At 31.3% G+C, this 52,216-nt stretch carries 43 protein-coding genes and 2 pseudogenes; 10 read left to right on the top strand and 35 right to left on the bottom strand.

The window, feature by feature from the left end; all coding sequences use genetic code 11:
- Window positions 1-345: 345 nt before the first annotated feature.
- On the bottom strand, window positions 346-723 hold the full coding sequence (locus tag QO200_RS16830) for a hypothetical protein (RefSeq protein ID WP_371542459.1): 378 nt from the start codon (window positions 721-723) through the stop codon (window positions 346-348).
- Between the two features lie 288 nt (window positions 724-1,011).
- Between QO200_RS16830 and QO200_RS16825 the strand changes: the two genes are divergently transcribed.
- Together QO200_RS16825 and QO200_RS16820 are read left to right on the top strand one after the other, a co-directional pair.
- Window positions 1,012-4,575, top strand: coding sequence for a PAS domain S-box protein (locus QO200_RS16825; protein WP_371542456.1), 3,564 nt, complete (start codon window positions 1,012-1,014; stop codon window positions 4,573-4,575).
- A 209-nt stretch (window positions 4,576-4,784) separates the two neighbouring features.
- Window positions 4,785-5,150, top strand: a complete 366-nt coding sequence (locus tag QO200_RS16820; protein WP_371542452.1) for a response regulator — start codon at window positions 4,785-4,787, stop codon at window positions 5,148-5,150.
- A gap of 195 nt (window positions 5,151-5,345) precedes the next feature.
- Here QO200_RS16820 and QO200_RS16815 read toward each other — a convergent pair whose 3' ends face one another.
- Window positions 5,346-6,104, bottom strand: coding sequence for a response regulator (locus tag QO200_RS16815; RefSeq protein ID WP_371542449.1), 759 nt, complete (start codon window positions 6,102-6,104; stop codon window positions 5,346-5,348).
- Window positions 6,105-6,675: 571 nt separating this feature from the next.
- Between QO200_RS16815 and QO200_RS16810 the strand changes: the two genes are divergently transcribed.
- Window positions 6,676-7,800 carry a response regulator gene (locus QO200_RS16810; RefSeq protein ID WP_371542446.1) on the top strand — a complete coding sequence of 375 codons (1,125 nt, stop codon included), beginning with the start codon at window positions 6,676-6,678 and terminating at the stop codon, window positions 7,798-7,800.
- 333 nt (window positions 7,801-8,133) lie between these two features.
- Here the strand turns inward: QO200_RS16810 and glmS are convergent, their stop codons facing one another.
- From glmS to QO200_RS16660, 30 genes and pseudogenes are all read right to left on the bottom strand, one after another.
- On the bottom strand, window positions 8,134-9,984 hold the full coding sequence (glmS, locus tag QO200_RS16805; RefSeq protein ID WP_371542443.1) for a glutamine--fructose-6-phosphate transaminase (isomerizing): 1,851 nt from the start codon (window positions 9,982-9,984) through the stop codon (window positions 8,134-8,136).
- Window positions 9,985-10,002: 18 nt separating this feature from the next.
- Entirely contained in the window at window positions 10,003-10,674 is a 672-nt protein-coding gene (locus QO200_RS16800; protein WP_371542441.1) for a sugar transferase, read from the bottom strand.
- A gap of 4 nt (window positions 10,675-10,678) precedes the next feature.
- Window positions 10,679-11,884 carry a polysaccharide biosynthesis protein gene (locus QO200_RS16795; RefSeq protein WP_371542462.1) on the bottom strand — a complete coding sequence of 402 codons (1,206 nt, stop codon included), beginning with the start codon at window positions 11,882-11,884 and terminating at the stop codon, window positions 10,679-10,681.
- A gap of 17 nt (window positions 11,885-11,901) precedes the next feature.
- Window positions 11,902-13,053 (bottom strand): LegC family aminotransferase, encoded by a 1,152-nt coding sequence (locus tag QO200_RS16790; RefSeq protein WP_371542440.1) that lies wholly within the window; start codon window positions 13,051-13,053, stop codon window positions 11,902-11,904.
- Window positions 13,054-13,108: 55 nt separating this feature from the next.
- On the bottom strand, window positions 13,109-13,864 hold the full coding sequence (locus QO200_RS16785) for an ElyC/SanA/YdcF family protein (protein WP_371542437.1): 756 nt from the start codon (window positions 13,862-13,864) through the stop codon (window positions 13,109-13,111).
- Between the two features lie 33 nt (window positions 13,865-13,897).
- The gene (locus QO200_RS16780) at window positions 13,898-14,623 is read right to left on the bottom strand and encodes a sugar transferase (RefSeq protein WP_371542434.1); all 726 of its coding nucleotides are present in this window, start codon (window positions 14,621-14,623) and stop codon (window positions 13,898-13,900) included.
- Window positions 14,624-14,773: 150 nt separating this feature from the next.
- Entirely contained in the window at window positions 14,774-15,421 is a 648-nt protein-coding gene (locus QO200_RS16775) for an acetyltransferase (protein WP_371542431.1), read from the bottom strand.
- Between the two features lie 156 nt (window positions 15,422-15,577).
- Window positions 15,578-16,204, bottom strand: coding sequence for an MBL fold metallo-hydrolase (locus tag QO200_RS16770; RefSeq protein WP_371542429.1), 627 nt, complete (start codon window positions 16,202-16,204; stop codon window positions 15,578-15,580).
- A gap of 55 nt (window positions 16,205-16,259) precedes the next feature.
- Window positions 16,260-17,021 carry an SDR family NAD(P)-dependent oxidoreductase gene (locus QO200_RS16765; RefSeq protein ID WP_371542426.1) on the bottom strand — a complete coding sequence of 254 codons (762 nt, stop codon included), beginning with the start codon at window positions 17,019-17,021 and terminating at the stop codon, window positions 16,260-16,262.
- Window positions 17,021-18,079 (bottom strand): 3-oxoacyl-ACP synthase III family protein, encoded by a 1,059-nt coding sequence (locus tag QO200_RS16760; RefSeq protein ID WP_371542423.1) that lies wholly within the window; start codon window positions 18,077-18,079, stop codon window positions 17,021-17,023. Before QO200_RS16760 ends, QO200_RS16765 begins: the two co-directional genes overlap by 1 nt.
- Window positions 18,080-18,090: 11 nt before the next feature.
- A complete protein-coding gene (locus QO200_RS16755; RefSeq protein WP_371542420.1) occupies window positions 18,091-18,321 on the bottom strand; it encodes an acyl carrier protein in 231 nt (76 codons plus the stop codon).
- Between the two features lie 134 nt (window positions 18,322-18,455).
- The gene (locus QO200_RS16750; RefSeq protein ID WP_371542417.1) at window positions 18,456-19,574 is read right to left on the bottom strand and encodes a glycosyltransferase family 4 protein; all 1,119 of its coding nucleotides are present in this window, start codon (window positions 19,572-19,574) and stop codon (window positions 18,456-18,458) included.
- 4 nt (window positions 19,575-19,578) lie between these two features.
- On the bottom strand, window positions 19,579-20,745 hold the full coding sequence (locus tag QO200_RS16745) for a glycosyltransferase family 4 protein (protein ID WP_371542415.1): 1,167 nt from the start codon (window positions 20,743-20,745) through the stop codon (window positions 19,579-19,581).
- A 278-nt stretch (window positions 20,746-21,023) separates the two neighbouring features.
- Window positions 21,024-22,166 (bottom strand): glycosyltransferase, encoded by a 1,143-nt coding sequence (locus QO200_RS16740; RefSeq protein ID WP_371542412.1) that lies wholly within the window; start codon window positions 22,164-22,166, stop codon window positions 21,024-21,026.
- Window positions 22,159-23,289, bottom strand: a complete 1,131-nt coding sequence (locus QO200_RS16735) for a polysaccharide (de)acetylase (protein WP_371542411.1) — start codon at window positions 23,287-23,289, stop codon at window positions 22,159-22,161. The genes QO200_RS16740 and QO200_RS16735 overlap by 8 nt, the downstream gene beginning before the upstream one ends.
- 1 nt (window position 23,290) lies before the next feature.
- Window positions 23,291-24,406: a polysaccharide (de)acetylase gene (locus QO200_RS16730; protein ID WP_371542408.1), complete on the bottom strand. Its 1,116-nt coding sequence runs from the start codon at window positions 24,404-24,406 to the stop codon at window positions 23,291-23,293.
- Between the two features lie 12 nt (window positions 24,407-24,418).
- Window positions 24,419-25,579 carry a glycosyltransferase gene (locus tag QO200_RS16725; RefSeq protein WP_371542406.1) on the bottom strand — a complete coding sequence of 387 codons (1,161 nt, stop codon included), beginning with the start codon at window positions 25,577-25,579 and terminating at the stop codon, window positions 24,419-24,421.
- A gap of 11 nt (window positions 25,580-25,590) precedes the next feature.
- Window positions 25,591-26,889: a hypothetical protein gene (locus QO200_RS16720; RefSeq protein ID WP_371542403.1), complete on the bottom strand. Its 1,299-nt coding sequence runs from the start codon at window positions 26,887-26,889 to the stop codon at window positions 25,591-25,593.
- A gap of 32 nt (window positions 26,890-26,921) precedes the next feature.
- A complete protein-coding gene (locus QO200_RS16715; protein WP_371542401.1) occupies window positions 26,922-27,701 on the bottom strand; it encodes a glycosyltransferase in 780 nt (259 codons plus the stop codon).
- Between the two features lie 108 nt (window positions 27,702-27,809).
- Window positions 27,810-28,583: a hypothetical protein gene (locus tag QO200_RS16710; RefSeq protein WP_371542400.1), complete on the bottom strand. Its 774-nt coding sequence runs from the start codon at window positions 28,581-28,583 to the stop codon at window positions 27,810-27,812.
- A 259-nt stretch (window positions 28,584-28,842) separates the two neighbouring features.
- Window positions 28,843-30,639 (bottom strand): ABC transporter ATP-binding protein, encoded by a 1,797-nt coding sequence (locus QO200_RS16705; protein ID WP_371542398.1) that lies wholly within the window; start codon window positions 30,637-30,639, stop codon window positions 28,843-28,845.
- Between the two features lie 49 nt (window positions 30,640-30,688).
- A complete protein-coding gene (gene pseI, locus QO200_RS16700; RefSeq protein ID WP_371542397.1) occupies window positions 30,689-31,729 on the bottom strand; it encodes a pseudaminic acid synthase in 1,041 nt (346 codons plus the stop codon).
- On the bottom strand, window positions 31,729-32,742 hold the full coding sequence (locus tag QO200_RS16695; protein ID WP_371542394.1) for a GNAT family N-acetyltransferase: 1,014 nt from the start codon (window positions 32,740-32,742) through the stop codon (window positions 31,729-31,731). The genes pseI and QO200_RS16695 overlap by 1 nt, the downstream gene beginning before the upstream one ends.
- Window positions 32,729-33,418, bottom strand: a complete 690-nt coding sequence (pseF, locus tag QO200_RS16690; RefSeq protein WP_371542391.1) for a pseudaminic acid cytidylyltransferase — start codon at window positions 33,416-33,418, stop codon at window positions 32,729-32,731. The genes QO200_RS16695 and pseF overlap by 14 nt, the downstream gene beginning before the upstream one ends.
- The gene (gene pseC / locus QO200_RS16685) at window positions 33,411-34,595 is read right to left on the bottom strand and encodes a UDP-4-amino-4,6-dideoxy-N-acetyl-beta-L-altrosamine transaminase (protein ID WP_371542389.1); all 1,185 of its coding nucleotides are present in this window, start codon (window positions 34,593-34,595) and stop codon (window positions 33,411-33,413) included. Before pseC ends, pseF begins: the two co-directional genes overlap by 8 nt.
- A complete protein-coding gene (pseB, locus tag QO200_RS16680) occupies window positions 34,595-35,605 on the bottom strand; it encodes a UDP-N-acetylglucosamine 4,6-dehydratase (inverting) (RefSeq protein WP_371542387.1) in 1,011 nt (336 codons plus the stop codon). Before pseB ends, pseC begins: the two co-directional genes overlap by 1 nt.
- Window positions 35,606-35,787: 182 nt before the next feature.
- On the bottom strand, window positions 35,788-37,176 hold the full coding sequence (locus QO200_RS16675; protein WP_371542383.1) for a UDP-glucose 6-dehydrogenase: 1,389 nt from the start codon (window positions 37,174-37,176) through the stop codon (window positions 35,788-35,790).
- Between the two features lie 143 nt (window positions 37,177-37,319).
- Window positions 37,320-37,730 (bottom strand): annotated as a pseudogene (locus QO200_RS16670) (adenylyltransferase/cytidyltransferase family protein).
- 70 nt (window positions 37,731-37,800) lie between these two features.
- Entirely contained in the window at window positions 37,801-38,274 is a 474-nt protein-coding gene (locus QO200_RS16665) for a UpxY family transcription antiterminator (RefSeq protein WP_371542382.1), read from the bottom strand.
- A gap of 58 nt (window positions 38,275-38,332) precedes the next feature.
- On the bottom strand, window positions 38,333-38,584 hold the full coding sequence (locus QO200_RS16660; RefSeq protein WP_371542380.1) for a hypothetical protein: 252 nt from the start codon (window positions 38,582-38,584) through the stop codon (window positions 38,333-38,335).
- A gap of 871 nt (window positions 38,585-39,455) precedes the next feature.
- Between QO200_RS16660 and QO200_RS16655 the strand changes: the two genes are divergently transcribed.
- From QO200_RS16655 to QO200_RS16625, 7 genes are all read left to right on the top strand, one after another.
- Entirely contained in the window at window positions 39,456-40,199 is a 744-nt protein-coding gene (locus QO200_RS16655) for a LytR/AlgR family response regulator transcription factor (protein WP_371542377.1), read from the top strand.
- A 206-nt stretch (window positions 40,200-40,405) separates the two neighbouring features.
- Complete coding sequence (locus QO200_RS16650; RefSeq protein WP_371542374.1) at window positions 40,406-42,283, top strand: polysaccharide biosynthesis/export family protein; 1,878 nt, start codon at window positions 40,406-40,408, stop codon at window positions 42,281-42,283.
- A gap of 5 nt (window positions 42,284-42,288) precedes the next feature.
- A complete protein-coding gene (locus tag QO200_RS16645; RefSeq protein ID WP_371542371.1) occupies window positions 42,289-44,670 on the top strand; it encodes a GumC family protein in 2,382 nt (793 codons plus the stop codon).
- A 416-nt stretch (window positions 44,671-45,086) separates the two neighbouring features.
- On the top strand, window positions 45,087-47,912 hold the full coding sequence (locus tag QO200_RS16640) for a T9SS type A sorting domain-containing protein (protein ID WP_371542369.1): 2,826 nt from the start codon (window positions 45,087-45,089) through the stop codon (window positions 47,910-47,912).
- 9 nt (window positions 47,913-47,921) lie between these two features.
- The gene (locus tag QO200_RS16635) at window positions 47,922-48,149 is read left to right on the top strand and encodes a hypothetical protein (RefSeq protein WP_371542366.1); all 228 of its coding nucleotides are present in this window, start codon (window positions 47,922-47,924) and stop codon (window positions 48,147-48,149) included.
- Window positions 48,150-48,342: 193 nt separating this feature from the next.
- Entirely contained in the window at window positions 48,343-49,572 is a 1,230-nt protein-coding gene (locus QO200_RS16630) for an IS4 family transposase (protein WP_371542363.1), read from the top strand.
- Window positions 49,573-49,760: 188 nt separating this feature from the next.
- Window positions 49,761-51,029 carry an OmpA family protein gene (locus tag QO200_RS16625; RefSeq protein ID WP_371542360.1) on the top strand — a complete coding sequence of 423 codons (1,269 nt, stop codon included), beginning with the start codon at window positions 49,761-49,763 and terminating at the stop codon, window positions 51,027-51,029.
- Between the two features lie 85 nt (window positions 51,030-51,114).
- On the opposite strand, the pseudogene QO200_RS16620 reads toward QO200_RS16625, so the two are convergent.
- The 3 genes and pseudogenes from QO200_RS16620 to QO200_RS16610 all read right to left on the bottom strand — a co-directional run.
- Window positions 51,115-51,383, bottom strand: a pseudogene (locus QO200_RS16620) (transposase); the annotation flags it as partial.
- 33 nt (window positions 51,384-51,416) lie between these two features.
- Window positions 51,417-51,626, bottom strand: a complete 210-nt coding sequence (locus tag QO200_RS16615; protein WP_371542357.1) for an IS3 family transposase — start codon at window positions 51,624-51,626, stop codon at window positions 51,417-51,419.
- A 378-nt stretch (window positions 51,627-52,004) separates the two neighbouring features.
- Window positions 52,005-52,216 (bottom strand): hypothetical protein (locus QO200_RS16610; RefSeq protein WP_371542354.1); only part of this gene is annotated, 212 nt, incomplete at its 5' end.

Below are 52,216 nucleotides of genomic sequence, written 5' to 3'. Positions count from 1 at the left end.
TAGGGTGGTCAGTTTACTCCGGAACTGGTGGTCAATTTGCACTGGAATTGGGTGGTCAATTTGACCGGTTTTTCCAGTTTGATTGTTTTTCATGTTTTTAATTGTTAAAAGTACATAAGATGAATAAAAAGGGTAGGAGTTTAAATTTTGCCGATTCGGATAATATGATAGTAACTGCTAGAGCTTCACCGAGGCTTTCGTCTTCACTTACTGACATAACTATAGAAGTATCATATCCTACTGCATATATGGTTTTTATGAGAAATTTGCAGCTAGATTTTTTAATTACTCTGATTGATAGAAGGACGCTAACCCAGCTTTATCATTAAATAATACTACTTTTTATTAACAGTTAGTACTTATTTTAACTTTTAGATAGTTCAAATCAATGGTGTTGATTAAGACTGAATGTGAATATTTTTTTACAAAAAGAGAACTCGAAATTGCAATCATACACATTGCGTTGGCCGAAAAAGGTAAAGTGGAAATAATTTCTGTGAATGTGTTTAAAAAGAAATAGAATATTAAAATAAAAATCACTAATAAATAATTAAAAAACAACACTCTACATTTGGTTATTCTAACGTTAGTAATCTTATTCAAATCAATTGTTGTGGTACTGTTTTTTACTGTAATTAGTAGCGTTTTTTCGGTCAATGAAAAATTTTCATTATTCTTCTCGATTTCTATAAGTTTGTTGTAGATTAAATTAAAGGTATTCATAGAGTATAACTTTAAGCATCTTGTATATACAGCTAGTAGCCTTTGATATCCTACAAAAAAGACCTTTAATTTATCGTTAAAATAAATTACACTAAGCTGTATAACAAGAAATTCCCCAAATCTTGTGTCAAAAATATAAAATGAATTTCGTTTTTGTGTTGATTGTACCTATTAGTTAAAATAATAAACCTATAATTTTTTTTTAAGCTTATGATTAAGATGTTTATTATGTAAACAAAAGTTATCTTGCCGCAATATACTATTTACTAAAAAATAAAATCAATTTAAATGAATACTGCATTTTCAAATAAAAATAATTTAGCAAATTCTATTGATTTAACTTTATTAGGATTAAATAATGATTTTGATAGGATGTTATTATTTGTGTCAGAAATGTGCGATATTGAAAATGCTTTTATTACACTAGCAGGCATTGAAGGGCATTCTATAAAATCTAAAATTGGTTTAGATTCTTTAACTAATCCAATTGATATTATTTGTTTTCAGCAGCTTGTTGATGGTAATGAATTTTTAATAGTGTCAGATCTTCCAAATGATTTAAAATTTCAATCAATTGATTTCAATAATTCCTTTAATTTTTTTGCTGGATTTCCTATAAAAGTGCCAGGAAGTTTAGTTCCAGGAACAGTATGTATTTTACATAAAGAGGCAAAACAACTTTCTTCAATTGAATTAAAAACGATAAACCAGACCATCTTTCAAATAGAATCCTTACTGCAGTTGCATCTTGAAAATCAAAGGTTACAGGACATGTTGCATCAAAAGGGAAATAATTTTGATTTGCTTATCAAAAATTCATTGGAGGTTTTTTATCAATTTGATTTAGAAGGAAATGTCATTTATGTATCGAAAAACTGGAACAGTTCAATTGGTTATTCGAATGATGATATTTTGGGAAGTAGTTATAATAAATTTATCCATCCAGACGACCTTGACTCCTGTTCGGAGTTTTTAAATATGGTGCGACAAAAAAAAAATGAGATAAATGAGCATGCATACAGAATCAGGCATAAGGATGGTCATTATATGTGGTTTTCTTGCAAGATAGATTTACTAGTAAATAGTAAAGGCACCTTCTTTATTGGCGCCTCAAGAGATATAACGGAATATGTAGAAAGTCAAAATAAACTAGTTCAGCAAAAACAATTTTACGAAAAAATTATAAATGGAATCCCTTCTCAAGTAACGGTATTGGATAATGATTTTAGGTATGTGTATGTAAATCCTAGTTCTATTATAAATGAAGAACTACGAAAATTTATTGTTGGAAAAAACGACTTCGAATATGCAAAAAAAACGAATCGAGAAGATACATTTGCAATAAATCGAACGATTAAGTATGAAGAAGCAATATTGACAAAACAACCAACACTATGGGAAGAAGTAATCTATAACAAGCTTGGGGAAAAAACCTTTCATAGTCGAAAAATAGTCCCTTTGTTTCATAAAGATGGAACATTTGATGTGTTAATTGGTTTTGCAGTAGATATTACCGAAAGTAAAAATGCTCAATTGGAATTACTTAAAAGTAAACAACTAACCAGTAATATTATTAAGAATGCTGGATTTGGAATTATGGTTCAAGGGGCACAATCGGAAATATTGGAAAACAATGATGCTGCTTGTCAAATGTTGGGCCTTACGCAAGACCAATTGCAGGGTAAAACTTCCTTCGATAAAGACTGGCGTGTAATACACTTGGATGGGACCGATTTTATATCTGAGGATCATCCAGTTCCACAAGCTATTAAACTATTAAAACCATTATATAATATTATTATGGGGGTTCATCGTCCTATGACGAATGATTTGGTTTGGTTGTTGGTCAATGCAATACCTGTATTTGGAGATAATAAGGAATTGATTTATATAATATGTTCCTTTAATGATATAACGTCGCTAAAAGCGGCAGAAGATGCTTTAAAAATAAGTGTCGAAAGATTTGAGCATGCCAGTAAAGCTACCTCAGATGCTATGTGGGACTGGGACCTTCTAACTGGAAAAGTCTTTTTTGGAGGAACAGGCCCTACTTTATTTGGACACAAATTTGAGGATAGTACTTTACATATTTCAGAAAGTATTGAATTTGTGCATCCTGAAGATATAGATTATGTAGCTTATAATATTGAAAAGGCCTTTGGCGAAGGAGCGACTACATGGTCTGATGAGTACCGCTATTTAAAATCTGACAACACTTATGCTTGGGTAAAAGATAAAGCAGTAATTCTAAGAGATGTTAATGGTAAAGCCATTCGTGCGATTGGTGCGCAGCAAGACATCACTTACGAAAAAAAGCTGAAACACGAATTAACACAAAGTGAAGAGCAGTTCAAAGGAGCATTTGTTAATTCACCAGTTGGTATAGCTATTGTTGGACTAAAAGGCGGTTGGTTGGTAGTAAACAACCAAATGGAAGAAATATTTGGATATACAGAAGAAGAATTTAAAGTGCGAACATTTTCAGATCTTATACATCCGGATGAGGTAGAGATAGATCAGGCTAATTTAGAATTACTAACATCAGGATTTATATCTACTTTAAGTAGAGAAAAAAAATACATTCATAAAAATGGAAGTAGTATTTGGATACATTTATCTGTTTCACTAATAAAAAATAGTTGTGGGGAATTAATCCACTTTATTTGCCACTTTATCGATATTACTATAAAAAAAGAATTAGGACAAGCAAATAAGTTATTAGTAGAAGAAAATAATAAAATAAAGATTATGCAGCTGGACGAAGCTAAAAATAGGTACCGTGTTCTAGCAGATAACATGGTTGACTTGGTCTGCTCACACAGTCTGGATGGTAAATTTCAATATGTTTCACCATCGATAAATTATATACTAGGCTACGTTCCTGAAGATTTAGTTGGATTATCTCCTGATTATTTTGTACACCCTGAAGATTTAGTAAGATTACAAAGAAGCATAGTGAATTTTATAGCAGGAAAACAAGATACGGCAGTGGAAGTTCGATTTATAAATAAAAAAGGGCTGTATATTTGGTGTGAAATTAAAGCCAATTTGGTAATAGAAGATTCTGGGGCTAATAGTTTCCATTCTGCTACTAGGGATATTACAGCTAGAAAAGTTGCAGAAGCAAAAGTGGAAATTGCAATGCAAAAAGAACGAGAATTGAACGATTTAAAGTCAAACTTAGTTTCTACCATTTCACACGAATTCAGGACTCCTATGACGACCATACGAGCAAGTGCTGAGTTAATCGAAATCTACCTTGCGAGTCAGAAAATAGAAAACAAGACACTTTTAGAAAAGAGAATAAATACTATTTTAGGGGAAATTGATCGTCTTGTTGAATTAATGGATACCGTTCTAGTTATTTCGAAAGATGACTTAGGGAAAACTAATTATCACCCTATCAGGTTTGATTTAAAGCAAATTTGTTTTGATGTTTTTGAATTATGTGATGTTAATCAAAAAAAAGGAATAAATATAACAACCTCATTTATAGGTGATAATTTCGATGTTTTTGCTGATCAAAAACTTATGGAATATAGTCTCATTAATTTATTGAATAATGCTTTTAAATATTCTAAAGGGTCTGTAAATGTGGTTTTTAATCTGTTTGAATTAGAATCTTCAATTACTGTAGAAATTATTGACTTTGGTATTGGAATTCCTGAAGAAGACCAACGTAAATTATTTAATACTTTTTTTAGAGCTAGTAATACAAATGGCATCCCAGGAACAGGTTTGGGGCTTTATATAGTTAAAATTTTTACAGAAAGAAACTCAGGTTTAATAACGTTAGAAAGTAAGTTGGGAAAAGGTACTAAAATCACCTTACAATTTCCGAAGCTGAAATAAAAAAAATCTTTTCTTTAAAAAAGGTAATAAATGGTACACCTTTTGTTTAATGAATTTTAGAAAATGCAGTTTCTTTAAAATGAAAATAAAACATATCGCTTTTTATAGGCTAAACAAATATTAAAATTTATTACCTAAATAAGTTGTTTTGAAGTTTAAATTTTATAATTTAGATATTTTTTTTTATTAAATTGTAATAAATACTTACAATGGCTAAAATTCTGATTATTGAAGACGATATGGAAATAAGAACATTAGTTTCTGAATTCCTTTTGATACTGGGGCACGAAATTGTTGAAGCAATTGACGGAGTAGATGGATTAGAAAAGGTCCAAAATGAAGAGCCAGAATTAATTTTCTGTGACTTAATGATGCCAAAACTTGACGGATATGGTTTTCTCGAGCAACATAAGTGTTCAGATTATGCACATATTCCGGTAATATTAATGACGGCAATGATAAATCTGGATTACGAGTTAATTAACACGGAGTTTAATGTAAAAGGATATGTTCGCAAGCCATTTACCTTTGAAGAACTCAAGCAGGTTATAGAGTCTAATATTTTTTCAGTGTAATACCTTAATGACTGTTTATTTTTAAACAGTGAAATCTAGTGATTGATGCAACCTTATGCTGATTGCTTAAAATTTAATTGAAAGAATGTAGCCTTAAATTATAAAAATAAGCCATGATTTATTTGCAAAATAGGATTTAATTAAATAGTTTTTTTTTATTTTTAAATCTCAAAAATAAATTAAAAAAGCATTCTTTTAAACTTTTAATGATTTGATGTATTCTCGAGGAGACATTTCAGTATATGATCTGAAACTTGTAGAAAAATAAGAGAAGGAATTAAAACCTGTTTCATCGGCTAGAAACTGAATATTCTTTTCACCCAGATTAATAAGTTTTATAGCATATTCTAGCTTAAACTCTCGTACGTATTGAGTTGTGTTTTTATTAGTATGTTTTCTTATTTTTTTGTCAATTGTTGATTTACTCATGAAAAGTGCTGTTGATAATTCAGTAGTGTAAACTTTTGACTTCATGGTTTTTACAAGGACATCATTTAAGGATGTAATAAAATCTTTTTCAGATAATTTTATTGTCACTTTGGAAAATGGGTCAGGGGATAATTTTTTGATGATATTTTGTTTGAAAGCTAATATGTTTTTGATTTTTAATATTAGTTCTTTTGTCTTAAAAGGTTTCGTTATATAATCATTGACACCATTCTCTAATTGTCTATATTTTACCACCTCATCAATGTTAGCTGTAATTATGATAAAAGGAATAGAGTCTAGTTTAATTTCACGCTGAATTTTTAAAAACAACTCTTCTCCATTCATATTGGGCATCATAAAATCGCTAATAATAATATCACAGGTTTTGTTTTTAAAATAAAGGACTGCTTCTGCTCCATCTTTAAACCATTTCACTTCAAAACTATTTAAATTTAATATCTCTGCAATAGAAGCACCCAATGCTAAGTCATCTTCAATTAATACTATTTTTTTTTTTAATTTCATAGTACGAATTTAATCATTATAATTTTAAATTATAGCTATTTTTTTTTAATTATATCGTACTAACTAAGTTAGTTAGATTTGAAATAAATACTTTTAAGTAAGTAAAAATTATATTACAATATATCGCTTAATTATCTTTATAAAACGTGGGAAATTTAAAGTTCAATACTATGCTCTAATCGGGCTTCTTTTGATGTTATAAGCAACCTTTTATTTTGAAATTTTTACAATTTTAACGGATAAACTTATTGTAAATTTTAAAATAGAGAGTCGTTTTTGAGATAAACTGTAATAGAATAAGCAAATGTATAGGGCACCTCAAATTATAATATATATTATAATTTCATCTTACATTTTTTTTTAGATTATTTAGACAGGAGAGATAAGATATGCTCGGGTATTTACTTATCATTACTAGTGAGATGAAGGATCTTTACCAAGTTAATCTCATGGTAGAAATGTCTCATAAAATGCAGCAATGGTATAGGTCATGTAAAGAGCCTTTTTTTGAATATAAATATATTAATGGGTTAGTATATTTACTATGAGATAAAAAAACTCAAACGAATATATGGAAAAGGTTCTAGTAAAAAGGGAGCTAAAAATAAAAATAACATTACATGTAATTATGATTAAAAATAAAATTCTTCTAATTGATGATGACTTGACACTTAGAGAAACGATACATGAAGTTTTTTCTATTAAGAATTATGATGTTGTCTCTGTGTCTAATGGACAAGAAGCATTGGATTTATTAGATAATTGGATACCGGATTTAATAATTTGTGATATAATGATGCCTGTAATGGACGGGTTCTTGTTTCATGAAACAGTAAAAGAGGTCAAATCTTTGTCTGCTGTTCCCTTTATCTTTTTAACGGCAAAAAAGGAATATAATTTAATGCGAAAGTGCTTGCTTATGGGGGCAGATGATTTCTTGAATAAACCTTTTGTTATTAGTGTTTTAATAAATCTTGTAGAAACAAAAATTGATAGATTTAAAAAAATAAGAACAAATTATAATAATTTATACGTTGGTGAAAAAAAATATTTAGTGCATGAAATCAATACTGCTCTTAATGGTATTTTACCAATTATCAATATTTTAAGAGACGACCGACGTGATTTTAATAAAGAGAAAATTAATGAATTGCATGATATTATTAAATTATCTGGTGATCGGTTAAATAGAACGATGAGCAACTTATTTCTATATCAGAATTTTATTGATAATGAACTTGAATTTTTAGAAAATTCAGAAAGTAAAATAGTAAAATCAATTTCTAAAGTGAAAGTGGAAATTCAGAGATTATATGAAGATTCGGAGGAAAGGATTGTTTTTAAAATTAAAGAAGCTGATATAAAAATTAGTCAAAAATATTTAGATTTTATCCTTTTTGAATTGATTGAAAATGCACTAAAATTCTCTTTTAGAAGTACTGTTGTGGTTACAGGGGTGCCGTTTGTAGATAGATATTATAAGGTGGTAATACAAGACTCCGGAATTGGATTTAGTGAAGATGAATTAAAAAAAATTGATGCTGGGAAACAATTTAATCGTGAAATAAGAGAACAGCAAGGATTGGGACTAGGTCTTTTTCTGAGTAAGACAATCCTAAAAAAATCAAAAGGAGTTTTTAGCATCACTTCTACAGAAAATAAGGGTACAGAAATCACATTGTTTTTTCCTATGTAGAGTAAAAATAGTAGCTATCATTATTTTGGTAGTAATGTGATAATATATATATTCAGTTTTTGGTATAGCCTTGAAAATTTAAATAAAAAAAGCAGTCATAATTGAAATTATGACTGCTTTTTTTTTGAGACTTTAAGTTGATATAAGGTTTCAAAATTTGATTATTAGTTCCATATTCGATCTAAATCTGGGTAGTTTAATTTTAGTCTAGCTAAAGTAATAAACGGCATTAATTTTTAATAATAGTCCAGCTTTATTAGGAGAAAGATTAAGGCGGCAAGACCGCCTTATTTATAAACCTATATTCTAGTATTGCGGTTAGTATATTAATATTTATTCTACTGTAACTGATTTTGCTAAATTTCGAGGCTGGTCTACATTGCATCCTCTCATAACAGCAATATGGTATGACAATAATTGTAATGGTATTGTTGTTAACAGAGGAGTAAAGGCATCTAAAGTTTCTGGTATTTCAATAAAATGATCGGCAAGCTCTTTTACTTGAGTATCGCCTTTGGATACTACCGCAATAATTTTTCCACTTCTTGACTTAATTTCTTGAATATTACTAACCACTTTATCGTAGTGACCTTGTTTAGGCGCTATAACAACAACGGGCATTTTTTCATCAATCAGTGCAATTGGACCATGTTTCATTTCGGCTGCTGGATACCCTTCTGCATGGATATAGGATATCTCTTTTAATTTTAATGCTCCCTCTAAGGCTACGGGGAAGTTATAACCTCTTCCAAGATACAAGCAATTGGGCACCTCTTTGTAAATAGCAGCAATCTCTTTGGCTATTACCTCACTTAGTGCCAATGTTTCGGTTACCTTTTCCGGAATTAATTCTAATTCTCGCAAATGTCTATGGAAGTCTGTGTTAGACATTGTTCCTTTAGCCTTTGCCAAACGAAGTGCAATCATTGTTAAAACAGTTATTTGTGTCGTAAATGCTTTTGTAGAGGCAACTCCAATTTCTGGTCCAGCATGTGTATAAGCTCCAGCGTGCGTTTCTCGTGAAATCGATGATCCAACAACATTACAAACTCCAAATACAAATGCGCCATTTTCCTTAGCTAACTTAATTGCGGCCAATGTATCCGCTGTTTCACCAGATTGAGAAATAGCAATTACGACATCTTTATTCGTTATAATTGGATTTCTGTATCTAAATTCGGAAGCATATTCAACTTCAACTGAAATTCTAGCAAATTCTTCTATAATATATTCCGCTACTAATCCCGCGTGCCATGAAGTTCCACAGGCAATAATTAAAATTCTCTTCGCATTGAGAAATTTTTCAAGATTATCTTCAATTCCTGCCATTTGGATAATTCCATTGTTGGCATGAAGTCTTCCTCTGTAAGTATCTTTGATTACATTTGGTTGTTCATATATTTCTTTTAGCATAAAGTGATCATAACCCCCTTTTTCTATTTGTTCCAAATTCATTTGTAATTCCTGTATGTAGGGATCTACTAATGAATCGTCTTTTATTTTTCTAATTTTCAAAGGTTTATGCAAACGAACAATAGCCATTTCTTCATCTTCTAAATAAATTGCATTTGAAGTGTATTCTAGAAATGGTGATGCATCAGACGCTATAAAAAATTCACCTTCACCGACTCCAATTGCAAGAGGACTTCCTAATCGTGCTACAATAATCTCATTTGGTTTTTTTTTATCAAATACACAAATGGCATAAGCTCCCACAACTTGATTTAAAGCAACTTGAACTGCCTTGCCTAATTTTAATTTATCCTTTTTCTGAACATCTTCAATAAGATTAATCAAAACTTCAGAATCAGTATCTGATGAAAAAACATATCCTCTGTTAATTAATTCTTTCTTTAATGGTGCATAATTCTCAATAATTCCGTTGTGAATAATGGTTAATTCGCCTGAATTAGAAACATGTGGATGCGAATTTAAATCGTTTGGAACTCCGTGTGTCGCCCAACGGGTGTGCCCCATTCCAATAGTACCGTTAAATGTAATTTCATCCGAAGATTTTGCTTCTAAATTGGCAACTTTGCCTTTGGTTTTCGAAACTTTTAAGTCTGTTCCATCATAAAGTAGTATTCCTGCACTATCATAGCCTCTGTATTCTAAACGTTTTAATCCTTTTATAATAATAGGATAAGCTTCTCTATATCCAATATATCCAACAATTCCACACATATTTTTATTTTTTAGTAATTAAAATTTTCTTTTTGGTAGTGTTTTAAATGTTTTGTAAACCAGATGACTATCAGAATTAAGAATAACCCATGCTGTAACTAGCATTATTTTTAAGTCAACAAGAAAGCTATGATGAGACAGATACCAAATTTCTAAATCGCCTTTGAAAGGATATATTTTGTTAGCGTAAAAATCCCAAATATCTTCTCCTCTAGTTTTCGCATCTGTTATTAATTCTTCTTCATCTCTAAAAACTATAGAACCAATGCCTGTAAGACCAGGTTTAACATTGTATATTTCTTTTTGAATCTGTATAGAATAAGTTTTAAAGCTCACATCCATTAAAGGGCGTGGTCCAACAAAGCTCATGTCTCCTAGGAAAATATTAAATAGCTGTGGTAATTCATTGATCTTACTTTTTCGTAAAAATCCGCCCATTGGCGTAATTCTAGGGTCTTTTTTTGTTGTAAGAACTCCTCCAGTCATATTTGGACTGTTTTTCAACATCGTTGCAAATTTGAGAATAGCGAAATTTTTATTTTTAAAACCAACTCGCTCCTGTTTATAAAAAATATAACCTTCTCCAGTTAGTCTTAAACCAATAATTATCGGTATTAATAAGGGAGAAAAAATAACTATTAAAAGGGATGAAAGGGCAATGTCGCACGAACGTTTGAATATTAAATACATACTTCTACATTTTTTGGTCTAAACTCTTACCTGTTTCAATATGCTCAAAATCAGGTAGGTATTTTTTTAAGTTTTCTACTATAGTTTGTTTGTCATAATTGCCTGAATTCATAAGTTGCTGCAAATCATTTAAACACATTTCAATTTCTTCGACAGGAAGTTTTCGAGCATTTTTTATCACTCCCAAACTTTCAAATTGAAGTAAATTAACTTCATCAGCATCGGTGAAAAATTCTTCATATAGTTTTTCTCCTGATGTATCTGAACTAAAGAAATACACTGGGTACGGATCGGATTCTGTTAATGATAGCGACTTTTCTCGTGCTTCTTGATCAGAATTACATAGTTCTATTTCACGATTGGATGCTTTGAAAAAATCCTGGGTTATAGTTTTGAAATACACTTGTTCTTCTTCTTCCAATTTTGGAAAAAAGATTTCTCCACTTTGACCTAACATACAAGCAAGCATACAGATTTGACCGCTTTCTTCGGGTGATACAAAAAATCGTTTGATGTCGGCAGGGCAGGAGATAGGTTGTTTTTTAAACAAACGTTCTATGTAACCGGCCAATAAGGAACCGTTTGAAAAGGCGACATTTGCAAAACGAGCAGTTGTAATTTGTATCTCTGAACTGTAAGCCATAATTACTTCTTCCATTAATTTTTTTGAAGCCCCCATAACATTTACAGGATTGGCAGCCTTGTCAGTAGACACACAGAAAAAATGTTCTGGTTTATGTTTTAGTAATAAATCTAAAAAGGCTTTTGCTTTAAAAACATTATTTTCAATCATTGCTTCAATCGAAAATTGATCTTTTTCACTACGCACATGTTTGTGTGCTGCAAAATTTGCAACAATGTGAAATGGACTGTGTGTTAGAAACATTTTTTCGAAAACGGGATCACCAAAACTCATCGGATAGGTAATATATTCTTCAGGAACAAACTGATTTGAAGCACTTCTTAAATCCCGTGTTAATTCCGTTAATCCATTTTCATTGGTGTCTACAACAACTAATTTTGCTGGTTTGAAAGCCAAAACCGCTTTAATGTAGGAAGAACCAATTGTACCAGCACCTCCAATAACAAGGACATTTTTTCCTTTAATTTTTTCAGTTAATTGCTGGCTATATTTTTCAATATCTGGAGCGAATAAGCTTGTTGTTCTTTTGGTAATGTATTCTTTAATAAATTCTGGAATGTCTATGATGTTCATTTTTATAAAATTTAGAGTGTTGCATAAAATGCTTTAATCGTTTTTACTACCGTTGCCATTTCTGTTGGTGTGATTCCTGCAGAACTGGGAATACTGATAGAGCTTTGATAAACTTGATTAGAATGGTCATCGATAGAAACGTAAATGTCTTCTTTGAACATTTCTAATTGATTCATCGGTACCCAAAAAGGACGCGATTGCACTCCGTTGTCGTTGAGGTAGGCTAAAAGTTCCCTCATGTGTTTCGTTTTAAAAGTAAATAACCAGCAATTGGCTTCCACTTCAGGAGAAACATATTGAAATTCTATATCACCAACTGCCGAAAGCTGAGAACGGTAATGGCTGTCCATTCTCTTTTTATTGTCTAGAAGTGTTGGAAATTCTTCCATTTGGGCAACGCCAATTGCTGCTAAAACATTTACTAATCTATAATTATATCCTATTTCATCATGAAGGTATTCCATCGCACTAGCTTTTGCTTGCGTTGTTAAATGTTTTGCTTTTTTGGCAAGTTCTTCATCGTCTGTAACAATTACACCACCACCACCGGTAGAGATAATTTTGTTACCGTTGAAACTAAAAACGCCAAATTTCCCAAAACTTCCAGCATGTTTTCCTTGGAATAATGTTCCAAGAGCCTCTGTGCTGTCTTCAATGATGTCAAGGTGAAAAGTAGTGGCAATTTCTTGTAAACGATTCATATCACCAATGTTTCCTAGAACGTGAACAGGCATAATTGCTTTAATACGTTTGTTAGTAGATTTATGAAATGAATACGATATACCCTCTACTTCTTTTTCAATTGTATTGTCCCTTAAATAAGCATCTAAAAGATCCAAATCCATTTGCCAACTTTTGGGATCTACATCAATTAAGATAGGTGTCGCTCCAGTGTATTTGATTGCATTTAATGTGGCAATAAAAGTGATGTTGGGCGCAATAACATGGTCGTCAGTTGTTACACCAGAAAGAATTTGAGCGATGTGTAAGCCAACGGTTCCATTCATACAAGCTATTCCGTATTTAGCTCCAGCATAATCTGCTACTTGTTGTTCAAATAGATTGACGTAGGAACCAGCAGAGGAAATCCAGCCGGTATCTAGGCAATCTTTTACGTATTTCCACTCGTTTCCGTTTAGGAAAGGCACTGATAATGGGATCATAAATTGTGAATTGAAAATTGTGAATTGAAAGTGTACTTTGTTTTTTGTACTAAAACTAGTTAGTAGGATATAGTGTCTTAGGTTTTTTAAACCATTTATAATACAACTGTTTGACCACCGTAGTTTGATAACTGTTCAATAAATCGATAGAGGCAAAAGATGGAAATGTTATACCACAGTGTCTAGAGCCATCCTCTTTATATAAATAGTCAGTAGGTGCGGGTATTACTTTAATACCTTGATCAGAAAATATTTCAACAGCTCTAGGCATATGTAAGGCACTTGTAACTAGAATTAGGTTTTTATTGGTGCCAAATTTGTACTTGAAGGCTATGGCTTCCTCCAAAGTGGAGGTGGGCGTTTCTAACATTAAGATGTTTTGTCTTTTTACCCCAAGTGAAACTGCTGCTTCTTTACTTATCTCTGCCTGACTGATTCGTACCCCTTTCATAGCTGCCGAGGTAACCAAAATGACATGAGGCAAATTATTGTATATTCTTATTCCTTCTACCAAGCGAGCAAGTGTAGTGGAGCTCAAATTCATAGAGGGTGGTAATCTATTGTCTGCAGACGCACCTGCACCTAGCACGTATACATAATAGGACTTGGTAGTGTCCAGTTTATGCAAAGCAATAGGATTATATGTTTTTTCTATAGAATTAATTAATTTTCTGGGTACATAGCTTGTAGAACAAACTAAAAGGAGTATAATTCCTATTGTACTGTAAACTGCAAACATTTTAAAGTTTTTGTTTTTTAATAGGCCCACATTGATAAGTAGTAAGTTATGATGCCAATAAATATTTGACATATTTTTTAATGGTAGTAGTTGATTATTTTGACTTTATAAATTCTTAATACCTGCAACAGTTAATGAAGTTGGCTTTATTGGTAGATTTTTTAATATTTTGTACACTAATTGAGTTCTTGGATTGACCAATGACCAAAATGTTAAAAAAAGTATTTTGAGGTCTGTTATTACAGAGCTGTTGTTATGATACCATAGTTCAAGCGCTCCTTTGTGCGGAAAAATGTAAATTTTGTAATATTTTTTAGGATCTTTTCCTTGCTGCTTATATAGTGTCACCAATAACTCTTCATCCCTAAAAACTAAAGAACCAAGTCCTGTGATTCCAGGTCTGTTTTTATAAATAACTCTTTGTACTTCTGGTGTATATTTTTCAAAACTTTTTGAAAGTAATGGCCTTGGACCTACTAGGGACATATCTCCTTTGATTACGTTTAAGATTTGCGGCAATTCATTAATTTTAGTCATTCTTAAAAACTGCCCCACCTTTGTGATTCTGGGGTCATTTCTTACCGTTAGGGTTTTATTGCCCACGTTTGCACTGTTTTTAAGCATTGTAGCAAATTTGTAAATATAAAAAGGCTTTTGGTCAAGCCCCATGCGCTCTTGCAGGTAGAAAATCTCGCCCTCGCCCGTAAATCTAAGGATAAGTATAATAATCAAAAATAGTGGAGAAATTACTATTATTCCTATTAGTGATAATAGTAAATCAAATGCTCTTTTTAAGATAAAATAGAGACTATTCGTTACCGTTTTTTTCATAAATTTTAGAATAAATCAGACTTGTTGTCAATCAAGGTAGTTTGTTTGACTTCTATTGACGTTGATGAATATTTGAAGTTAGGGAGGGTGAAAAAAAAAATTAAATGGTTTACTATTTTTAATTTCTTTTCGTTTGTGTATTTAAAAGTTTTACTGTCTAATAGTAAGCTTTTCTTTATACCTAAAGAATACCGTTTCACCGCTATTTACTTTACTGGTGATAGTCATACCTGCCATTATTTTATTATTATTTTCAATTTCAATTTCAGGGAGTAAACAACTGTTGGTGCCTAAAAAATTTAAATTTCCAATTTTTGCATATCCACCTAGTACTACTTGAGGACTTAGGAAATTACTATCACCGATCATAGTATCATGGCCTATTGTGCATCTAGAATTAATAACATTAAAAGAGCCAATTTTTGCTTTTGGCCCTACAGAAACATTGTGAGATATGATAGTACCTTCCCCAATTTCTGCAGAATTTGAAATTAGTGCGGTTGGGTGTATGATTCCTGTGAATTTTGCGTTTTTAGATCTAAATTCTTCCAAAACCTTATTTCTAATAGAAATATTTCCTATCCCAAGTAGATAATAAGCTTCAAAATCAATTAGATGATCATCTATATTTCCTATAAATTCATATTTGTAATTATAATGTAGATAATGAGTATTAATATTATCAATCATGCCCTTTATATTGAATTGCTTTATGTTAGAATGTTTATTTATATATTCGATATAATCAACAAGTTCCGAGGCATGGGAGCCACAACCAATAATAATTATGTTTTTCATCTTACTGTGTTTGTTTTTTTGAAAATAAAATTTGTCATTAGCAAAAAAAGTAGTGTTTACTTTTTATGCGAATATTTTACTTTAGAATGGAGATTGGTTTTTACTAAATAGTTTTAACTACAAATGGTCTTGGTCTTTTAACAATGACTTAAAAAATTATAGATAAAAGTTCCAATTTATTTTAGTAGCCTCAAAAGATTTTCCATGTCCTGGATAGATAACATCATGTTCTCTAGTATTCTGCTGTATTTTTATAATGCTCTTTTGTGCATCTGCTTTATTACCACTTTTTAATTTGGTAATTACAGCTGTTTCTGGAATTAAGGAATCGCCTGAAAAAATAGCTTGCTCAATTTTGAAGGTTAGGCTTCCTTCATTGTGGCCAGGAGTTTCCAATGCTGTAAGTTTAACATTGATAAATAGGTCAATAGAATCTTCTTCAGTGAGAATTTTTATATTGTTTCCCTTATAAGTAACGGGAGTATTATGATAAAAAGATAAATTCACCTTACTGTCTTGTAATGCTTCCTTTGTATATTTCGAACAAAAAATGGTACAGTCAGGGAATTGATTTACGATTTCATTGATTCCGCAAATATGATCATAATGTGCATGAGTCAAAAAAACACCTTTTATGTAGTGATTTTTTTCCAATACATCCATTACACCATCATAGTTTCCTATATCAACTAAGTAACAGGCACTTTCACTGGTGCTGCTTTTTATAATATAGGTATTGGCCTTAAAATGTTCGTTTGTTACTGCTTGGATTTTTATAAGCATTTGATGTAGTGGAGAGACTATTGCTTTCGCTTTTAAAAGGTTGATTTAATATTTTTTATCTTGCTGTATAGCCACCGTCAACTACTAAATTAGTTCCTGTGATCCATCGTGAGCCATCACTAACTAAAAAAGCACAGGCATTTGCTACATCTTCGGGTTTTCCTATTCCAAGAGGATGAGAAATTTTTATTTTGTCATACGCTTCCTCATCTTGTGAATAAACAGCATTTGCACTCATTGGCGTTTCGATTACTCCTGGTAATACGCAATTCACTCTAACTTTTTTATTGGCCAATTCCAGCGCTAATGATTTTGCTCCTGCCACAAGTGCACCCTTTGTTAAACTATAGGTGGTTTTTCCTAATTCACCAACTATTCCCATAACAGAAGAAATAAATACAATACTCATTCCTTGTGGATTGGCAAACTTTGCTTTTGTTAACAACTTGGTAATGTTTATTGCTGCAAAAACATTGGTCTCAAAAAAGGGTTGTAGTTTTTGTGGCGTAATGTTGCGTAGGGGTAAAGTAGTAGAAATTCCTGCTGCGTGAATGATGCCGTCAATTTTCAGATTTCTAATTAATTCTTCTAGACGAGTCGTAGTATTGTCATAGTCAGTAATGTCAGTTGCCAGTACCAAATAATCCATATTACTTAAAAGGAGAGCTGTTTTTTCTAACCGTTCTTGCGAACGTCCGATGAGAATTACGAATGCTCCTAAAGCATTTGCCGTAATCGCGCATTGTTGACCAATACCTGATGAAGCACCAGTAATTACGAGCTTTTTTCCCGAAAGACTAAAAGGGTTATTGTTCATTAGATTTCTACTATATTACTGATTTTACAATCTACTAAGTTGACTTGAGCGGTAGCCCAAGACATTCCTACTCCAAAACCGCATAACATTAGCTTTTTTGGACCTTGCAATTGATTTTGTAGTTGACTCACGATAGTTAGTGGAATTGATACTGATGAGGTATTCCCAAACTCAGCTATGCTTGAAGGTACTTTTTCTTCGTCTAATTTTAATTTCTTTGCCAAGTAATTGTTCATATAATCGTTGGCCTGATGAAAGATATTAAAATCAATAGATTCATTCGTATTATTGGATTGTTCCAAAACCGATTTAAAGTTTTTGGGAATTTCTTTCAAAACAAAATTAAATACATCGGCACCATTCATATAGCCGTGCTCGTCGGTTCTAATATTTCCATACTCATCCACTACTTTTTCTGTAGTTGTTTCTGCCGATGATGGATTGCGATAGCCGCCTGCGTCCATTTTTATTAAATCGGATTTTGATCCATCAGAATTTAAAGAGAAAAAACTTTTGCCGAATTTTTCATTCTGTTCGATGATCGCAGCAACACCACCATCTCCAAAAAGAAATGCTGTTTTCCTGTCTTTTGGTGAATATACTTTAGATCGGGTTTCGCCATCCAACAATAATGCTTTTCGAAAGCCACCACTTTGCATTAATCCATAAACAATAGAAAGACCGTAAATAAAAGCAGAGCAACCTAAACTAATATCAAAAGCGGCGGTATGCTTCGCTAAACCCAAACGATGTTGTAAAATAATAGATGTTGCAGGCATGCGATAATCGGGAGTTTGCGATACAAAAACTAGCAAATCAATCTCGTCTTTGTTTATTTGTAAGTCGCTGATTAATTGTTCTGCTGCTGCAAAACATAAATCAGATGCGCACATTCCTTCTGGAGCAAATCGTCGTTCTTTAATCCCTACTTTGTCCACAATAGCTTCAACATCTTCTTCTGGAAAGAATTCGGTGTAGGCATAGTTATCAATAGTGTTTTTTGGTACTGCTGCTGCTATTCCTGAAATACCTATGTTTTTAAAAGATAGTGTTGCCATTTGATAGTAATTTAAGAGTTTATTCTTTTTTGAATTTCGGTAAAAAGATCACCTAAGGTAGTTAGGTGTTTGAATGACTCCTCTTCAATGACTGTGTCGTACACATCGTCGATTTCAGCAATCAAAGAAAGTCTTGTTAAGGAGTCCCATTCGTCATAATCTCGAAAGGTATCTTTCATTGCTATAGTTTTATCTTCTAATTCAAATACTTCTGAAATCATTTCTAAAAATTTGGTTTCCATGTTTTTATTATATTTTGTTGTTGTTAAGTAAATGTTTTACGGTGTTAGGGTAGATTATTTAAAATAAAACTTCACTTTTATTTTAGATAAAGTAGTTAAATAAGCTTAGAGATACCTTAAAACTATAATTTTCTTTATAGAAATTTTTGATAAATTATAGCCATCTCCTTAAGTGAATTGGTAATTTCAAATTTATGGGAAACAGCAAATGCCTTTTTACCCATTTTTTCTCTCAATTCTGGATTATCGTATAAATGCTTAAGATAATTAATAAATTCTTTTTTATTTTCTTGTTCAAATAAATAGCCGTTTTCCCCTGAATGTACGATTTCTTTATGGCCTCTATCTTTTGTAGCTATGATTGGTAAACCACACATCATTTCTTCGATTAAATTGAGTCCAAGACCTTCTTGTTTACTTGAGGAAATTCCTAAATCCGACATTTTAAAGAGTTCATCTACATCATTTCTAAAACCCATAAAGTGAACTATGGATTCTAATTTTTTTTCTTTTACCATAAGTTTCATCTTATCTTCCAATATACCTCTACCACAAAATAATATTTTAAGGTTCGGAAGTTCTTTTTTATGATTAGCTATCGCTTCAATTAAAAATTGATGATTCTTTCTGCTAATAAACTCAGCTGCGTAAATGGCTATAAATTCTTGTTGACTAAAGCCTTTTTCTTTTCTAAGTTTATTTTTCTCCTCCTTGCTTACTACATTAAATCTTTTTTTATCTACACCTATACCTGGAATCAAAAAATAGTTTGTTTTTTTATTTCCTTTTTTACTGATACGCTCATAATCTTCCTTATTAATTGTAATGATTGCGTCTGCATATACACTTGTAAAAATTTCTATAGGATAATAGGTCAGCCAGTTTAATAGAGAAGCTCCATTATAAAAATGGAAACCATGAGCTGTATATAATACTTTCGTTCCTTTTTTTCTAGCTTCTTTGGCAGCAAGTCTAGTTACGATGCTTGCCATTGGTGTATGACAATGAACCAAACTATATTGTTCACGGTCAATTATTTCTTTTAAAATTTTGAAGGATTTAATATGTCCGATAGAAAATGGACTTCTTACGAAGGGAACCGTCCATTTTTTGTCTGTAAACGGAACCTCTTCATCTCCATCGCAAGCTATATGGACTTCATAGCCTTGTTCTTTAAACCATTTTAAGTAGGGCAAATGGAATCGCAATAAATGTTTGGCTATGGAGGCGGTAAAAAGAACTTTTTTATTCATTACTTTATAATAGATTATAATCTTTTTTAAACTCGTTGTAAAATTGTTCTCTTTTGTTATTTAATGTTTCTGTTTTGAACGTTGCTGCTTTTAAAAAATTTTCTCTTGCCCATTTCTCTAAAGTGATTTTGTTTAGTTGTTTCAGAAATTCTACAATTTCGGAAACATTCCCCGCCTCAAATAGCGAGTTTTTATTAATTAATTCGGGCATTCCAGCGATATTAGATCCTAAAATAGGACAAGCTCTGCTCATGGCTTCAATAACTGCCCTTGGTAATCCTTCTTGTTTGCTAGGTTGTATATATAAATCTATCGTATCCAAAAAATCAAAAACTTGCTCTTGTTTTAATGGTCCTATTATTTCCACTAAATCACCTACATGACATTGCTCAATAATTTTATTCAGTCTACTTGCATCTCCTTGACCTACAATTTTATAGTGAAAGAGAATGTTTTGTTTCTTTAAAATTGCAATAGCTTGTATAACATCGGCTTGTCCTTTGTAAGGAACATCAATTGCTGCTACCGTTCCAATCGTTACTAGTTTTGGAAGAGTTGCAATTTTTAGAATCCTTTTATTGAGAATTGAAACATCAAGGTTGTTTACTATAACATCAGAGCACCCTATAGATTTTCCTTTAGTAGGATATCTACTTTGCAGAAATTTATCCGTTACATAAATGGTATGTGAAGCTTTTTGTAATATGGCTTGGTAATCTTTCATTTTTTGGCTAGCGATTAATCTACCTCGCCAATCGTAATTCCACAGAGCGTCATAGACGCAAGCTACCTTTTCTATAAGGACAGGTTTATTGATGCTGCTAGCATACTCAAATGCAATTGCTCCAATAGCGCTTGGTAAGCGTAAAATAATTACATCGTGTTCATCAATTGCTTTTTTAATAATAGCCGTTGCTTCACTTTTCTTAAAATAAGCTTTTATGGACTTGAAATTTGGAACCTCAATAAATGAAAATGCAGGATGCTTGATGATAGAGAAATTTTGCCCTTCTTTTTCACTTACTACGGAACTTCTCATCAAGAAATTCACACAATTTCCAAAGTAAGCGTAGCGCTCTATTAGCGTATCGTTATAATGTACGCCATAGAAAATGGATTTATCATCATTGGTATAAATAGGGCCATCATGAACAAATAAAACTTTTTTCATTTTTGTCATTTTTAATATTTTTTAAGAACTCTACAAACTGAATTTCACTATCGATGTTTTTCATATCAAATTCCTAATATGAATATGTTGTAGAGGTCTTATGTTACGACTCGACTTTTTATAATTTAGTTTGTAAGACTTAGGAGTTGACTAGACAATCTTGTCTATCTCTGGCAAAAAAGAAAATTAATGGAAAGAAAAGGAGACGCTTCATCTCTTGAGTATAAAATCTTTACTTTTGTATTATTAAAATAAAACAATCAAAAACCCTTATAAATTTACTGATTAAGTATTTTATTATAAGCTTCTAGTACTAGTTTATCATCAAAAAGTTCGGCCCTTTCAAGAGACTGAAGTTCATAATATACAACTAGATTTGGATCAGAAAGATATTTTATCATGTTTTCGGCAAGGCTTTGATCACTTTGATCCGCCATTAACCCGTATTGACCATTTTCAACAATTTCTCTGCAACCACTACAATTTGTCACTAAAGTAGCTTTACCTAGTATCATTGCTTCACAAAGGACGGTAGGAAGTGCTTCGGAAACAGAACTCATAATGAAAACATCCGCTTTTTTTAATAAAGGATATGGATTGCTAACAAATCCTAAAAAATCGATATTTTCTTTTAAATTATTTTCTTTTACAAGTGATTCTAAATTGTTCTTTTCTGCACCACTACCAAGAATTGATACTTTAAAATTAAAACCTTTTTCTTTAACAATTTTTGAGGCCCTGATTAATCTATCAAAACCTTTTACTGTTAATAAGCTTCCCAATGCAACAAATTCAAATATGCTGTGTTTTGAATATGTTTCTGATTCAGCCTTTATTAAAACAGATTCTGTATCAATAATATTATAAATGACTTCCATTTTAGGATATGTACCAAAAACTTCGATGAATTCTTCTTTTGCATCATTTGAAACAAAATATATTCCGTCTAAGCGTCCATATCGCTCCTCTTTTAATTTTTGGACATATTTTGTGTTTTCATAGAACTTAGCAAAGTTTCGATTTGTCTTGTACGAACTATGAACCCAAGTGCACCTTTTCTTTAACCCTTTTATAAAAAAAAGTAAATCAGTAAAATTTCCATCCAAAAATGAAATTCCCAAATCATATTGACCTCGAATTTTATTTTCGGTAGTTTTTCTTAGAAGATAATTAAAACCTGTTTTCTTCTGCAACCATGCTAAAGTTCGTACCAGCATCTTGTTATGATGCAAGAAAATACATTTTACTTCATTAGGAACATTTTCTAGATAGACTCCATCTTTTAGCACGACTAACAAGTCAATTTCAAACTTAGTATAATCTAATTTTTGCAATAGATTAATTAATGTTCTTTCGGCTCCGCCGCCTGTTAATGATGGGATTATGAAAATAATTTTTCTCTTTGTCGTAGTATTATCCATTGCTCATTTCATTAAGTACTTGATCAGATGATCTAAATTCGATATCTGGCCAACGTTTAATAATTTCCTTTAATAATTGCCCCAAATTTTTAAGGTTTTTGGTTCTATTTTCTTCGTGAATTGAACCGATGAAATTTAATCTGTGAATTCCAATGATAGCTGGCTTATTCCATCTAAAAGCAATGTTAATTCTTTGCAAACAATCAGAAACCCAATCTATTTTTGGTTCTAATGAGGGTTCAAAAAAGGCGTTACGAATGAGATATTGTTGTCCAAATTTATTTCTTTGCCCTAAATAGTGCTTTTTATAAAGGTAACTATGTGTATTTTTATTTAATACAGGAATTACTTGATTGGCCATTCCTTGCAAATAAAGAACGCCAAAATTTGCTAATACTTCTTCTATGGATTCATCCCATATATAACAATTTGCTATGAATGACTTTGAATCAAAACCAAAATAATTTTTGAAATGTGCTAAAGCTTCCCTGACTACAAGTTTTTTATTCTCCTTTTCTGTTAAGGAAAAATAATCAAGACCTTCCATATAATTAAATTTCAATCTGCTAGGCTGCGAACTGATACTTATCATTTGATTGTCGAATGCTTTTCTAACAAGTTTATCACCTTTTTGTAAGCTAAGCATCCACTGATCCACATTTAAATGCTCCCTCCCGTGACATTGAAACTTTAATAATCCTTCGTCTTGACCAGAATTCCAAGCAGTTTCTACTCCTTGGCAATGTGAATATTTTAGCCATGTTGTTGTAAAAGGCTCCCAAAAATAAGATTCAAAATTATGTTGTTTTATTTTCTCAAAATCAGGATTTCCCATAACTGCATTAGCTGTAATAATAGGATGATTATTATTTTTGTCTCTTACACTTTTAAGAATATCAAACAAGGCATTAAAATCATCTGTGCTTGCAAGGCTATCGTATTTTAAATAAGGGTCTGCTTCGGGTGTTAAATTCTCTTTTTTGATTTTGTCAAAAACTTTGCGAGATGGCATGCGAATACTTCCCCAATCATCACTTTCAAAGACAATAATCTTTTTATTTGACCTTGGTCCAGGAACATTTAGTAAATTTCTTCGTAAATTTTTATTTAGATTTTCAAACATTTTATTTTCTGCTTTTTGTTATCACATCTCCTAAATCCGAAGAAGTCATAAATTCAACGTTTGGCCAATGAGTTTGTATCTGAGTCAATAAAGTTGTTAAGGCTGCTAAACTGTTAGTACGATTATTTTCTACTATGCCTCCAATAAAATTTACTCGATGTGAACTAATTACTGCGGGCTTTCCCCATTTAAAAGCATTTTCAATATCATTCATACAACTGCTAACCCAATCTTTGCCTGGAGCACTTGGTTCAAAAAAACAATTGCGTGTAATATAAAGTTGTCCACTAGCGTTTTTTTGACCTAAATAATGTAGTCGCTTTTTTTGTATTCCTTGCCCTTGAGGTTCGGACTGTATTTTTGAAGTTGACATGTACTTGATACCACTTAGTGCCGCCGTCATTTCTAATTTATTATTAAATGGCCCGTTTGGAGGGACAAAGAAGTCTGCTTTATAGCCATGGATTTGCTCAAACATTTCTAAGCCTTTTTGTATAACCGTTTTTTGGTCGACTACATCAGAAGGCAGTTCCAGATCAAAAGCCGCTTGATAGTCAATATTGAATTTATTTTTATTTTCAAAACCCCAACAATTGAGTTTAAAGGCTTCCATTGTACTTGATTCTTTGGCTCTCAGTTGTCGCATCCAGACTAGTACATTCAAGTGTTCACGACCATGAAATTGTGGAACAAAAAGGTTCTGTGCTTTACCTTCTTGCCACATTTTGAAAGTATTTTTATGTCCGTACCTTTCTAATGTGGTATTAAAAGGTTCGTAAAAATACTTTTCAAAATTAGCTTCCTTAATTTTATCAAAGTCAGGATTTGCAACAACACTCACAGCCGTAAACACAGGATATTTTCCGTTTATATCCTTAAATTGTGTTAGGGTTTTATAAAGTGCTTCAAAATCTGTTTCATTAGCAAGTGTATCGTACTTAGTGTATCGTTGACGTTCTTGATCGCCCATGGAAACATATTTAGTTTCGAGTGTTTCTCTAACAAAATTAGAGGGCATCCGGATGCTTCCCCAATCATCAGATTCGATGATTACAATTTTTCTATTGGTTCGCCAACCAGGGATATTAGAAAGGTTTTTTAGTATGGATTTTAGCATTATTATTGATTACTATTTTAAACTATTAAAAACTTGTTCCCATTTTTTATACGTTTCCTCATAAGAAAATCTATTTACATTTTCATATCCGTTCAGTGCCATTTGTGATAGTTTTTCAGGATTATTAATCAGTGCAGTTGTAGTTTGAACGTATTCATTGCTATTGAATGGAAGCACAAGCATTCCGTTTTCATTATGAGTAACAATGTCTTGAGCAGCAGCATAGGAATTAAATAAAACAGGGACACAGCCATAACTTTGAGCTTCTACCAATACATTTCCAAAACCTTCAAAAGCTGAGGTCATATGGAATATTTTAGCTTTCTTATAGTATTCATTGGGATTATCTTTGCCAAAGAAAGTAACTCTGTTTAAATTATTCTCTTTACAATACTTCTCCATAAATAGCTGATCTTCACCTTCACCAACTACCCAGAATTTCCAATCAGGTAATGTTTGATGTAGTTTTTTCCAAATTTTGAGTAGTAAGTCCACCCTCTTTTGTAAAATATTAAGCCTACCCACAAATAAGATTATATTTTCTTTCTCTATTTGAGTAATATTTAATGTAGGTTTTTCAAAAGGATTACTAATGCTATGTATTTTGCGATTATATTTCTCTACACTGGGGGCTAAAAAATAAAGTTCTGGTTTAAATTCTTTAGAAAGCATTACAAACGCATCTGTATTTTTTATAATGTAATTAAGATCATAACGTTGTTTAACAATGTGATATCCCAAAAGGATTTTCTGTACGATTACAATATTTAAAAAAACCAGTTTTTTATTATTTAAAAACGATTCTATAAACTGTTTGTAATTGGTGTAAAAATTTAATGGGTTTATCCGAAGAGTATTTATGATTTTTATACCGTCGTTGCTACTATGGATTAAATTTTTCGTCAATTTTAATGAATACCCAGCTTGATTAATTATAATCGAAATTTTTCTTTTTTCTAGTAATTTTTTTAATTCAGAGTTTCTTTTTTTTAAATCTATTGAAATAATTGGAATTTGATTCCACAATTGTATTTCTGAAGATGGGTAGATTGAAGAGATAACAATTACATTGTGACCTTCATCTTTAAAAATTTTTGCCAGTTTTGATGTACTCCTTTGTACCCCACCTGCATCAGGGTCAAAAGATTGTTCTAAGAATAAAGCTATGTTCATATAGTTTTTTTTTAATCGATAAATAATCCTATTACTCCTCTTATGGAATAATCTCCATCACCAAATAGCCATGATACTTGAGGTAGAAATAGTAGAAAGAAACTGAAGGATTGCAGTATGTAAGATAATTGAAATAAAAACATGGGAATAGATGAAATTAAAAAAACTAATAGTACTGTATTTAATCTCTTTATTGATTTTACTTTTAAATTATACTTTATCAAAGTAAGCTGCAAATGTATAGCTGCAGCCAAAATAAATGTAGCTGCAATCATTTTTGTTCTACCTTGAAGTGAGGGCGAAAAAGCTACTAAATTGGAAAATGTATATACCCCTATGCCAATTGCAACTAGAAAATTTAAATTATGATCACTCTCTTTTTTTAAGTAAAAAAAGATTAAAATTATTGATAAACCGACAATACTATAATTCAAATAATTTGTTTCCCCAGAGGACTTATAAAAATTTATATTTTCAGACTCTTTTTTTGCATTTATGCTTTTTTTCTCAAATCGTTTAGCATCCTCATCAGAATCTACAGCATACGTATTTTGTTTTTTTTCTATTAAATTTGATTGTGGTATATAAGCTTTAACAAATGAAAAACCTACTGTCGAAAAGAAAGATACAATATAGAGAGCTACCAGAATTTTTTTATTTTTTTGTAAGATATAGGCGGCTGCAACTGGAATTAAAATTAAGGCGTAAGAAAAATGAACTAGTACTGAAAATAAAATCACTAATAAATACTTTCTTTTTTTTGTCGTCGTCCAGCTGTAAGTACCATAAAACATCACCCACATTCCAGTCCACATCCTAATTGAATTTAGCGCGCCAATACTTCTAATTAGAAGTAACAATATGACAAAACCAACTAGAATGTAGCTCTTCTTGAAATCTAAATTATTTTTTAAAATAAGTAATACCGATTTTGTGAAAAAATAACCCAATACTAGACCTGCAAATGCATGAATTAACTCTGGTGTTTGTAATAGCGAGGTTGAAATAAAGGAAATACAATGTAAATATATATCTGTAGAACCTTCCGTAGAATTAAACGTTAGTATTTCATATGATTTATTAAAAAACTCTACTAAAGACATGTCTAAGTAGTACTCTTTTGCGTTCATTAAGTGCGAATGCCCATCAGTTCCTTTGATATAAACAAATGCACTCCCTACCAACCCAAAAAATAAGGTTCCAAAAAAGGTTATGTCTTTTTCGTTTTTCAATTTTAATAACTTAAATAAACCCAAAATGGGAGAAAAAAGAAAAAGTAGTAATAGATATCCTTTTTGTATTTTATCCATTAATTTTGTTATTATGTGCAATTTTCATCTCGCTACAGTTTGTTAGGTAAGTTCGCTAATAGTTTTTCACGAATTTCAAAAAAATCAATTGACATTTGAAAACGTCTTTCAAGGAGATCTGCAGCGGGTGTATCTTTTGGTTTAGTACTTTTGGTTGTAGGGATAGGTATTCCTAAAATTCCAGCACTGTGTGGTGCAATACAATATTGTTTCGTGTTTTGGGCAAGAGCTGCAGCCCAAAACCAAATATCAGAACCTCTTCCTGGTACGATTTTTTTTATTGCATCAGCGTCTTTTACTTTGGGTGATAGTGAATTATTAGGATAATAAATACCTCCCCAACCTATCAAAAATACTTGATTGGTATTAGTGTTTATATTTGTAGAAACAGTATCTCTAAACATCATATTCAACTCATTATTCTTTTTTATTAATGTCTTGCCGACATGGCCAACTATATTTCCTTTTTTTGCATAAGTATTAGTTACTAAGTTTTCTATCAAATTTGATCCATAAATAATGTCATCATCAAGAGTTATAGCTCCTAAATCTGGATATTTTATCAATACCGGAACTAGTTTTTTTACTGCATAAGTATTGTTTCTAACCCAAATAATTTCTAGACCTCTTTTAACTAACTTATTTAAATAGTTAGGTAGTGTCAAATCAGGCCATTCTTCTTCAGATAAGACCAAAATCCATTTTTTGGGAACGGTCTTCTGTTTGTTTAATGCTTCATAAACAGCAGGCAATAAGTGGCTTCGCTTTGGATAACTAGCGATAGAGACCACAAAAGTAGCTTGTGGATTCATACGGAATTTACGCTGCTTTATTTTGGATAAAAAATCAAACCTTTTGTAGATGAGATAATTTCTTACTGTGACGAGATTTTGTTTGATAGGTACTATCACTGTTTTTTTTTAATATTTAGAATAAAATTTATTTTCTAACTCATTATTTCCTGTAGTTATCATTTCGGCTAATAATGCTTCTTGATTGGTTATGTCTAGTAAGTCTTCGAAATAATTTTTACATTTAAAACTGTAATTATCTAGGAAGACATTAGATAGATAGTTTGAATACTGAGTTGTATAGCCATTACTTTTATTATTAGGGTCACAATAAAGTACTTTGTTTTTGAAAAATATTGCATCTAAAAGCGAGCTAGAATGGTCAGCAATAATAAAATCGTAATCATTACTTTGTAAAATGGGATATAATTCCCCCGTTATTTTACTAACACCTTCTATGTTTGGATATTTTAAAGTGCCATTTCTATCTTTCTCTACTCCTTGTTTTCCATGTTCTTTTACAAATACTTCATACTTTAACTCTTGAAGTTTTTTTATTAAAACATTGATATATATTATGTTTTTAGCGTCAAGTGCTGTAGGAAGTATCAATATTTTGTTAGTACTTGTACATTTATAACTATAGTTATGTCTATTATAAGTGTTGTAAATTGTATTACCAAAATTAAAAATTTTCACCTTTTTTAAGGAATTGAACTCACTAAATAGAGTTGTAAAATAGGGTCCCCAAGTACAAAAAACATCACATTTGGTATATTTATGAGGTACATCTGTAACAGCTCCACCACAATAGACACCATGTTGTATTACCATGAATTTACTTTTACTGTTGTTAGCGGTCCAAATTTTATATAAACTTTCTCTTTTTGTTAACCAGTTCATGCTTATAATATACTTTGGCTGTATAAAGGACAAAATAAAATACATTATTTTATGCTTTTTTTTATCGGCTGTTTTGAATGGGATTATCTTCCAAATGTTGCCAATATTAAAAAAACAATATTTTTTTTTGTTATTGTGATTAGAGACTAAAGGTTCAATTTGTCGGTGATTATCATAAAGAATAATTTCTTTACCTGTAATAAATTTAATTATAGAATTGATCAATTGAGAATTTTTTTTAATAATTTAGTCTTAATTTCTACAACTCTTGTAGTGCGATCATTTTCTTAAATGGGGGAGAAGTGGCTATCAAGTCTTCATAAGATCCCACTTGTTGAATTGTACCTTTATTCATCACTACAATTCTATCGGCGTTCCGGATTGTTGATAAACGATGGGCTACCATAAAAATAGTATATTGTCCTTTAAGAGAGTCCACACTTTGCTGAATCTCCTTTTCTGTTTCACTATCTAGTGCAGAAGTAGCCTCATCCATAATCAGAATATCAATGTTTTTATATAATTCTCTTGCTATAGAAATTCGTTGTTTTTGCCCTCCACTTAGATTTACACCATCATTCCCTAAAATGGTTTCTGAACCCAATGCTTGTTCTTCGACAAAATTGGCAATTGCTGCCTTTTGTAGCGCTTCTTTAAAACGATTATTATTTATAGTATTTGGTTCTGACCAAAGAGTAACATTATTAAAAATGGTGTCACTAAAGATAACGGGGTCTTGTGTAATATATCCAATTTTTGTTTGATAAGTTTTTATATCTATAGCATTGCGATCTATACCATCTATATACACATTTCCTTTGTCTGCAGGAATAAGACCAGCTAAAATATTTACTACTGTTGTTTTACCACTACCACTTTCTCCGACAAAAGCTACCGTTTCGTTTTTATCGATTTTTAAATTAATTTTTTTGAGAATATCAACTTTGCCATAAGCCAAGAAAACATTTTTTAATTCTATCGAACTCTTTACGGTCTCGATGATTTCTTTGCCATTTTGTTCTTTTTCTAAATTTATTTCTTTTTGGAACTCCATTAAATTATCCAATGAACCCGAAAGTTCTAAAAAACGATTATAGGAGTTTTGCAAATTCATTAAGGAAGATAAAGCCCTGTAAAAAAACAATAAACTGATTAATATTGGTCCTAAACTAGCATTTAGTAGCCGAGTCTGAATTAAAATTACAATTGCAACAACCATAATTAAAATAGGTTCACGAGCAGACTCTAAAATTGCACCTAATTTTCCAATTCTAAAACGACTCTGCTCGATAGCATCAATGCTTTTACGAAGTCGATTTGCATAAAAATCTAAAATAGCAGTAGCTTTTAAATACTTAAAATTGCTTACATATTGGATTATTTGCCCTTGGTATATATGAGAATCTGTAGAAAAATTTTTAGAGGCACCTTTCGTTTTCTTGTAAATAGACTTGTATAAAAAATTAGACAAACCACCGCCAATGGTGACAAGAAGTGCAAACCGGATGTCTACAAAAAAAGCAAAACTAACATAAACCAATACCATAATTGACTGTTGCAAGGTATTAGCATAGTTGTAAAAAGCGGCAGAAGCTCTTTCAATTTCTACAGACATAGTGTTTTGTATTCGACCAACATCTGAGGTAACAAAATATTTGAATTTAATTTTATTGAAGGAGGAAAGTAAATTATTTCGTAATTTGTCGATGAAAAACCTACGTAAAATCGCATTATAGACGCCAGCAAAAAATTTAATAATACCCTTAAATATAAAGAAAAAGACCATTATAATTAATACTGTAGTTAGGTTTAAAGAAAGTCCAATACCTTCCATCCCATCAATTAAAAAGCTAAGATTGCCTAAAGAGGATCCATTTGCTTGTTTGGTATCATTCACCATCTCCAATAATGGCATGAACATCGCTAGTCCAAAACCATCTAGGATACCAACTAATACACCTAATGCTATCATCACAAACAAGCGATAATGCAGATGTTTATAAAAATAAGCTAAGTTTTCAAAATACTTCGTGAGAAGTTGTTTTATCAAGTTCATTATTAGGTTATCGTTTAAAACTTTTTAAAATAATTGAGTATATAAAAATTTAATTGGTAATCATCTGCAGTTCAAAACGGGCTCCCATTTCTATATCTGCACTTGCTTCCTTTCCTAATATTTCAGGTAAATATCTAGGATGTAATCCAAATCCAGGACGAATGGAACGTACATTTTCTTCAGTAAATAGCTCGCCTTTTTTTATGTCTTTTGCAGCATACAAGGATCTTGAAAAATCTTTTCCTTTAACTTGTTTTTCTGTTAAAGTATAATCCACTTTACCAATTGCTAATTCAGATTCTCTAACGGCTTTTACCATGGCAGTAAATTCTTCTTCGTTCATTGAAAATGACGCGTCAGGACCTCCAATAGCACGATCTAAGATAAAATGCTTTTCTATAATTTTTGCTCCAAAGCAGGTCGCTACAACTGGCGCTGTACTTCCAATCGTATGATCTGATAAACCTGAAATGACTCCAAATCGTTCCGCTATATCTTTTACCATACACATATTTGCTTCTTCTAAAGGTGCTGGATAACTTGAGGTACACTTTAATAACGCAATATCATTATTTCCCATTATTCTACAAGCGTCTAAGGCTAATTCGATATCTTCGGTCGTTGCTATTCCTGTTGATAGGATTATAGGTTTGCCTTTGGAAGCAACATATTTGATTAAAGGTATATCGGTAATTTCAAAAGATGCAATTTTATATGCTGGAGTATCTAAAGATTCTAATAAATCTACGGCTGTTTTATCAAAAGGAGAAGAAAAACAAATTAGTCCTTCCGCTTTAGCAGCATCAAACAATTGTTGATGCCATTCCCAAGGGGTGTAAGCTTCCTCATACAATTTGTGTAAATTTTGTCCTTCCCAAATGGTCCCTTTTATCTTAAAATCTTCTTTATCACAATCTAAAGTAATAGTATCCGCGGTATAGGTTTGAAATTTTATACAATCTGCTCCAGCGCGTTTCGCTGCTTTAATAGTTTCCAGAGCTACTTCGATACTTCCATTATGATTTGCAGAAAGTTCTGCAATTATAAAAACTTTAGAGCTATTATTTATTTCGAATGTACCTATTTTCATTATTTATATTTTTTTTCGTAAGTAATGTATGTGTCTATCTCACTCACTTGTTGAAACTCTAACGATTTAAAGGTTTTCAACGACGGAATGTTTTCAATATTGACAACACCAATTATTTTAGATAATTCTTTTAATTTAAGCACTTCCTCAATTCCTTTTTCTAGAATCCCCTTGCCATATCCTTTTCCATGAAATTGCGGATCTAACAAGAAACTTAGCAAAGCTTCTTCATTATTGTTTATATCAAATCGGATAGAACCGATTGGAGTACTATTTACTTCAGCAATAAAATAGATACAACCTGATGCTGTTATTTTATTTGAAAACCAGTTTTTGTGATTGTCAAAAGAAATTTCTTCCTTTTGAATCGCATATTGTCGTACGATCTTATTTGATGCCCAATCAAATGTAATGCTTACATCTTCTTGAGAAGCTGACCTTAGAGTAAGAGAATGATTTATTTTTGAATGAATTAATACGTCAATATAGTTTTCATCAAACAAACAATGTTCCTTTAATCGCGCTTCTTCTGTATATCCCGTTTTTGATAGTATGCTATATAATTGGGGTCTTAAATCAAAAGCATAGGTAAATACTTTATTTAATTTCAAATCGCTAAATGCTACTTTTTCAATTAAGTTTAAGTATTCACTCCAAATTTCATCAAATCGATTTTGCTCTAAATTTGTTTGCATGATAAACGAAATCTCCGCATTTTTATCTATCCAATTAATGTGCACTAATCCTCCATAACCAATACATTTTCCATTTTCTAAAAAAGAAAACAAGATTTGATTTGGTTGCTCTTGCTCAAATAATTTTGAAACTATATTGTTAAAATAATTTTCTTGATTTTCTAAGGTAAGAGGTTTGTCTTGTCGAAGATGATAAATTTGTTCATTGCGCCAAAGCATGATTTTTATCCTATCCTCAAAGCGAATGGGAACAAGTGAAAAAACGCCTTTTGAATACAATTTTTTTTCTAATACTTGATATTTTTCAGGAAACTCCATACAGTATTTTATATTTTAATTCTGCTAATTTCCAGTCAATTTCATTATCAATATCTTGCACTTCAATTTCAGATAACACTACACATCCTGTGTTTTTTGATAAAATACTTTTATTTTTAAACAAGCTTTTGAGGTTGAACCAATAGAATTGACCTGCATCGTGAAAACTTTCATTTAAATCTTGGGAACGGGAAAGTTCAAATTCGGGTTGAATAAAAGATATAGTATCTGTTTCGCTTTTTTTTAATGCTCTTTGTATAGGGAAGCTATATTGTACTATTGGCAAGACGGTTTCGAATTTATTTAATTTTCCAGCTGCTTCTACTAATTTTTTTGTTGAAATGAAAGGAGCACATGGATAAATGCAACAGGCTTGATCAAAAGATTGTCCTTTTTTTTTATAATTCAGTAGTACTTCCTCAATCACTTCATAGGTGGTAGCAAAATCATTAGACTTTTCATTACTTCTCATAAATGGGATTTTAGCACCGTATTTTATAGCAATATCTGCTATTTCCTCGTCATCTGTAGAAACCATTATTTCATCAAACAAACCACTTTTAATAGCCACTTCAATTGAATAAGCGATAATAGGTTTACCTAAAAAATCTTTAATGTTTTTTCGGGGAATACGTTTGCTGCCACCTCGTGCTGGAATGATACAAATATTAGTCATAAAATTCATGTATAGATGTAATCACAAATTGTTGTTCCTCTTCAGTCAATGTTGGATACATTGGCAAACTGATACACTGCTTATAATAATTTTCGGCATGTGGCATATCACCTTCTTTCCACCCGAACTGTTTATAATAGGGCATTAAATGACAAGGTATATAATGTATTTGTGCGAAGATATTTTTTGTGCGAAGGTAATTGTACAATGCTAACCTGTTTTCTACCTCGATAACATACAAATGATATGCGTGTCCTTCAACCACTCCTGATTGTCCTTTTATAAATGACTGATTTTTAAAAGCATAAAAATAAGTTGCAGCAATTTCCTTTCTTCTGATGATGCCTTCATCGGCTCTATTCAATTGACTTAAACCTAAAGCCGCTTGAAAATCTGTCAATCGATAGTTGAATCCTAAGTTTTGCATTTCCATATACCACAAAGGGTACTGCGAATCGCCACCTGCGAATTCTATTGAATTAGTATATAAATCGTCTGACTTAACTATTCCATGTGATCTAAGTTGTAATAACTTATTATATAACGCTTCATCGTTAGTAGTTATCATTCCGCCTTCACCCGATGCAATATGTTTTACAGGATGAAAAGAAAAAATGGCTAAATCAGCAAAATTACCGTTACCACAATTTTGTTTAGCATTATTTTTGTCTTTAAAAAAGCCGCCCGGAGAATGACACGAATCTTCAATTATCCAAAGGTTATATTCATCGGCTAAAGTTCTAAATCTTTCTAAATCAACCGCTCGTCCAGCAAAATCCACTGGGACTATTCCGTGGTAGGTACCTTTAGGAGCAGCCTTAAGCAATTTTTCTACAGAATTGTAATCAATTAAATAGGTCTGAGGGTCAATATCTGCAAAAACGACTTCACCATCACAATAACGGACACAATTAGCTGATGCTGCAAAAGTGATAGGTGTAGTAATTACCTTTTGTCCTTTTTTCACATCTAATGCCAAAGTACATAAATGTAACGCCGCAGTTCCATTGGCAACAGCAACAGCATATTTACTTCCAATGTATGTTGCAAAAGCCTTTTCAAATTCTAAAATTTTTGGGCCTTGCGTTAAAAAATCAGACTGTAATGTTTCTATAACAGCGTCAATATCAGTTTGAGTTATATTTTGACGTCCGTAAGGGATGACTTTTTGTTCCATTATGCTTCAAATGTAGAATCTACGTGTTCTTTAATTAAACTTCTAAGTCCTTCTATTGTCTCCCATTCTGTATTTTCACCAGAATTATAGTTGAATCCATTAGGTACTAAATGGGCTGCAAAATGGTTTTTAAATTTCTGGATATTAAAATGAGGAACCGAAGGTAAAATAGTATAATATTTTCCTAAATCGTACGTATAAAAAGAATCGGAAGCGGTAATCATTTCTTCATGAATTTTTTCACCAGGTCGAATCCCTACAATTTCCAATCCACATTCTGGTGCAACCGCGGCGGCAACATCTGTAATTTTATAGGATGGAATTTTGGGGATAAAGATTTCACCTCCCCAAGCATGTTCCATAGCATGCATGACCATGTCAACACCTCCTTGTAAAGAAATATTAAAGCGGGTCATCGATATGTCTGTGATAGGTAATTTCCCTTCTTTTTTCTTGTTTAAGAAAAAGGGTATAACAGACCCATTAGAGCCCATCACATTGCCATATCTTACTACTGAAAACTTAATCGGATTTGTTCCTTTTACATTATTTGCAGCAACAAATAATTTATCAGACGTTAATTTAGTAGCTCCATATAAATTTATTGGCGCACAAGCTTTATCAGTAGACAACGCAACTACATTTTGAACATTTGTTTCTAAAGAGGCATGGATTACATTTTGAGCACCGCCAATATTAGTTTTAATACATTCGTCTGGATTATACTCAGCAAGATGTACATGTTTCATAGCTGCTGCATGAATAACAAAATCAACTCCTTTAAATGCCCTAACTAATCGCTCTTTATCACGAACATCTCCTAATAAAAAACGAATTTGTGGATGTTTTTCTGTTGGAAATTCCTGAGCCATTACAAATTGCTTCTGCTCATCTCTTGATAAGATAATCAATTTTTTAATATCTGGGTAGTTATTAAAAATATGCTTTGTCAAAGCTTTTCCCAAAGAGCCTGTCCCTCCGGTAATTAAAATTGTTTTATTGTTTAACATATTTTTTTGATTATTTTTTTTGATTATTTATACTATGAATGAGCACCATTTTGATGCTTTTGTGCTAAATTATAATTGATTTGATTTATAAAATAGTACCCCCAAGTTTCTTATATTATTATGAGGGTTTGACTAATTTAAAGCTGTTATCTAAGCTAAACAATTGATTAACAAGTTTAAATTCAATGACCTATAGCCTGATACACAAAGCCAATTTGTTGCATTTCTTTTTTATCTAATAAATTACGACCATCGAAAACAAAAGCTGGCTTCTGCATTTGATCGTATATACGTTGCCAATCGTATGTTTTGAACTCATCCCATTCGGTTAAAATAGCAATAGCATGAGCATTCTTGCAAGCTTCATAAGGATCATGTACAATTGTTAATCCGTTGTCATTTTCTGCCTTCGAACGAGTTGCTAAATAATCTAGATCAGCGTATATTTGATGTTCTTTAACTTTTGGGTCAAAAACAACTATATTAGCTTGTTCTGCTAGTAAACCGTCTGCAACATATATTGCTGCTGATTCTCTAGTATCATTAGTATCTTTTTTGAAAGCCCAACCTAAAAAAGCTATTTTTTTGCCTGATACCGTATTATATAATTTTTTGACTATATTTTTTGCAAAGCGAGCTGTTTGATGGTCATTCATAATAATTACTTGTTCCCAATAGTCAGCCACTTCATTTAATCCATATGATTTTGCTATGTAAACCAAATTTAATATGTCTTTTTTAAAACAAGATCCTCCAAAACCTACAGAAGATTTTAAAAATTGAGACCCTATTCTGCTGTCCATACCAATTGCTTTAGCTACTTCGCTTACATCAGCTCCTGTTTTTTCGCATAGTTCAGACATGGCATTTACAGAAGAAACTCTTTGCGCTAAAAAAGCATTTGCAGTAAGCTTCGATAATTCAGACGACCAAATATTAGTTGTTAAGATTTGATTTTTTGGAACCCAATTTGAATAAATAGCAACTAATTTCTGAACTGCTTTTTGACCTTCCGCATCGGTATCCCCCCCAATTAAAACTCGGTCAGGATTTAACAAATCAGCTACAGCTGTTCCTTCCGCCAAAAATTCAGGATTGGAAAGAATTTGAAACTTTACGCCATTTCCTGTATGTTCTAGGATATTTTTGATTGCACTGGCAGTTCTAACTGGTAATGTTGATTTTTCAACAATTATCTTATCGGATTTAGCAATTTTAGCAATTTGCCTTGCGCACAATTCAATGTATTTTAAATCAGCGGCCATTCCTTTTCCAACGCCGTAGGTTTTAGTAGGTGTGTTTACAGAAATAAAAATCATATCCGCTTCATCAATCGCGCTATCAACATCAAGAGAAAAAAATAAATTTCTTCCTCTTGATTCGGCAACAATTGCACTTAAACCAGGTTCATATATTGGAATATTATATACATTAGGATCATTCCAATCTGCAATTCTTTTTTCATTTAAATCAACAACAGTAACTTTTATGTGAGGACACTTTTGAGCAATAATAGCCATAGTTGGACCACCTACATAACCTGCGCCTATACAGCAAATATTTTTTATCATATTGTTTTTAATTTTTTTTCTCTTTTTGAAGCTTCATTATTTTGCTAATTATGTGCAAACAAGAATATTATTTACTAACTTTTCTGTTACTTCATAAAGTTGTCAAAAGTTGCTGGTCTTTACCTTTTTATTAGTGTGTAGAACTAAGTAATATTCAATAGTTCTTTTCGTAATGCAGTACTCGAAAAGGGATGATCTCTCTTATTGAAATACAGTTCTATTTCTTTTTCTTCACAATATGATCTTCCTGTAAAGATTTTATCTTGATATTCTGCGCCAACTATTCGAACATCTAAATGAAAATATTTTAATATGTCTTCAAGATCTTATTCTGTAGTATATGGAACAATTTTGTCCACAAACTTGCAACTTTTGAGTCGTATATAACGTTATACAACTGTTTGTGTTGGTTTGTTTTTTTCTGGCCTATCTATGGTAGGATCTGTTTGTAAACCACAGATTAAAAAATCACATTTTCATTTTGCTTCTTCAAGCATTTTGATATGACCTGCATGCAATAGGTCAAATGCACTAAAAGTTATTCCTATTTTCATAATTTTCACACGGCTTCGCCCCATGAGTCACATAATGTGTCATCTGGCTTATTTTCTAATAATTATTTTTTTAATATTCTAAAGTCACTAAAAATCCTAGTTGCACTAGAGCAACGGTCACGTATTTTGTATTGACTTTTACAATTATTCCTTCTTTCTCTTTGAATGGTCCAGATGGAAGTACTAATTTTTGTCCTGTCGCTAAATTGTCAATGCTGATTGCTAAATAGGGAAGTGACAGCGATTCTCTTAAAATAGAAATTTCTTTATCTGTTGCTACTGCTGGCTTACCTAACCAAAATAAGTACCTGACCATGCCTGGTACATCAAAAACTTTTGATCGTTCCTCATTTTTTAATCTTACAAATACATAAGACTTTAACAATGGTACTTTAACTTTCTTTTCACGATCTGACCATTGCCGCATTTCCTCCTTATATGGACAGTAAGATTCCAAATCGATTTTTTCTAATCTTTTAGCAACCATTAATTCTTGTTGTGGTTTTGTATATAGAACGTACCACGTTTTATTGTCAATTTCCATTTGGTAACTGCTATTAAAACCGATTGTTTTTTTAGACTACAGCATTAACTTTAAATAGCTATGTAGTACTTGTTAAGGTCTGCAAGTAATCTTGATCTGCTTTTGTATTCTCTGTTAGTATATTTTTATTGATAATTATTCGCTGCAGTAAGAAAATTATATCTTTCTTAAGCCTCATAATAATTGGGTTTCCCCCTTTACTTGAATGGGTTGCTAATTCATTTTCGCAGATTAACAGTAATTTATAATCCGAAACTACTTGTTGATGTGCAGCGAAGTGATCTTTCGATAATATGTTGACATCATTCATTTCTATTATTTTTTTGTTTAAGATCTTGAGTGGACAAAAGTGAGTAATGTTTGGAAAGGAATAGGGCTGAATGTAATAAGTGATTGGGAAATTGGAATAGGTGAGGTAATTGAATGTATGTGAGTATTTTTAAAAACAAATATTTTGAGATTCGATAGAATTAACTTTAGTAAATAAATTTTATTTTTTGAGGAGTCTCTACGGATATAAATAATTAGAAGTAAGGTAAGTATAATGAAAGCGCTTGTGAATTTATAAACTAGTAGAAATGCAAGTAAAAATATTGATAGTTTTAGTTGTCTTAAATGCAGCATTGAATCCAGTGACTATTCAATCTTTATTTTTTAAAAAAAACTATAAAAAACAAATTGTACTATTCACTATTTAGTCTAGGTCTTCAAGCATCAACTAAGCTTCTAATTTCGAGTCTTTTAGTTTTTTACTTGATTCTAAGACTAAAAAAGCAAGAAAGTTAAAATATTGTAAACTAAGGATCGATCTAGTAAAAGAGTGTGGTATTGTTTGTTGTAATTAAATATTATTTCTTAGTATACTATTTTAAAAGAGCATTTATAATGATAACTTAATTTTGATAGTTGGTATAATCAAATCATTTTCCCCGTTCGATCGAATATGTAAGTAACTAATTCCTAGTTTTTTTTAAATTATTACTCAATTATTTTAACCAATAAGTGATAAATGATTGATTAAAGTTTTTTAAAAATAGATTTGTATCCACTTAGAGAAATATAAATTAGTAATAGAATAAAAAACATTTATTACTTGTTCTTCTTCACTTGTTCTTTATTTTTGATAATTTATTTTTATAATAAGAGGAAATAAGGACTAGGTGTAATTAAAAACTAAAATTATGATAAACCTACTTTATTTTAGAATCGACCTACATCTTAGAGAGCAAATAGAAAACTTTGCAGCAACTTCCTCTAGTCAAAAAATAAATTTTCAGACAACTGATGATGTTGAAGAATTTAAGATTTTGTATGCTAAGAACTTTTTTGATGTTATTATTATTGATCCCAGTCAGAATAAGGATGAAATTATTGATTTATTAAAAAAAACAGCGTTAATAAATTCTAAGTTAATTATTTTTTCATCTGCCAAAATTGATGCTTTTGAATTTATCAACTTTAATGTTTTTGGTTTTTTACCTTATCCTTTAGATGTGGTGCAAGTACTCACTATTATAAATAGATGTTTAAATAAGATTGCTGGAGAAAATGAGGCTCATCAAGTCAAAATGGCTGAAAAGAAATTCCAGAAATTTATATCAATAAATTCAGTACAAAAAATTGAATTAATTAGAACAGATGACATTAGTCATTTTGAAGCAGATGGTAGATATACAATTGTACATCTAACTAATGGCGTGAGTAAAATGGCTAGTAAAAATATTGGTGAATATCAAAAAATATTAAATCCAGATGCTTTTTGCCGAATCCATCACAAATTCATCATTAATATGAATAGTCTACACAATATTTTGAAATCGGATGGGTATTATTGTGAAATGACAAATAACAAAAACATTCCAGTTTCTAAAAGAAAACTCGAAAATTTGAACTCTATTTTGAACTTAGGAAAAACGCTAATCTAAAGATAGGTTGATTTTATAATTTTCTTATCCATTAGAATATATCAATATGAAATCAACAATTCCATAAGATTAATATAATGATAGTTAGCGTACATCATTATTAAATTGGTATAAATGCCACTTATTGATAATTAGAGTTCACTTATTACAAATCAAAATTAAACAATGTTGTACGATAGTACTTTTACAACTTAAATTAAACTACAGTGGAAGATACGATAAAACATTTTTTTCTAACCTCAATTTTTTCATCAGATAACATGTACTTGTTTTTCTTTATTATTGCGTGGGCAATCAGTTATGTTAGTTTTCCGGTGATTATAAATATTTCTAACGTTAAAGGGTTAATTGCTGCGCCATGCGATAGAAGTTCTCATACTACAAAAACTCCTAATCTAGGCGGAGTTGGTATTTTTATGGGGTTTATATTAGCATTTACAAGTTTTGGGTCCTTGTTTGATATTGGTGCAAACTACAATTTGATTGGTTCTCTTGTAGTTCTATTCTTCTTAGGTTTAAAAGATGATATTTTAATTTTATCTGCAAGAATAAAATTTATAGTTCAGTTTGGAGTAGGCTTGATAATAACCTTAAACTCGAACGTTGCAATAAATAACCTATATGGTTTTTTTGACATCTATCAAATTGGTTTGGTTCCTGCTATCGCACTAACAACCTTTGTTTATGTTTTAATCATTAATTCATACAATCTTATTGATGGAATTGACGGATTAGCAGGAACAATAGCTATTTGTTTTCTTAGTGTTAGTAGCATTTTGTTTTACAATTCTCATGCAATCACGCTGCTCATCATTTCTTTAACATTAATGGGTTCGACAATCGCTTTTTTGCAATTCAACTTTTCTAAGAGAAAGAAAATTTTTATGGGCGATACAGGCTCTATGATTGTTGGTTTTTTAATCTCTTTTTTAGTAATCAATATTCTTAATTTAAAGGAAATAAATTTTGGACTTTTTTCATATACTACAAATCCCGTTTTATTAATAGCATTACTATTCTATCCGCTTGTAGATACGGCACGTATATTTTTTGTTAGGCTTTTTATTTTGAAAAAAAGTCCTTTTAGTGCTGATAAAAATCATATTCATCATAGGTTAGTAGCTTTGGGTTTTAAGCATAGTCAAATTTCTGTTTTTGTAGGATTGGTTACGGTTGTATTAGCTTTTGTTAGTATACTGATGATAAATGAAACCATATATTTTCAATTGTTTAGTATCATATTTGTAGGGACATTACTATTGTCGCTCCCTCTTATTTTTGACAAAATGAAATCGATGACTTTTAATTTTTTAGGGGATGCTATTTTACCATTTGTTATAGTACTGTCTATGGTTCTTATGCAATCTTGTGCATCAAAAAAAGACGTTTTGTATTTACTTGATAATACCACTGCCGCTATTAGCGATAATAAAATTATTGATCAAAAAATTGAATCCAATGATATTTTATCGATTAAGATTTATTCATTAGACCCTGAGTCTTCCAAAATTTATAATATTGATTTACTCGAAAACAGTGCAAGCGTAAATAGTGTTGAAATTATTAAACTTAAAAGTTATTTAGTAACTGATCAAGGGGATGTAATAATGCCTGTGTTAGGGTCCATAAAGGTAAACAACAAAACGACTATAGAGTTAGAAGTATTTCTCAAAAAAAAATTGGTAGATGAAGGCCATTTAAAAGAACCTATTGTTGCTGTTAGAATTTTAAACTCCAAAGTAACCGTTTTAGGTGAAGTTAGATCGCCAGGAATGTATACTTTTTCTGAGAAAAACCTAACACTTTTTCAAGCTATTGGTCTAGCTGGGGATCTTACAATAAATGGTAAACGAAAAGACGTTATGCTAATACGAAATGATAACAATACTAAAACCATTTATCATATAGATTTAACCACTAAAAGCTGGATGGATACGGAGCTGTATTACATAAAACAAAATGATGTAATTATAGTAAGTCCAAATGAGGCTAAAATTAAATCTTCTGGAATTATTGGTAATGCAGGAACATTTGTCTCAGTTATCTCCCTTTTACTCACTTCATTTTTACTAATAAAAAAATAATACCCTTGAACAATAAATTTGAAGATCAATTCGACCTTAAGAAAGAAATATTTAGTTATCTATCTTACTGGAAATATTTTTTGCTTAGTGCAGCAATTGCTTTATTTGTAGCCTATTCTTATTTACGTTATACTAGTCCTATATATTCTGTAGAATCTAAAATCAAGATTCTTGAAGAAAACAACAAAGGATTGAAACTCCCGTCAGAGCTATTGGGTATGATGGCAAGTAGAAGTGGTATAAATCTCGAAAATGAAATAGAGACGATGAAATCGCGACGGTTATTTGGTCCTGTAGTTTCACAGTTAAACCTTATGACTTCTTATAGTAGCATCGGAAAAATTAGAGATTCTCAACTTTGGAATGCACCATTAAAAGTAGTTGCTGTAGTCGCAGATGATAAATTATTTAGTCCTATTAATTTATCTATTATATTAAACAAAGACGGTTACCTTATCAAGCAGACAAATAAGAAAGATATTTTTTTAAGTGGTGCCTATGCTAAAACTAAAATTAATAATGTCGAAATTACTATTGAACCAAATTTAAATTCCAAGAAGACATTAGGTACTACAGAGTTAAAAGTAAATATAGTACCATTTAGACAGGCATTAGAATCGTTAATAGGTAAAATAATTATTGGCAATGTTGGGAAAGAAAGTGAAATACTTTCTATAAAAGTTCAGGATGTAAATACCGATCGAGGTATTGCTATAATAGATAAAATAGTCGAAGTCTTTAATCAAGACGGAATAAATGACCGAAGGCTAGTTAATAAAAAAACAGTTGATTTTATTGACGAACGTTTCAAAAATTTAAAATTTGAATTAGATAGTATTGAAAATCATAAAAGAGATTTTAAAAAAGCTAATGACATCAGTTATTTAGAAGCCGATGCGACGATTGATATTTCAAGAAAGGCAAAGTCTGACGAAACTTTATTTAAGATTGAAACGCAAATACAATTATCTAAAATATTAAAAGAGGCACTAAATAGTGCTAAATATTCTATTTTACCTGCAAATATAGGTCTTGATAATGCTATAATTAATAATTTAATAAATGAATACAACACACTAGTTTTACAAAGAGAAAGATTGATAAAAACTGCTGGAAATGAAAATCCTGTTCTGAATGGATTGGATTCACAAATTAGTGCTTTAAAAAATAATATCAATGAATCGATGTTTACCTATAGTAAGCAGTTAAAAGTTAGTTTATCACAGCAGCAATTTGATTTTTCGAAATCTTCGGACATGGTTTTAGAAATTCCATCAAATGAGAAAATACTTAGAAGTATAGACAGACAACAACAGATTAAAGAAAATTTATATTTGTTATTACTTCAAAAAAGAGAAGAATCAGCAATAGCTTATGCTGTAACAGCTCCTTCGATTAAAATTATTGAATATGCCAATGCAAGTTTAGGACCTATAGCACCTAAAAGAAATATAACGTTATTGGTGGCACTATTTCTAGGTTTAGCTATTCCGTTTGGTATTATTTTTATTTATAATTTGCTAGATACTAAAGTTAAGGGTGTTAACGATCAGGTTTTTAGAAATTCCGTGATTCCAGTCATAGCTGAGATTCCATTTTTTAAAGATTTTAAATTGTTTAGAGACAAAAATGACCGTTCTGTTCACTCTGAAATTTTTAGAATTTTATCTTCTAATGTAAACTTTTCGTTGCCATTAAAAGAAAATAATGTAGGTCAGGTAATTTTGGTAACTTCCTCTATTATGAGCGAAGGCAAAACATTTATTGCAACGAACTTAAGTCTTGCTTTTGCTAGCTACAACAAAAAAGTTTTGCTAGTAGGTGCAGATATGCGTAAACCTAAGCTCCATCTTTCTTTGAATATGGATACAATTAAGGAGGGACTGTCTACCTATCTGTATAATAAAAATAGTGCATGGAAAGACGTGGTCGTAGCTAACAATCCTTATAATGAAAACTTGGATATAATGTTTTCAGGAAGTATTCCTCTAAATCCTTCGAATATTATTTCAAACGGTAGGTTTGAAGAATTGATAAATGAGGCCAAAAAAGAGTACGATTATATTATAATAGATTCTGCACCTACCATATATGTTAATGATACTTTTTTGATTGCAGATAATGCTGACTTGACTTTATATATAGCTTTACAAAGCTATACAGAAAAAGAGTTAATAGCGTACGCTGATACTTTAAGGGAGAGTACAAAGCTTAAAAATATGGCTTTTATATTAAATGGAATTCAACAAAAAGTCGGTTACGGTTATAAATATTCATATAATTATGGATATGGATATGGTGAAAATAATGAATCAAATAATAGAGAAAATTTCTTCAAAAATATAGTTCGATTTATAAAATCCAGTTTGCAGAATAAAAGCAGTTGAAAAGTAGGAGGGTAGTTTCTTTTGTTGAATTAATTAATTTATTAAAATATAAGTAAACAAAATAAGTTAAAGCATTAAAAGATAATGAAATAGGTAGATAACCACTTCAATATGTATATATATATATATATATATATTAATGGTTGTGGCCTATTGTTGTAGATTTAAATTTCTGAAAATATTAAATGCAGACACAATTAAAAGCACAGTTATAACCCCAAAACGCCAGTTATTACATGAGGTAAAGTTGATTATCTTTTTGTCTTAATTTCGTTACAACTTACTCAGTTATTGAATTGATTTCAATATTCTTTATTTTTTCTAATAAATAGAAAATTTTTAAAATTTAACGATTTCAGCATTATTTTAATTATCAAATTTTATAAAATAGTCTAATATTTAAATAAAAAGAGCGAATGAAAAAATTGTACACTTTATTTTTTACTTTATTGTTATGTAGTTCTAATATTTTGCTAGCAGCTACTTATACAAGTGCGTCCAGTGGAAATTGGAATAGCTCGTCAACATGGTCACCAAGTGGTGTTCCGACTACAGGAGATAGTGTCAATATTGGTAATCATACTATTACCGTTACATCAAATGCAGGTTGTGCCTCCATTACTACATTGTCAGGGACTTTACTAGCTAATTTAGTAATAAATAGCGGTGTTAAATTAACTTTAAGTGGTAGTTTTTCAGTAAGACCTAGCAATACAGCCAACAACGATACCTATATATCTGGAGGAGGTAGTCTTGAAGTTTTAAATGTAGTAATTGGTCTTGATGCGATAAATAATACGTATCCCACTATTACAAGATCAACGACGCTTTACGTTGATGGTCTTACATTGTTTAAAATTAAAGGTAATATTATTTCAACTACACCAGTAAATACAACTCCTGTTGCTTATAATGAGTCAAGGCTAAGACATCGTTCAGGGGTGATAGATCTTGATGGTACTTTAACTGTGCCTACTGTAAGTCCAGGGCCTGCTGCCTTAGGGTATAGGACGGATAATGATAATCAAGGAGCAAGTTTTATAATTTTCAGGAATACGGACCCAACAATTCCTACAGATGTTCAAAAAGCACCTAGTTTTACTGGAGGTAGTGTAGAATATAGATCTACAGCAACTACTAATTATACACTTCCGAGTTTAGCGTATAAAGACCTGATTCTAAATTCTAATAGAACCTTTACTTCTGGTGGTTCAAGCACTTCAATAGTTACAGGTGGAAGTATGAATTTGAAATTGGGGGTCCTTTCTTCGTCAGCAGCAAATCAGTTGAGACTGAACAATGGTTCTACAATATATAGGTCGGTTGGTAGTTTTGCTTCTGGTACTAATTCCCGATTGAGATTGGCTACTATATCAGTACAATATAACGTTGTATATGAGCAGAATTCTATTCCGACAGTTATAAATGATTACCCAGCGTATTACCCAGGGAGTAATGTGTTAAATTCTATAAAGACAGTTTATGTTAATTCAACTAATGGAGTTGTTCTAAACACGAACACGATCGCAGTAGAAAATTTGGTTATAAATGCAAGTTGTACTATAAGTGGTACGGGAAACGTATATATAACAGATGTTTTGGATATTCCAAATGGTTCGGCTGTAACGTTTCCGGATAATTTTGTTCATTTAAAATCTTCTGAAACGAAAACTGCACGAGTGGCTGCGTTACCCGCAGGTACCGTGATTAATGGAAAAATTTGGGTCGAACGATACTTGCCAAATAACAATAGAAGTTGGAGGCTTTTGACCGCTCCGGTGAAAGGTAGTACGGTGAATTCAGTTTGGGAAAATTGGCAAAATAATGGTGCATATACTGGACTTGATCGTGGTGTAGATCTGTGGAGCCCTGAAGGAACTTTAACTGCTGAAGATACAGGCTCTACATTACAAGTAAGCTCTATTGGAAACGGTTTAACCTATATTAGCAATTCAAGTTACAATTTACGAAAATTCGATAATTCCTTAGGTACTTGGTCAAATGTAACAAACACTTTGTCTCAACCTCTGTTTACAGCTACAATGAATCAAGGGTTTTTGTTGTTTGCTTCAAATTCATTTTTATTATCTAGTAATTTAGGAGGTATTGCAAATACGGGAAGTTCGCAAGCGGTGCTTAGTGCTTCTGGAACGCTGAATATTGGTGATATAACTTATAATAGTATTGCATCCAATAAATTTTATTTAATTGGTAATCCTTATGCTAGTCCGATCGATTTTAAAACAGTTTTAGCAGAGCCAGGAAACACAGGAATTAATAAACTTTGGGTAATCGACCCAACAATTGGGTATGGAAGTTATGTCACTTGGGATGCTATAGCAGGTTATAGCAATGCGGGTACCGTTTTTAGTGGTAGTACTATTTTGCAATCAGGACAAGCGTTCTTTGTTAGGTCATCATCAGCAACAACCTCATTAACTATTAAAGAATCTCATAAAAGTAGTGCCGAATCTAATACGACTATAAATAAGATGACTTCGACTAAAATTAACGGAGCATCTGCTTTATTTAGAGTGCTTTTAGAAAAACAAGTTGATGATGTTTATTCCAATAGGGACGGCTGTGTCGCTGCTTTTTATGATGGTGGTACTAATGGTTTAGATACTAATGATGGTAGAAAAATAAGTAACCCAAGCGAAAATTTAGCTTTATTTACTAATAATTTTTCATTGTCAATTGAACATAGAGCGTCAATAGTGGATAATGATTATTTAACGTTGCGCTTGACAGATGCGGTTGTAGGAATTAATTACAAGCTAAAATTATATGCTACTGATTTTCGATACTTGGGAAATGCCTATTTAAAGGACTTATTTACAGGTACGAAAACGAAGTTACCATTAGATGAATCGGTGTTTGAATATGCGTTTCAAGTAACTAGCGATGCACAAAGTACAGGAAATCGTTTTGAAATTGTATTTCAGCAGGGATCATCATTAAACATAGCAGACTTAGCCACAACAAATTTTAGTATATATCCAAATCCTGCTAATAGTCATGATTCTATTATGGTACTATTTCATGAAGGAGCGTCATCAAATAATTATTCTTATAAAATTTATAATACTGTAGGACAAATGGCTTATGAAGGGAATTTTTCAACTGCTAGGGCTAGCGAATTATTAAAGCTTGATGGTAAATTAGCTGCTGGACTGTATTTTGTTGAAATACGCAATATGAATAATAATGAACGATTTACTAAAAAATTAATTATTAAATAAAAATCAGTTATGAATTATAAAAAGTTGATTTTAATGTATTCCGTTTTACTCTCTAGTGTCTGTTTTTCGCAAGGTTGGGATCCAGATCCAGATCCAGGTTTTGGTGGTGGGGATGGTGATCCAGCTACAGAACCATTGGAATTGCCAATTGATAGTATTGAGATTCCATTATTAATTACTGGATTTATAGTGGGTATAATAGTGATTAGGAAAAAGAAAAAAACAATATCATTATAATTAGAGGGCTTTAAATAACTAATTCAGTCAGTATAAGTAGAGATAGTTATATTGTAAGTGCTGATTTTACTTGAGCTATTTTACAAAAAGGTACGGAATATTAAAATAAATCATTGTTGTCCGATAAAAAAAGAAGCCAAATTAATGGCTTCTTAAAATAATCGTAATTTAGAGTTGCAAAATTCAAATAACGATGGGTAAAAATAAGTATTTTTCGACTAAGTCTGTTTTCGGACAGCTAATTTCTTTAATAGATGATTCAATGATTCAGAAAGCTGTTGAGAAATATAATTCAGACCGATATGTAAAACGCTTCAAGAGTCAAGATCATTTATTTAGTGTGATATTTTGTTGCATAGAAAAGTGCAACTCTTTACGAGAAGTATCTGGGGGAATGCTTGGTTTGTCAGGTAAAGAAGAAACTGTTAGAATCAACTCTCTTCCCAAAAAGAGTACTTTGGCGGATGCCAACAAGGGGCGTAAGGTTGAGTTTTTTGAAGAAATTTATAATAATTTACTTCAGAAATATAGCTTCGTTTTATCGGACAGTCGAATTAAAGAAGCTTTGAAGAAGAATGTTAAGATTGTAGATAGCACCACAATAAGCTTGTTTAAAGATATATTAAAATGTGTTGGCAGAAAGTCTGTTGACGGAAAAAGTAAAGGAGGAATCAAATCGCATAGTGTGATAAATGCCGATGAAAAAGTACCCAGTTTAGTTTGGTTCACATCAGCCACAACGCATGATCATCAGTTTTTGAAAAAACTAAAATGCGATGAACATACCGTTTATATATTTGACAAAGGATACAATGATTACAAAGCTTTTGAGCATTTTACAAATCAAAAAACTGGTTTTGTAACGAGAATAAAAGAGAATGCAAAATTTGAAGTAACACAAAAAAATGACATTCCAGGGAAAATTCACAGCGGTGTTTTATCGGACGAAATCATTGAAGTTGAAGTCAATAAAGAAGGCTTAAAAACCACTTTGAAATTAAGAAAAATAAAGTACTATGACAGAGAACACAAAAGAAGCTTTGAGTTTATTAGTAATTTGTTTGACTTTAGAGCAGACACAATAGCTGCACTTTATAAAATACGTTGGCAGATAGAGCTTTTGTTCAAACAAATTAAGCAAAATTTTCCACTAAAATATTTTTTAGGAGACAATGAAAACGCTATTAAAATCCAAATTTACTGTGTTCTAATAGTAAATCTATTGCTAGGCGTGGTAAAGAAAAGCTTGAAACGACAATGGTCTTTCTCGAATTTAGTTAGTTTTTGTAGAATTCATTTATTCAATTACATTCACTTAACTAAATTTTTAGAAAGTCCGGAAAAAGACTGGGAATTAAATATTCAAAGCTATGGTCAATTAGGTTTGTTTGATGATTATTTAGCAACCGGATTAATTCGATAAAACAAACCAAAAATTATATTTTTAAGTACATCGAATTCTCAAGAAAGTAGTAGAAAACAAGCTGAACTAGGTTAAAACCTTGTTAAGCCTTGAAAAATAAAGAAAAAATAACGTTCCGATTATTTTTATCGGACAACAATGAAAATAAATATAAATAGGAAGACATGAAGAAAATAATTATTTTTTGTTTGATTGGATTTACATGTATTAATGGAGTGGTCCAAGCTCAACAAGAAAAATCTCCTGTATCGAAGAATCAAACTGGTGTAGTAGAGGATGGTATAAATTCAAAAATAAAAGAGATAAATTTTAATCGTTGGTCGTTAAGTATAAATGGTGGTTTTAATGTTCCTGTGGGGCCTTTTACTAAAGGATACTATTCTGCTGCGACAAACTATATTAACCATGCTAATTTCAATCATTTAGACATAAATGTTCGAAAAATGTTCAATACAAAATTTGGTTTGATGTGGGGTTTAGGTTATGATTCATTTTCTAATGTTGGTCGCAGTATACCATTTAATAATAATATGTATAGCACAAGTTTACAAGGAGTAGTAAATGTTCATCGTGCGCTAAACTGGGAGAAGTTTACGAATACTTTCGGATTACAACTGCATTTTGGATCTAGCTTTAGTTTTTTAGATAGTCACTTAATCCGTGCCGAAACGAGTACATATAAGGATAAAGCTTTGGCATTTGACAATATTTATGGAGTGATTAGTGGTGCTACTGTAATTATAAAAGTGTCAGATCGTCTAGCTTTTAATGTTGATTATAGTATGATGAAGAATTTTTCACATAATTTAAATCTTGACGGAAGAACAGAAGTGGATCTCGGTTCTAATAGAACAGGTGTTATTCATAATACTACGGCAGGTATCACATTTTACCTAGGAAATAAAGACAAGCATGCTGACTGGTATTGGGAAAGGAAGGTAGATTGTTATGAAGAATTACTTACAAGAATTAATACGTTAGAAAGTAAGCTAAAAGATTCTAATAATGATGGTATCCCTGACGGAATGGAGACTGTAATAAAAGCTAAATTTGATAATCTACAAAATGTTAATAATGCAATTTCTGGAGACGTAAATTTCACCAAAGTAGAGGCTCGAAATATGATTAATTCGCAATATGTAAATGTGTTTTTTGATTTTGATGAGAGTAGAATTTCAACTGGAACTATATCAGCGATAAATTTTTTAATTAAATATCTTAATGATAATCCAACAGCGAAAGTTGATGTGATAGGTTATGCTGATGAACTAGGAAATACTGATTATAATTTTCGTTTATCTGAAACAAGAGCAAAAAATGTAGCTGAAATGATTATCAGATCAGGTATTGATGCTAGTAGATTGACAGTAATAACTAAGGGTGAAGACAACTCAGTTCCAAAAGAATCTAGTATAGCACGACAATTAGTTAGAAGGGTTGTCTTTAAAGTAAATTAAGTAAGATTGTAAATTGACTGAAAATAAAATTATTATTTGACACTTTCCCATAAAGTGTGTAACTTAAAAAGTTAAGGCTTCTATTTTATAATCGGAGCCTTTTTTCAAATATAAGGGTAAATTGGTTTAAAACAATTTACCAATTTCGAATAGGCATCGTCGATTTTATGGTTGATTTTCGGATTATACCATTATGATTTTTAATTAAATTTGTGGTGTAAATTATTTTTCGGTTTTCATTTGGGAAGTCAAAAAACACCGTCAATTCATCGCATAAGAGTATTTAGCATCCAATTTATCAGCAAAATCATTTAAATCTAGTTATGCAATTTGTTTGTTTGGAGCGTTATAAATATGTGGATATGCAAATAAAATCTACAATATAAGCTAAGCTACATTTTTGTAATTAATTTGATTGTTAAATTCTTCAATAATTGCATAGGTCAAAGCAGAAAGTCTCCTTTTTCTGTTGTACCAAATTACAATGTATTCAAAGATTTCCAGTTTCATTTGTTCTTTAGAAATCAGTTTGTTCTCACAACTCAATTCAACGGCTTTTTCTTTAAAAGCTTTGTCATAAATTTTGCGGAGTTTCACATGCTAAAATTAAGATTATTTCTTAGCTTTCTGTGAAGGGTAAGTTAGCATGTCCAATAAATAGATACTGAATTTATTGCTACACGAGATTAAAATTCAAATTTTCTTTTCTAGGGATACTCCCTTCTCTAATCTCATCGAACTTTTGGTGCCAGTTATAGAATTTTGGTGCTGTTATTCTAATTTTATTGCGAGTTTTGATATGTTTTATTAAATGGGCCTTGCGAATTCTAAAATGAACAGAAGATCTATATGGTAAAAAGTGAAACGTTTACGTAGTTGCCAATATAACTGGTTAAAATTATTCTATTTAAAATCATCGTAAATTTAGGGCAACAAAATTCATTTTGATTTCTAAATTGGGTTAAGAAAATGCTTCTAGGATTCGAATATAGAATCAAACGATTTACTCCCGCAGTATCTGCTAAAAGCAGTTTTTTTATTTTTTGTAAAAAGAGGGGCTATAAAGTGCAAATTCCAATGATATTGACCACCCAATTCCAATTTAAAGTAACCACCTGATTCCAATTCAAAATGACCACCTAATTCCGGAGCAAACTGACCACCTCCATTTTCAATAAAAACTACTT

Origin of the sequence: Flavobacterium sp. Arc3, from assembly GCF_041431375.1 — a bacterium.
Classification (GTDB): Bacteria; Bacteroidota; Bacteroidia; order Flavobacteriales; family Flavobacteriaceae; genus Flavobacterium.
Note: the sequence above shows the minus strand (reverse complement) of the source record. Positions and strands in the feature narration are given on the sequence as shown.

What these genes read in the sequence shown, in the direction of transcription:
- QO200_RS16720 (WP_371542403.1), bottom strand. Translation starts at nt 26,889, where the DNA reads ATGGATAAAATACAAAAAGGATATCTATTACTACTTTTTCTTTTTTCT.
- QO200_RS16770 (WP_371542429.1), bottom strand. Translation starts at nt 16,204, where the DNA reads ATGCTTATAAAAATCCAAGCAGTAACAAACGAACATTTTAAGGCCAAT.
- QO200_RS16640 (WP_371542369.1), top strand. Translation starts at nt 45,087, where the DNA reads ATGAAAAAATTGTACACTTTATTTTTTACTTTATTGTTATGTAGTTCT.
- QO200_RS16735 (WP_371542411.1), bottom strand. Translation starts at nt 23,289, where the DNA reads ATGTTTGAAAATCTAAATAAAAATTTACGAAGAAATTTACTAAATGTT.
- QO200_RS16745 (WP_371542415.1), bottom strand. Translation starts at nt 20,745, where the DNA reads ATGAAAAAAGTTTTATTTGTTCATGATGGCCCTATTTATACCAATGAT.
- QO200_RS16790 (WP_371542440.1), bottom strand. Translation starts at nt 13,053, where the DNA reads ATGATCCCATTATCAGTGCCTTTCCTAAACGGAAACGAGTGGAAATAC.
- QO200_RS16775 (WP_371542431.1), bottom strand. Translation starts at nt 15,421, where the DNA reads ATGAAAAACATAATTATTATTGGTTGTGGCTCCCATGCCTCGGAACTT.
- QO200_RS16785 (WP_371542437.1), bottom strand. Translation starts at nt 13,864, where the DNA reads ATGTCAAATATTTATTGGCATCATAACTTACTACTTATCAATGTGGGC.
- QO200_RS16755 (WP_371542420.1), bottom strand. Translation starts at nt 18,321, where the DNA reads ATGGAAACCAAATTTTTAGAAATGATTTCAGAAGTATTTGAATTAGAA.
- QO200_RS16740 (WP_371542412.1), bottom strand. Translation starts at nt 22,166, where the DNA reads ATGGATAATACTACGACAAAGAGAAAAATTATTTTCATAATCCCATCA.
- QO200_RS16730 (WP_371542408.1), bottom strand. Translation starts at nt 24,406, where the DNA reads ATGCTAAAATCCATACTAAAAAACCTTTCTAATATCCCTGGTTGGCGA.
- QO200_RS16635 (WP_371542366.1), top strand. Translation starts at nt 47,922, where the DNA reads ATGAATTATAAAAAGTTGATTTTAATGTATTCCGTTTTACTCTCTAGT.
- QO200_RS16630 (WP_371542363.1), top strand. Translation starts at nt 48,343, where the DNA reads ATGGGTAAAAATAAGTATTTTTCGACTAAGTCTGTTTTCGGACAGCTA.
- QO200_RS16725 (WP_371542406.1), bottom strand. Translation starts at nt 25,579, where the DNA reads ATGAACATAGCTTTATTCTTAGAACAATCTTTTGACCCTGATGCAGGT.
- glmS (WP_371542443.1), bottom strand. Translation starts at nt 9,984, where the DNA reads ATGTGTGGAATTGTTGGATATATTGGATATAGAGAAGCTTATCCTATT.
- pseI (WP_371542397.1), bottom strand. Translation starts at nt 31,729, where the DNA reads ATGAAAATAGGTACATTCGAAATAAATAATAGCTCTAAAGTTTTTATA.
- QO200_RS16715 (WP_371542401.1), bottom strand. Translation starts at nt 27,701, where the DNA reads ATGAATCCACAAGCTACTTTTGTGGTCTCTATCGCTAGTTATCCAAAG.
- QO200_RS16675 (WP_371542383.1), bottom strand. Translation starts at nt 37,176, where the DNA reads ATGATAAAAAATATTTGCTGTATAGGCGCAGGTTATGTAGGTGGTCCA.
- QO200_RS16820 (WP_371542452.1), top strand. Translation starts at nt 4,785, where the DNA reads ATGGCTAAAATTCTGATTATTGAAGACGATATGGAAATAAGAACATTA.
- QO200_RS16695 (WP_371542394.1), bottom strand. Translation starts at nt 32,742, where the DNA reads ATGGAGTTTCCTGAAAAATATCAAGTATTAGAAAAAAAATTGTATTCA.
- QO200_RS16760 (WP_371542423.1), bottom strand. Translation starts at nt 18,079, where the DNA reads ATGGCAACACTATCTTTTAAAAACATAGGTATTTCAGGAATAGCAGCA.
- QO200_RS16810 (WP_371542446.1), top strand. Translation starts at nt 6,676, where the DNA reads ATGGAAAAGGTTCTAGTAAAAAGGGAGCTAAAAATAAAAATAACATTA.
- QO200_RS16750 (WP_371542417.1), bottom strand. Translation starts at nt 19,574, where the DNA reads ATGAATAAAAAAGTTCTTTTTACCGCCTCCATAGCCAAACATTTATTG.
- QO200_RS16710 (WP_371542400.1), bottom strand. Translation starts at nt 28,583, where the DNA reads ATGAACTGGTTAACAAAAAGAGAAAGTTTATATAAAATTTGGACCGCT.
- QO200_RS16830 (WP_371542459.1), bottom strand. Translation starts at nt 723, where the DNA reads ATGAATACCTTTAATTTAATCTACAACAAACTTATAGAAATCGAGAAG.
- pseB (WP_371542387.1), bottom strand. Translation starts at nt 35,605, where the DNA reads ATGTTAAACAATAAAACAATTTTAATTACCGGAGGGACAGGCTCTTTG.
- pseC (WP_371542389.1), bottom strand. Translation starts at nt 34,595, where the DNA reads ATGGAACAAAAAGTCATCCCTTACGGACGTCAAAATATAACTCAAACT.
- pseF (WP_371542391.1), bottom strand. Translation starts at nt 33,418, where the DNA reads ATGACTAATATTTGTATCATTCCAGCACGAGGTGGCAGCAAACGTATT.
- QO200_RS16815 (WP_371542449.1), bottom strand. Translation starts at nt 6,104, where the DNA reads ATGAAATTAAAAAAAAAAATAGTATTAATTGAAGATGACTTAGCATTG.
- QO200_RS16655 (WP_371542377.1), top strand. Translation starts at nt 39,456, where the DNA reads ATGATAAACCTACTTTATTTTAGAATCGACCTACATCTTAGAGAGCAA.
- QO200_RS16825 (WP_371542456.1), top strand. Translation starts at nt 1,012, where the DNA reads ATGAATACTGCATTTTCAAATAAAAATAATTTAGCAAATTCTATTGAT.
- QO200_RS16665 (WP_371542382.1), bottom strand. Translation starts at nt 38,274, where the DNA reads ATGGAAATTGACAATAAAACGTGGTACGTTCTATATACAAAACCACAA.
- QO200_RS16705 (WP_371542398.1), bottom strand. Translation starts at nt 30,639, where the DNA reads ATGAACTTGATAAAACAACTTCTCACGAAGTATTTTGAAAACTTAGCT.
- QO200_RS16780 (WP_371542434.1), bottom strand. Translation starts at nt 14,623, where the DNA reads ATGAAAAAAACGGTAACGAATAGTCTCTATTTTATCTTAAAAAGAGCA.
- QO200_RS16765 (WP_371542426.1), bottom strand. Translation starts at nt 17,021, where the DNA reads ATGAACAATAACCCTTTTAGTCTTTCGGGAAAAAAGCTCGTAATTACT.
- QO200_RS16660 (WP_371542380.1), bottom strand. Translation starts at nt 38,584, where the DNA reads ATGAATGATGTCAACATATTATCGAAAGATCACTTCGCTGCACATCAA.
- QO200_RS16800 (WP_371542441.1), bottom strand. Translation starts at nt 10,674, where the DNA reads ATGTATTTAATATTCAAACGTTCGTGCGACATTGCCCTTTCATCCCTT.